General features: G+C 41.4%; 47 protein-coding genes. 35 read left to right on the top strand and 12 right to left on the bottom strand.

Translation table 11 applies throughout. The features are described 5' to 3' along the window. Positions 1–263 precede the first annotated feature (263 nt). Positions 264–1058: an inositol monophosphatase family protein gene (locus tag C200_RS07340; protein ID WP_016209411.1), complete on the bottom strand. Its 795-nt coding sequence runs from the start codon at positions 1056–1058 to the stop codon at positions 264–266. Between the two features lie 162 nt (positions 1059–1220). Between C200_RS07340 and trmJ the strand changes: the two genes are divergently transcribed. The 12 genes from trmJ (at position 1221) to der (ending at position 12333) form a co-directional block, all read left to right on the top strand. Then, on the top strand, positions 1221–2009 hold the full coding sequence (trmJ, locus tag C200_RS07335) for a tRNA (cytosine(32)/uridine(32)-2'-O)-methyltransferase TrmJ (RefSeq protein ID WP_016209421.1): 789 nt from the start codon (positions 1221–1223) through the stop codon (positions 2007–2009). Continuing rightward, positions 2006–3217, top strand: a complete 1212-nt coding sequence (locus C200_RS07330) for an aminotransferase class V-fold PLP-dependent enzyme (RefSeq protein WP_016209447.1) — start codon at positions 2006–2008, stop codon at positions 3215–3217. The genes trmJ and C200_RS07330 overlap by 4 nt, the downstream gene beginning before the upstream one ends. Further along, on the top strand, positions 3207–3566 hold the full coding sequence (locus tag C200_RS07325; RefSeq protein ID WP_032126508.1) for a hypothetical protein: 360 nt from the start codon (positions 3207–3209) through the stop codon (positions 3564–3566). Before C200_RS07330 ends, C200_RS07325 begins: the two co-directional genes overlap by 11 nt. A gap of 94 nt (positions 3567–3660) precedes the next feature. Next, complete coding sequence (gene ndk / locus C200_RS07320) at positions 3661–4089, top strand: nucleoside-diphosphate kinase (protein ID WP_016209444.1); 429 nt, start codon at positions 3661–3663, stop codon at positions 4087–4089. A 130-nt stretch (positions 4090–4219) separates the two neighbouring features. After that, the gene (rlmN, locus tag C200_RS07315) at positions 4220–5350 is read left to right on the top strand and encodes a 23S rRNA (adenine(2503)-C(2))-methyltransferase RlmN (protein ID WP_129556555.1); all 1131 of its coding nucleotides are present in this window, start codon (positions 4220–4222) and stop codon (positions 5348–5350) included. Continuing rightward, positions 5347–6075 (top strand): type IV pilus biogenesis/stability protein PilW, encoded by a 729-nt coding sequence (gene pilW, locus C200_RS07310; protein ID WP_016209436.1) that lies wholly within the window; start codon positions 5347–5349, stop codon positions 6073–6075. Before rlmN ends, pilW begins: the two co-directional genes overlap by 4 nt. 57 nt (positions 6076–6132) lie before the next feature. Beyond that, the gene (locus C200_RS07305) at positions 6133–7020 is read left to right on the top strand and encodes a helix-turn-helix domain-containing protein (protein ID WP_016209412.1); all 888 of its coding nucleotides are present in this window, start codon (positions 6133–6135) and stop codon (positions 7018–7020) included. An 84-nt stretch (positions 7021–7104) separates the two neighbouring features. After that, entirely contained in the window at positions 7105–7479 is a 375-nt protein-coding gene (locus C200_RS07300; RefSeq protein WP_016209433.1) for a rhodanese-like domain-containing protein, read from the top strand. Between the two features lie 99 nt (positions 7480–7578). Continuing rightward, a complete protein-coding gene (gene hisS / locus C200_RS07295; RefSeq protein ID WP_016209424.1) occupies positions 7579–8856 on the top strand; it encodes a histidine--tRNA ligase in 1278 nt (425 codons plus the stop codon). 14 nt (positions 8857–8870) lie between these two features. Beyond that, positions 8871–9599, top strand: coding sequence for a YfgM family protein (locus C200_RS07290; RefSeq protein WP_016209402.1), 729 nt, complete (start codon positions 8871–8873; stop codon positions 9597–9599). Between the two features lie 13 nt (positions 9600–9612). Beyond that, the gene (bamB, locus tag C200_RS07285) at positions 9613–10836 is read left to right on the top strand and encodes an outer membrane protein assembly factor BamB (protein WP_016209446.1); all 1224 of its coding nucleotides are present in this window, start codon (positions 9613–9615) and stop codon (positions 10834–10836) included. 93 nt (positions 10837–10929) lie between these two features. Beyond that, positions 10930–12333, top strand: coding sequence for a ribosome biogenesis GTPase Der (der, locus tag C200_RS07280; protein WP_016209427.1), 1404 nt, complete (start codon positions 10930–10932; stop codon positions 12331–12333). Positions 12334–12486: 153 nt separating this feature from the next. Here der and C200_RS16625 read toward each other — a convergent pair whose 3' ends face one another. Beyond that, positions 12487–12777 (bottom strand): DinB/UmuC family translesion DNA polymerase, encoded by a 291-nt coding sequence (locus C200_RS16625; RefSeq protein ID WP_328289377.1) that lies wholly within the window; start codon positions 12775–12777, stop codon positions 12487–12489. A 194-nt stretch (positions 12778–12971) separates the two neighbouring features. On the opposite strand from C200_RS16625, the gene C200_RS07275 reads away from it, so the two are divergent. The 5 genes from C200_RS07275 to C200_RS07255 all read left to right on the top strand — a co-directional run bounded on the left by C200_RS07275 (position 12972) and on the right by C200_RS07255 (position 16884). Beyond that, entirely contained in the window at positions 12972–13793 is an 822-nt protein-coding gene (locus tag C200_RS07275; protein ID WP_016209406.1) for a ParA family protein, read from the top strand. Continuing rightward, positions 13790–14683 (top strand): chemotaxis protein CheW, encoded by an 894-nt coding sequence (locus tag C200_RS07270; RefSeq protein WP_016209405.1) that lies wholly within the window; start codon positions 13790–13792, stop codon positions 14681–14683. The genes C200_RS07275 and C200_RS07270 overlap by 4 nt, the downstream gene beginning before the upstream one ends. A gap of 45 nt (positions 14684–14728) precedes the next feature. After that, positions 14729–15250, top strand: a complete 522-nt coding sequence (locus C200_RS07265) for a chemotaxis protein CheW (RefSeq protein WP_016209443.1) — start codon at positions 14729–14731, stop codon at positions 15248–15250. Positions 15251–15324: 74 nt separating this feature from the next. Beyond that, a complete protein-coding gene (locus C200_RS07260) occupies positions 15325–15810 on the top strand; it encodes a DUF2802 domain-containing protein (RefSeq protein WP_016209413.1) in 486 nt (161 codons plus the stop codon). A gap of 288 nt (positions 15811–16098) precedes the next feature. After that, complete coding sequence (locus C200_RS07255) at positions 16099–16884, top strand: DNA-binding protein (RefSeq protein WP_016209416.1); 786 nt, start codon at positions 16099–16101, stop codon at positions 16882–16884. Here the strand turns inward: C200_RS07255 and C200_RS07250 are convergent. The 3 genes from C200_RS07250 to rluC form a co-directional block, all read right to left on the bottom strand. After that, entirely contained in the window at positions 16874–17737 is an 864-nt protein-coding gene (locus tag C200_RS07250) for a chemotaxis protein CheX (RefSeq protein ID WP_016209404.1), read from the bottom strand. The two genes, C200_RS07255 and C200_RS07250, sit on opposite strands and share 11 nt — an antisense overlap. 26 nt (positions 17738–17763) lie before the next feature. Beyond that, positions 17764–18135, bottom strand: a complete 372-nt coding sequence (locus C200_RS07245; protein WP_016209435.1) for a response regulator — start codon at positions 18133–18135, stop codon at positions 17764–17766. Between the two features lie 100 nt (positions 18136–18235). Beyond that, the gene (gene rluC, locus C200_RS07240) at positions 18236–19192 is read right to left on the bottom strand and encodes a 23S rRNA pseudouridine(955/2504/2580) synthase RluC (RefSeq protein ID WP_016209445.1); all 957 of its coding nucleotides are present in this window, start codon (positions 19190–19192) and stop codon (positions 18236–18238) included. 482 nt (positions 19193–19674) lie between these two features. Between rluC and C200_RS07235 the strand changes: the two genes are divergently transcribed. The 14 genes from C200_RS07235 (at position 19675) to queE (ending at position 34650) form a co-directional block, all read left to right on the top strand. Then, positions 19675–22356 carry an Rne/Rng family ribonuclease gene (locus C200_RS07235; protein ID WP_016209429.1) on the top strand — a complete coding sequence of 894 codons (2682 nt, stop codon included), beginning with the start codon at positions 19675–19677 and terminating at the stop codon, positions 22354–22356. A gap of 80 nt (positions 22357–22436) precedes the next feature. Then, the gene (locus C200_RS07230) at positions 22437–23063 is read left to right on the top strand and encodes a phosphatase PAP2 family protein (protein WP_016209439.1); all 627 of its coding nucleotides are present in this window, start codon (positions 22437–22439) and stop codon (positions 23061–23063) included. Between the two features lie 163 nt (positions 23064–23226). After that, positions 23227–24819: a glutamate--cysteine ligase gene (gshA, locus tag C200_RS07225; protein WP_129556553.1), complete on the top strand. Its 1593-nt coding sequence runs from the start codon at positions 23227–23229 to the stop codon at positions 24817–24819. A gap of 89 nt (positions 24820–24908) precedes the next feature. Next, positions 24909–26330 carry a glutamate--tRNA ligase gene (gene gltX, locus C200_RS07220; protein ID WP_016209434.1) on the top strand — a complete coding sequence of 474 codons (1422 nt, stop codon included), beginning with the start codon at positions 24909–24911 and terminating at the stop codon, positions 26328–26330. Positions 26331–26360: 30 nt separating this feature from the next. Next, positions 26361–26882, top strand: a complete 522-nt coding sequence (gene ruvC, locus C200_RS07215; RefSeq protein WP_016209437.1) for a crossover junction endodeoxyribonuclease RuvC — start codon at positions 26361–26363, stop codon at positions 26880–26882. After that, positions 26879–27478: a Holliday junction branch migration protein RuvA gene (gene ruvA / locus C200_RS07210; protein WP_016209438.1), complete on the top strand. Its 600-nt coding sequence runs from the start codon at positions 26879–26881 to the stop codon at positions 27476–27478. Before ruvC ends, ruvA begins: the two co-directional genes overlap by 4 nt. 77 nt (positions 27479–27555) lie before the next feature. Further along, the gene (ruvB, locus tag C200_RS07205) at positions 27556–28566 is read left to right on the top strand and encodes a Holliday junction branch migration DNA helicase RuvB (protein ID WP_016209440.1); all 1011 of its coding nucleotides are present in this window, start codon (positions 27556–27558) and stop codon (positions 28564–28566) included. A gap of 112 nt (positions 28567–28678) precedes the next feature. Beyond that, the gene (gene tolQ, locus C200_RS07200) at positions 28679–29383 is read left to right on the top strand and encodes a protein TolQ (protein ID WP_016209415.1); all 705 of its coding nucleotides are present in this window, start codon (positions 28679–28681) and stop codon (positions 29381–29383) included. Positions 29384–29419: 36 nt separating this feature from the next. Further along, positions 29420–29851 (top strand): protein TolR, encoded by a 432-nt coding sequence (gene tolR, locus C200_RS07195; RefSeq protein ID WP_016209407.1) that lies wholly within the window; start codon positions 29420–29422, stop codon positions 29849–29851. A gap of 2 nt (positions 29852–29853) precedes the next feature. Continuing rightward, positions 29854–30948: a cell envelope integrity protein TolA gene (tolA, locus tag C200_RS07190; protein ID WP_016209428.1), complete on the top strand. Its 1095-nt coding sequence runs from the start codon at positions 29854–29856 to the stop codon at positions 30946–30948. Positions 30949–30998: 50 nt separating this feature from the next. After that, entirely contained in the window at positions 30999–32351 is a 1353-nt protein-coding gene (gene tolB, locus C200_RS07185; RefSeq protein ID WP_016209441.1) for a Tol-Pal system beta propeller repeat protein TolB, read from the top strand. A 35-nt stretch (positions 32352–32386) separates the two neighbouring features. Then, the gene (locus C200_RS07180; protein ID WP_016209425.1) at positions 32387–33028 is read left to right on the top strand and encodes an OmpA family protein; all 642 of its coding nucleotides are present in this window, start codon (positions 32387–32389) and stop codon (positions 33026–33028) included. A gap of 42 nt (positions 33029–33070) precedes the next feature. Then, positions 33071–34000 carry a tol-pal system protein YbgF gene (ybgF, locus tag C200_RS07175; protein WP_032126507.1) on the top strand — a complete coding sequence of 310 codons (930 nt, stop codon included), beginning with the start codon at positions 33071–33073 and terminating at the stop codon, positions 33998–34000. Positions 34001–34002: 2 nt separating this feature from the next. Continuing rightward, positions 34003–34650, top strand: a complete 648-nt coding sequence (gene queE, locus C200_RS07170; protein ID WP_016209451.1) for a 7-carboxy-7-deazaguanine synthase QueE — start codon at positions 34003–34005, stop codon at positions 34648–34650. Between the two features lie 50 nt (positions 34651–34700). On the opposite strand, the gene C200_RS07165 is transcribed toward queE, so the two are convergent. After that, positions 34701–35504: a PhoH family protein gene (locus C200_RS07165; RefSeq protein WP_032126506.1), complete on the bottom strand. Its 804-nt coding sequence runs from the start codon at positions 35502–35504 to the stop codon at positions 34701–34703. Positions 35505–35685: 181 nt separating this feature from the next. Here C200_RS07165 and C200_RS07160 point away from each other — a divergent pair, with 181 nt between their 5' ends. Next, positions 35686–35898 carry a SlyX family protein gene (locus C200_RS07160; protein ID WP_016209417.1) on the top strand — a complete coding sequence of 71 codons (213 nt, stop codon included), beginning with the start codon at positions 35686–35688 and terminating at the stop codon, positions 35896–35898. A gap of 3 nt (positions 35899–35901) precedes the next feature. On the opposite strand, the gene xseB is transcribed toward C200_RS07160, so the two are convergent. Together xseB and xseA are read right to left on the bottom strand one after the other, a co-directional pair. After that, positions 35902–36135, bottom strand: coding sequence for an exodeoxyribonuclease VII small subunit (gene xseB, locus C200_RS07155; protein WP_016209423.1), 234 nt, complete (start codon positions 36133–36135; stop codon positions 35902–35904). Between the two features lie 61 nt (positions 36136–36196). Next, a complete protein-coding gene (gene xseA / locus C200_RS07150) occupies positions 36197–37777 on the bottom strand; it encodes an exodeoxyribonuclease VII large subunit (RefSeq protein WP_016209422.1) in 1581 nt (526 codons plus the stop codon). 201 nt (positions 37778–37978) lie between these two features. On the opposite strand from xseA, the gene C200_RS07145 reads away from it, so the two are divergent. From C200_RS07145 to C200_RS07135, 3 genes are all read left to right on the top strand, one after another. Next, the gene (locus tag C200_RS07145) at positions 37979–38908 is read left to right on the top strand and encodes an ABC transporter ATP-binding protein (protein WP_016209426.1); all 930 of its coding nucleotides are present in this window, start codon (positions 37979–37981) and stop codon (positions 38906–38908) included. 1 nt (position 38909) lies between these two features. After that, positions 38910–39677 (top strand): ABC transporter permease, encoded by a 768-nt coding sequence (locus tag C200_RS07140; protein ID WP_016209420.1) that lies wholly within the window; start codon positions 38910–38912, stop codon positions 39675–39677. Between the two features lie 353 nt (positions 39678–40030). Further along, positions 40031–40798 (top strand): gamma-glutamylcyclotransferase family protein, encoded by a 768-nt coding sequence (locus C200_RS07135; protein WP_016209418.1) that lies wholly within the window; start codon positions 40031–40033, stop codon positions 40796–40798. A gap of 37 nt (positions 40799–40835) precedes the next feature. On the opposite strand, the gene C200_RS07130 is transcribed toward C200_RS07135, so the two are convergent. The 4 genes from C200_RS07130 to C200_RS07115 form a co-directional block, all read right to left on the bottom strand. Next, the gene (locus C200_RS07130) at positions 40836–41198 is read right to left on the bottom strand and encodes a hypothetical protein (protein WP_016209442.1); all 363 of its coding nucleotides are present in this window, start codon (positions 41196–41198) and stop codon (positions 40836–40838) included. A gap of 171 nt (positions 41199–41369) precedes the next feature. Beyond that, entirely contained in the window at positions 41370–43079 is a 1710-nt protein-coding gene (locus C200_RS07125) for a proline--tRNA ligase (protein WP_016209432.1), read from the bottom strand. Positions 43080–43336: 257 nt separating this feature from the next. Beyond that, positions 43337–44668, bottom strand: coding sequence for a hypothetical protein (locus C200_RS07120; RefSeq protein WP_016209448.1), 1332 nt, complete (start codon positions 44666–44668; stop codon positions 43337–43339). A 441-nt stretch (positions 44669–45109) separates the two neighbouring features. Further along, complete coding sequence (locus C200_RS07115) at positions 45110–46582, bottom strand: hypothetical protein (RefSeq protein ID WP_016209449.1); 1473 nt, start codon at positions 46580–46582, stop codon at positions 45110–45112. Positions 46583–46771: the final 189 nt, after the last annotated feature.

The raw sequence follows: 46771 nt of genomic DNA, 5'->3' as shown, positions 1-46771 counted from the left end.
CTGATAACCGTTGTTCGATATAAAAACGATCTTTTTCATTTAAGTGCCGATAAACCATCTCTACCCTCTAAGTCAAAAGGCGAACTAGAGAGTTTATCTGTATGAATATGAACTCTCTACTGAGTGTTGCACTTCAGATGACGGAGGGCGTAATTTATTTTTAGATTAAAGTAAATTTTTAGAAAATTTAACGGTGTTGATTTGTGAGGGTGAAGCTTCAGAGCTGGCTGGTAATTTAGGCGCTAAATTAAGCGCCTGATATTTTATGATTTCTTAGTGTAATGAGGGCGCAGCGTTTGTAATAAGTGCTTTAATGATTTTGGATTGCCTGCCAAAAGTTCGCCTTCACTGATATTAGACTCGCCGCCATTTAAATCACTAGCCAGGCCACCGGCTTCGCGAACCAGTAATAAGCCAGCTTCGATATCCCAGCGTTGTGCACCGAGGGTATAGCTGGCATCGAGGCGCCCTGCGGCAACGTAGGCTAGATCTAGCGCTATAGACCCTGAGCGGCGTAGTGCGACATGTTGTTCATAAAGACTATGTTGAGAGGCAAAAAAGGCTGCAGCATACTGATCCGTGGCGTGGGTGAGAGAGGTGCTGATAGTGGCACCTTCAAGCTTGTTGCGTTGACTGACACGAATGCGGTGATCATTGAGCTTTGCACCTTGACCACGTGTTGCTGAAAACAGCTCATCGCGGATGGCATCATAGATGACAGCATGCTCAGTGCGGCCACGGTATTGAATAGCAATAGAAATACAGAAATTTGGATTGCCATGGATAAAGTTGTTGGTACCATCTAAAGGGTCGATGATCCATAAATAATCAGATTCTTGTGGCGTTTGACCGCTTTCTTCGCTAAGAATAGTATGCTCTGGGTAAGCTTTTTGAATGGTTTCGATAATAGTACTTTCTGCACTTTTGTCGACATCAGATACGTAGTTGCCGATGCCTTTTTCGGCGACTTTCAAAGTGTCTAAACGGTCAATACGTTGTAGCATTAAAGCACCCGCACGGCGTGCAGCACGCGTGGCGATATTAATAATCGGTTGCATAAAAACTTACCCAGTTATGTTAAAGATCGAATTAAAAGCCAATAGTCTAACAGCTTTTCGCTAAAACCGGTATAGTATAGTCGGCCTAACAGGGTTGCAAGATAAGTTAGTATTGATTTAGAAAAATAGATTTAGAGTTAGATTTAGGTTTGGTTTGAGTTCATGAGTATTTTACCAAAGATTCGTATTGTTTTAGTTGAAACTTCTCACTCTGGTAATATTGGTGCGGTTGCCCGGGCGATGAAAAACATGGGGTTAGGTCGTTTGTATTTAGTGGCTCCGAATGACTTTCCTTCTGATCAGGCCTATGCGCTGTCTTCTCATGCAGAAGATGTTTTGGATCACGCAGTGATTAGCGCGAGTTTGGCAGAGGCGATTGCCGATTGTCAGTTGGTGTTTGGTACCAGTGCACGCGAGCGTAAAGTGCCTTGGCCTTTAGAGGCGCCGCGACAAATGGCGCAGCGCGTGATGTCAGAACATAGCCAGCATGAAATTGCGGTTGTTTTTGGTCGTGAGCGTACGGGTTTAACCAACCAGGAATTACAATGTTGTCATTATCATGTGCATATACCGACAAATGAAGAATATAGTTCATTGAATTTAGCTCAAGCGGTACAGGTGATTGCCTATGAGTTGCGCTTAGCGGCATTAGATCATAATCAGAATGTAAATAATAACGCTTTGAATAATGATAATAATATAGGGTTAAAAACTATTGAGCAGCCAGAAAAACTGCTGGCGAGCAGCGCACAAATGGAGGGTTTTTACCTGCATTTAGAGAAGTTACTGCGAAAGATTCACTTTCTTGATGAAGCACAGGAAGGCATGTTAATGCTTAAGCTGCGACGTTTGTATCAGCGTAGTCGAGTGGAAGAAGCAGAAATGCATATTTTACGTGGCATTTTATCGAAAATGGAGCGACGGCTTGATGAAAAGGGTAAAAGTAAATGATTTATCTTGATTATGCGGCAACGACACCGGTAGACCCTGAGGTTATTCAAGCGATGCAAGAATGCTTAGGATTAGAGGGTGACTTTGCTAATCCATCCTCATTGCATCGTTTAGGGTGGCTGGCGGCTGAGAAGATCAAGCATGCCCGTGGACAAATTGCCCGTTTGGTCGGTGCTGATAGTAAAGCAATTATTTTTACCTCAGGTGCTACAGAAGCGAATAATTTGGCGATTAAAGGTGTATGCGAGGCTTATCAAAAACGCGGTCGCCATATTATTACCTCGAAAGCTGAGCATAAATCTGTTTTAGATGTGTTTGCCGTATTAGAAAAGCAAGGTTTTGAGGTGACTTATTTAACACCGAATAAGCAGGGTTTAATTGATCCTGAGATTTTACAGACGGCTATGCATGAACAGACTATTCTTGTGTCATTAATGCATGTCAATAATGAGCTCGGTGTCGCTCATGACTTAGTGGCATTGGGCACCATCGTAAAAGCACACGGGGCAATCTTTCATGTTGATGCTGTGCAGGCGCTCGGAAAATTGCCGATAGACTTGGCAGAGTTGCCTGTTGATTTAATGTCATTTTCAGCTCATAAATGCTACGGTCCAAAAGGTGTGGGCACCTTATTTGTGCGTCGCCGCCCTAAAGTACGTCTGCATGCACAGCAACACGGTGGTGGTCATGAATTGGGTTTACGCTCAGGAACGCTGGCCACTCATCAGATTGTTGGTTTTGGTCGGGCCTGCGAGTTGGCAGAAGAAAAGCTGAATGAAGAGCCGCAAAGAGTAATGGCACTGCGTGACCGGTTATGGCAAGGCTTAAGCCAATATGATCAGGTGTATTGGAATGGTCAAGGTGCATTGACACAGGCTCCTGGTATACTCAGTGTAAGTTTTGCTGGCGTGGATGGCGAGTCTTTATTGGCTTGCCTGCCTGAACTGGCAGTAAGTCAAGGTTCTGCGTGTAATTCGACCACTGTTGAGATCTCTCATGTGTTAGCGGCGATCGGCATGCCGGCTGAGCGAGCTCATAGTACGCTACGCTTTTCGCTTGGGCGCTATAGTACACTTGCTGAAGTTGACCAGGTGATTGAGCAAGTGGGCCGTGCGTTAACTCATTTACGTAAACTATCGCCGACCTGGCAGGTGCAACAGGCAGGGGCTGACCCGGCTTTGTTGCCTTGGGGGCGTTATGTTGAATAAGGCCATTTTATATTATTTACAGCAAGATCAGTTTGTTGGTGAGCTTGCTGAGAGCAGTCATACTGTAAAAGTTTATTTAGGGCGGCCTGAAGCAGATTGTTTCGTGTTGAGTCTTCAACATGATAGTAATCATGTGACAGCAATACGTTTTTTGGCACAAGGGAGTCCTGTGCTGATTGCTAGCTGTGCTTATGTGAGTGAGCAATTGCATGAGGGGGCTTTGGAGTTGTTAAATACGCTAGATTCTAAGCAGCTTGTAGCATATTTTTCTCTTGATAATAAAGATATTTCTAAGGCGGTGTTGGTTGAAAATGCGTTAAAACAGCTGTATCGACAATTAGCTTTATAGAATTATCTTTATGAATACCTTCACTAATAAGGTGTTATTTGCGACAATAGCGCCGTAATATCGTTTTAATTTAAATAAAGTAAGGAGCCTAAGCATGGCAATAGAACGTACACTTTCAATCATTAAGCCTGATGCCGTTGCCAAAAATGTGATTGGTGAGATTTACGCACGTTTTGAAAAAGCAGGCTTGAAAGTGGTTGCGGTGAAGATGACGCATTTAACTGAAGAAGAAGCGGGTGAGTTTTATGCTGTTCATAAAGCGCGGCCATTTTTTGGTGCTTTGGTTGAGTTTATGACTTCAGGCCCTGTCATGGTGCAAGTGCTTGAAGGTGAAAATGCAGTTCTGGTTCATCGTGATATTATGGGCGCGACGAATCCAGCTGAGGCAGTAGCGGGCACCATTCGCGCTGATTTTGCCGAGAGTATCGATGAGAATGCGGTGCATGGTTCTGATGCAATTGAGACTGCAGCACAAGAGATTAACTTTTTCTTTGATGGAAAAGTCTGTGCGCGTACTCGATAAGTGAGTAATATAGTTTTTGAGTTTTAATAAACTCAGCCCAGAGGGATGTATAATGCTTCTGGGCTTTATTTATTTTATTTGGCCTTATTTTTCATTTGTAACGTAATAGATAGATTTTTAGAGTGAGATCATGCAAGCGACTGCTGTAACAATGCAAAAAGTGAATTTATTAAATTTAGATCGAGTTGGTCTACAACAGTTCTTTCAGAGCATCGGTGAGAAGCCATTTCGCGCTCGTCAAGTATTGCAGTGGATTCATCAGCGTGGTGTGGTTAATTTTGATGAAATGACTGATTTAAGTAAGGCCCTGCGTGGGCGTTTGCATGAGAGTGCTGAAATAGTCGCGCCTAAGGTGGTGTTTGATAAAGTCTCAGTCGATGGCACGCGTAAATGGTTAATTCAATTGCCAGAGGGTAACTGTATTGAGACTGTTTTTATTCCAGAAGGTAAGCGGGGGACCTTGTGTGTGTCGTCTCAGGTGGGCTGTGCGTTAAATTGTACGTTTTGTTCGACGGCAACTCAGGGTTTTAACCGTAATTTGAGTGTGAATGAAATTATTGGTCAGGTCTGGGTGGCCAAACATGCGTTAGAAAAAGATATTGATGTACAAAAGTCACCAGATCAGCGTGTATTAACGAATGTGGTGATGATGGGGATGGGTGAGCCCTTATTAAATTTTGATGCGGTGATGAGCGCGATGAGCTTAATGATGGATGATTATGCCTATGGTTTATCAAAACGTCGTGTCACTTTAAGTACCTCAGGAGTTGTTCCTGCGTTGTATGAAATGAAAAAGCATAGTGATGCGGCATTAGCCGTGTCTTTACATGCGCCGAATGATGAATTGCGTAATCAAATTGTACCGATTAATAAAAAATATCCTATTGCTGAGCTATTAAAGGCGTGTGAGAATTATATTCATGGACGCCCTCATGCCAAAGTGACAATAGAATATGTGATGTTACAGGAAGTTAATGATAGTTTAGAGCATGCTAAAGAGCTTGCTGAGGTGTTAAAAACACTGCCTTGTAAGATTAATTTGATTCCATTTAACCCGTTTCCAGGGACGTGTTATCAGCGCTCTAGCCGTAATCGGATTGTACGTTTTCAAAACTACCTGCTAGAAAAAGAATTTATTGTCACGGTCAGAAAAACACGTGGTGATGACATTGATGCAGCGTGTGGGCAACTGGCGGGTGATTTTACTGATAAAACACGTCGTCGTGAACGCTTACAGGTTAAACAGCAGGAGGCGGTGTGACGGCGCGCCGTTGTCTTGCTTTAATTTTTATTTTTACTAATTTATTAAGCTTAATGAGCTGCACTCAGCAGACGACGGTGTTGCATCAGTCAGAATCATTGTATGGAGTAAGCACTGTAAAGCCAGATAAATCGCAAGCAGCGCACTATAATGTGCAATTGGGACTTGCTTATTTAAAAGCAGGGGATTTTAGGCGAGCGCAGTATAAGCTGAGTAAGGCGATTAAGCTGGATCCTCATCATGCTGAAGTGCACTATGCTTTTGCGTATTATTTAGAAACTGTTGGTGAATTTGAGAAGGCGCAGCAAGAGTATTTAACTGCACTGAATATTGCGCCTGATGATCCTAAAGTATTAAATAATTATGGTGCATTTTTATGCCGACAGGGGCAGGTGGATAAGTCGTTGCGTTATTTATTGGCAGCGGCCGAGCACGTAGAGTATTTAGATCGTGCTGGCAGTTATGAAAATGCAGGTCTGTGTGCGTTAAAAATCGATGAATTAAAGTCTGCACAGCATTATTTGATGCAGGCGTTACAGTTGGCTCCGCATAATGATAGGGTGCGCTGGGCATTGATTAAAATTTCAAATCAACAAGGACAGGACCAACAGACCTTGGTATTATTAAAACGCTATTTATTAGCGCAGCCTGATGATAGCAATGCGCAACGTTTATTGCAGCAGCTGCAGGTGAAGTCTGGGTCTGATCAGCCAGATAAACGTTAATACTATATCTTTAGTTTTATTATTAAAGATGGCTAGGTCGTTCAAGGTGGTTGAATTATGTCTGATGAAGTGAAGAGAAAGACAGAGCTTAATTTAGGTGAGCTGTTACAGCGGGCTCGTTGCAATAAAAACTTAACACGTGAGCAGGCGGCACGGCAGCTTCATATCCAGCCGCAAATATTGATGTTATTTGAGCATAACGACTTTAAGCAATTTAACTTACCAGAACACTTTATTATTGAGTATCTGACGAATTATGCGAGTTTGCTTGATTTAGATGCTAAAGCAGTGGCTGCTATTTATCGTCAGGGAGGTGTTGTTGATCTAGCCGCTGCCCCTGTTGATAAAAAGCCAGTGACAGATTTAAGTGTAGGCGTTAAAAGTGCAGTTAATCATCAGCGTAATAATACTATTAATGAGAAAAGTGATGTTAAATCCCCTACGAGGACACCATCCGAGTCAGCACTTAGTATTGCCAATAAAAAAAACCTTAAGCAATCAGAACGGCCTAAGTTATCTGCACACAAAAGCCAGCATACAGAGCGTTTATTGTCACCGCATGAAAAAATATCTGCACATTGTCAAGAGCAGTCGTTTGAGGGGTTGGCTATGCAGAGTGAAGTGCGTAAAACAGATTCGGCGAGAAAAGGTCGTAGTGCATTGAGTTGGGGGATGAATCTGTTGATTTTGATTATTGTTATCACCGTGGCTTTTCTTTGGTATAAAAACCAAATTAGCCAATTAAGCCCGGCGGCGGCAGTAAGTTCGAAAAAAATTAATCAAGCGGCAAACCAATTAGCACCCTTTGCAAAGCCTAGCCTGGCTGAACAGCAAGCGGCTGAAGAAGCGCAATTAGAGCAACGTCTTCACAGTAATGAGGCCATGGCTGCACAATATAAAATATTAAAAGTGCCGCCCCAAGCTCAAGAGCAAGAGCAGTCATAATTATATTACAGCTGTATTTTTTATATTAAATTTTATTAAAAATAAATGAATAAGTAGATTAATTAATTGAGAGGAGATAGCGCGATGAAACATTCTTCTGCATTTTTAACGTTGGTTGAGCAGGCGCGTAGTTCTGTGTCTGAGATTTCTATTGAGAACGTGTGTGATTATATCAATGAGCACGTTGATTTTCAGCTGATTGATGTGCGCGAGTCAGATGAAGTGAGTGTTGGCAAAATTAAAGGGGCACGTGTATTGAGTAAAGGGATTATTGAGCGTGATATCGAAAGGCTGATTCCTGATGTGAACACCCATATTGTTTTATATTGTGGCGGTGGCTATCGCTCTGCATTGGCAGCTGAGAATTTACAACGCATGGGCTATCTGCATGTAGAGTCAATGATCGGTGGCTTTAAAGCATGGCAACAGGCGCATTATGAGACTGAATCTACAGGCTGATCGAGTTTGAGAAATTGAAGTAGTGTGAATTGATAGTATTAGGTTTTAACTTGCTTTATTTGTTATGATAGCGGGCAGTAAAAGTGTTTGAGGTGAAAAATGGCTAAAGGTATCCAGGCAATTCGTGGGATGAATGATATCCTACCGACAGAATCAGCGTATTGGCAGTGGCTAGAAGTGGCTGTGCGCGATACGGTGAATGCTTATGGGTATCAAGAGATTCGTTTCCCTATCGTTGAAAAAACTGAACTTTTTGTGCGCAGTATTGGCGAGGCGACGGATGTTGTTGAAAAAGAAATGTACATGTTTGAGGATAAAGGTGGTGAAAGTATTACCTTAAGGCCTGAGGGAACAGCCAGTTGTGTACGGGCAGCACTGCAGCATGGCCTACTGTATAATCAGCAGCAAAAACTATGGTATTTAGGACCGATGTTTCGTTATGAGCGCCCGCAAAAGGGGCGTTATCGCCAGTTTCATCAGTTTGGTGTTGAAGTGTTTGGTTATTGTCAGGCAGAACTCGATGCTGAGGTGATTTTGTTAAGTGCGCATTTATTTAAGCGTGTTGGGGTTTTTGATCAGCTGACCTTGCATATTAATTCTCTGGGTACGCCTGCAGAGCGCTTGGCTCATCGAGTGGCATTAGTGAACTATTTAAAAGAAAACCAAGCCGTTCTTGATGAAGATAGCCAGCAGCGTTTAGCGAAAAACCCATTGAGGATTTTAGATAGTAAAAATCCGCTCATGCAGGAGATGATTGCGGCAGCGCCGCGCTTATTAGATTATCTTGGTGAAGAATCTCTTGCACACTTTGAGCGCTTAAAAGAATTATTGACCGTTGCAGGGTTATCTTATCAAGTCAATCCATGTTTGGTGCGTGGTTTAGATTACTATTCACGCACTGTCTTTGAGTGGATGACCGATCATCTGGGAGCGCAAGCGACGATCTGTGCGGGTGGGCGTTATGATGGTTTGGTTGAACAGTTTGGCGGTAAAGCAACGCCTGCAGTGGGGTTTGGTTTAGGCATAGAGCGCTTGTTACTACTTATTGAGACGTTAGGGAAAAAGCCGGAAGTGTTGGCATCGCCACATATTTATTGTATTGCAACAGGGAAAAGAGAGATGGCGCAAGTGGTAATATTAGCAGAAAGGCTACGTAGCCAGTTGCCAGATTTGCGTATTTTAAGTCATGGTGATCAAGGGAGCTTGAAAAGCCAGTTTAAAAAAGCGGATAAGTCGATGGCGCAGTTAGCTTTAATTATTGGTGAAGATGAGCTAGCAAAAGAGTGTGTTACGATTAAATTTTTACGTGAGCCGCGTGAGCAAGTGTCCTGTGCACAAGGTGAGCTTATGACAACAATAGAAACGCTATTAAAATAAAAGAGGTGTAAATAGTGGATGCACAACTAGATACTCAGCAGTCTGATCGCACCCAAAAAATAACCAAGCAAATTGTTGGTGTTGTTGCTGTTATTGTGATTATTGCTTTAGCCGTTGCTGGTGGTTGGCAATATTCAGTATATCGGGAAAATAATTATAAGGCTGAGGCCTCTGCACAATATGAGCGGTTATTAAAACAGATTGCTGAGAATAAGCCGACTGAGGCTTTAGCTGCGGCGACTGCTTTGCGTGATCAGTATGCAAAAACACCTTATGCGATTTTGGCGTCGTTATTTATGTCTAAGGCCTATATAGCGCAAAAGGAACTACCAAAAGCGCAAGCGGCACTGGAGTGGGCTTTAAAAGAAAATAGAACAACGGCTCTCTCAGGGTTGATCACGATACGCTTAGCGCGTGTTTTGATTGCCCAGCAACAATACCAATCTGCTATTGATTTGTTAACACCACTATTAGCAAAAGACCAAAAAGAAGGTGAAGGTGCTAAATATTTGGCTGGTGCAAATGCTTATCAAGGAATGTATCACTATGTCCTTGCAGAGGCTTATCAAGCGACTGGCAATAGTCAACAAGCTAAAAGTGACTTTCAAAAGGCAGAAAAACTATTAGCCAATGATGCTTCAGCCTTACAATCGGTTGTCCAAATGAAAGTTAATAATTTGCCTATGCAAACTGAAATTAAGGCCGGCACTCGGATTGAGTCTGCAGCACATGCGAAAAAATAATTGGGAGATATCGGTGAAGCACTGGAAAAAAGTAGTAGTTACTGGGTTTGGATTGCTTGCTGTTGTTTTGGCAGGCTGTAGCAGCTATAAAGACAATACAATAGCGCCTGCACCGTTAAAAATATTTAAACCCAAGGTTGCGGTATTAGAACATTGGCAAGCTCAGGTGGGTGAAGGGAGTGGTACTGCCGCAAAGGCTGTTTTAAGTTTTGGTGATGAAGGTTATTGGCAATACCAGGCTGCAGAGAATTGGCACCTTAATGTCACGCAAGCAGGTCAAAGTTTATATGCTGTGGATTATAACGGTCTGGTTAAGTCTTTTAATTTAGCGGGTCAAACAAACTGGCACGTGAATTTAAAACAATTGCTTACCGCATCGCCAGTTGCAGGTCCTGAATATGTCTATGTGGTGACTGCAGAAGGGACGGTCTTTGCTTTAAATAAAAAAACCGGGCAAATTCAATGGCAAAAACCACTAGGCTCATTGGTGATTGCAGCACCTGCAGCTGCAAAAGGAGTGGTTGTTATTCATACTAAACCCGGTGCAGTGATTGCTTTACGTGCTGTGGATGGTCGCCAGTTGTGGCGTTATGACCTGCTGCTTAATCCATCGATGACGATGGAGCGTTCAAGTGTTCCTGTCATTGCCGGCCAACAAGTAGTTATTGGTAGTGATAATGGTCAAGTGGTTGCACTGGATCGTCAAACCGGAGATTTGCTCTGGCAATATCAGGTGGCTGTACCGAGTGGTGCTTCTGAAGTTGCTCAAATCGTTGATGTGGATGTGACTCCGGTTGTTAAAGACGGTACCGTTTATGTGTCTAGTGTTAAAAACCGTACTATAGCAGTGAGTTTGCAGTCGGGTAGAATGCTGTGGAAGCATAAAGTTGGCTCTTTTAGTGGCTTAGCGGTCAGTCAAAATAAAGTGATTGTAACAGCGAACAATGGGGCGCTTTGGGCCTTAGATCGTCAAACAGGTAAAGCCGTTTGGGTTGATTCTAACCTATTAGGGCGTGGGCCAACAGCACCTGCCATTGTCGGTCATTATGTTGTTGTTGGTGATTATAAGGGGTTTGTGCACTGGTTCTCACTGAAAACAGGTCAATTAGTTGGTCGAATGAGCGTGGGGGCTCGGGCAATTGTCGGTCAACCTGTTGTTGATGGAAGTATAGTGTATGTGATGGATGCTTCTGGGCGCTTAGTCGCTGTGCGAGGCTCAAAAGTTGAAGAGCTGTAGCTGTATAAGTATAGCTAGCTATAAAGTGTGTGAAATATAGAGGAGACGACTGATTCTTGTCAGTCGTTTTTGTTTTTTGGAAGAGGTTTTATTATGCTGCCTGTTGTGGCCCTTGTCGGTCGCCCAAATGTGGGGAAATCAACATTATTTAATCGTCTGACTAAAAGTCGCGATGCTTTAGTTCATGACCAGCCGGGGGTGACGCGTGATCGTCAATATGGCGAAGGTTGTTTAGGAGAAAAGCCTTTTATTGTTATCGACACTGGTGGGGTTGGTGAACATGACGGCCAGATTGATCAAAAAATGCTTGCGCAGTCTTGGCAGGCGGCACTGGAAGCGGATGTGGTCTTGCTGCTAGTTGACGGTCGTGCTGGCATGACGAGTGTTGATGAGGAGATTGCACAAAACTTGCGTGAGATTCATAAAAAAGTATATTTGGTTGTTAATAAAACTGATGGCATTGATGCGATGGCGGCCAGTGCTGAGTTTTATGCCTTAGGTTATCCTGATGTTTATACAATTGCTGCCTCTCATGGTCGTGGTGTTTTAAGTTTAATTGAATCAACATTAGAAAGTTTTGATCTTGATTTTTTTAAAGAAATAGAAGAAGAAAAAGCATTAGGGGTGAAAGTAGCATTGGTAGGCCGGCCCAATGTAGGCAAGTCGACATTGACTAATCGATTGCTAGGTGAAGAGCGTGTTGTGGCTTTTGATGAGCCGGGTACAACGCGGGATAGTATTTTTATTCCAATGCAAAAAAATGGCAAAGAGTATACACTCATTGATACTGCGGGCGTGCGGCGTCGTAAAAATGTAAAAGATGTTGTTGAAAAATTTTCAATTATTAAAACATTACAGGCCATAGAAGCCGCTCATGTGGTGGTGATGATGTTTGATGCACAAGCCGGTATTGTGGATCAGGATTTAAGCTTATTGGGGTTTGCTGTGGATGCGGGAAAGTCCATTGTTATTGCAGTTAATAAGTGGGATGGTTTAGAATCACAGGTACGAGAGTATATTAAAACTGAGCTTTCGCGTAAGCTGACTTTTACTGATTATGTGCGTATTCATTTTATTTCAGCATTACATGGGACGGCTGTGGGTGATTTATTTGCTTCTGTTGATGAGGCATATGATTCGGCAACACGGATTTTATCAGCGAATCAACTCACACAGATTTTGCAAAAATCGACCCAGATGCATGCGCCACCTTTAGTCAAAGGGCGTCGTATTAAGCTGCGTTTTGCTCATTGTGGTGGTCATAATCCACCTGTAATTGTGATTCATGGTAACCAAACCACAAGTTTGCCGGAGGCGTATCGCCGTTATTTAGTTCACCAGTTTAGAAAAGAAATTAAATTAATGGGGACTCCGATTCGTTTGGAGTTTAAAACTGGAGAAAACCCTTTTGCTGGCAAAAAAAACGAATTAACTGAACGTCAAGTTAATCGTAAGCGTCGTTATATGAAAATTGTTAAAAAGAAATATGGTAAATGATTTTTTTAAAGCTGTTATATAAGGCTGTTATATTGAGTGATTGTGTAACACTATAATGTTGTCTTAAGTCTAAGTGAGTCAAAGGATTGACACTTTTTTGGTGTTGACGAAAAAATGGCGGGAGAGCCCGCCGGTGAGTGTGCCTACAAAAATTTAATGATACTCGCTACTTTTTTCATCCATTTCTTCAGCTATGGCATCAAGAGCAAGTCCGAGTAGCCTGACCTCCGTGTAATCTTCTTGTTGCTGTTTTTTTTCAATTTGCTTTAGTAAAGTACAGCAATGGCGATAGAGTTCATCCATTGTTGGGCTATGTTGCTTCATGGTGCACCTCCTTTTGCTTAAGAACCTTGTTGCAAAATTGATGCCAATGCTGCAACGTATTGTGTATTTTTTTAATACACTTGATACTTTAATTAATGCGTTAAATTTATAAAAAAACAAACTAGATAGTAATTTTGATGCAATTTATAGGTGAGATGAAAATAGTGCTGTTCTAAATTTAGATTTAAATTTTAAGCTTAGGTTTTAGTTCTATATCTTAAGTTTTTGGCATGCAAGTTGCCTAAGACTTATTAGTATTTAGCATTTAGCTTAATGTTAGTGAGCATATTGAGCATGCACTCGATGAGGGATCTATGAAAATTTGGACGGTTGCAAATCAAAAAGGAGGGGTAGGTAAAACGACAACCGCGGTGACTTTGGGGGGTATTTTAGCTAGCCAAGGCAAACGGGTATTATTGCTGGATTTAGACCCACATGGTTCATTAACAAGTTATTTGGGATACAGTCCGGATAAAGTGGAAAAAGGCGCTTATGAGCTTTTTTTGCAGAAAGGGCGGATGTCCGCAGTGCTTGGCGATCAAATTATCAAAAGGACAAATTTTGCCGATTTATGGCTTATTCCTGCGTCGATTACCTTAGCAACGCTTGACCGTCAGTTAGGTACTCAAGAGGGAATGGGCTTATTAATAACAAAGGCCTTAAAAAAACTTCGAGTGCGTTATGATTATGTCATTATTGATTGCCCGCCTATTTTGGGCGTATTAATGGTTAATGCGTTGGCAGCGTGTGAGAAAGTGATTATTCCGGCTCAAACTGAGTTTCTTGCTCTTAAGGGATTAGAGCGCATGATTGATACATTGGCAATGGTGAAAAAAACAAAAAGCTTTAATTTTTCTACTGTTATATTACCAACAATGTTTGATCGAAGAACCTCAGCAGCCTTGGGGAGCTTAAAAATTCTTGAAGAGCAGTATAAAAAGTGGTTGTGGCGGCTTCCTGTGCCTGTTGATACAAAATTGCGTGAGGCAAGTCAACTGGGGGTTCCGATCTCTCAGCTTTATCCACAAAGTCGTGGCCTGTATGTTTACCAGCAGTTTTTAGATTATTTATTAGAGAGTGGAGCTGGATCTGAGATGGCCCAGCCTTTAATGAGTGATCCTGGAGTATTTGTATGATAGATGATGATTCTGCAGGAATTCTAGAAGAAGGCCAAGCTCTTAGTGATTATTTTGATGCATTACTGGGTGTTAACTCAGCGCAAAAAGAAGAATTGGAGCTGGAGAAGGCTAAATCTTTTGAAGTTGTGACTGATAATCAGTCTTTTGTTTTTCAGGATGATAATAAGGTTGCTGATCTTGCTGTAGTTGAGCCTGCAATTGTAATGCCTTTACCTAAGGTGCAAGAGCTTGATGCCTCGATTAAAGAAATTGACGTTGATGATGTGGTTGCCTCAACTGTTATTGAGGCTGATCTTGATGTTTTGCCTGGTACTTTATCCGAAGTTCTTGAAGAGATTGAAGTAGCGGTTATTACGACCGAAAGTGAACTTGATGCGGCTTCTATTGAGTTTGATTCAGTGGTCCCTACATGGGCAAGGCAGGAGTTTCAGTGTGTATCGTTTATGGTGCAAGGTTTGCAGTTGATTATGCCATTATCTGGTTTAAATCAGATTTATGCTCTACAAGAACATCGAGTTAAGGCTATTTTTGGTCAAGCGGATTGGTTCATTGGCATGATGAAAGTTATGGAGAAAAACATTCATGTTCTTGATGTGATGCATTGGTTGTTGCCTGAAGACGCTCAGCCTTTGGGCAGGGTAAATCAGACAGACACAGATTTGCAGCATGAGTTTGTATTAGCGCTTGAGGGAAGTTCATGGGGGGTTGTGTGTAATGGTTTGGGGTTTTCTGAGTTTTTAAAAAGTGATGATGTAAATTGGCATAATAAAGATCCTAAACGGCCATGGTTGGCGGGTGTGGTGGTTGATAAAATGTGTGGGTTAATTGATCCAGAGCAGTTAGTAAAATTTTTAAATGCCGAGTCCCGAGGTTTATCGATAAAGTAGACTACAATCTAAGGGATAGGGAGCGGTTAGAAAAGAGAGCGAGATATGAGTGATAGCGCTTCAGAAAAAGACCCATTTGATGGGGCAAAAGAAGATAAAGATCCAGTATTACAGTGGGTTACTTTTCGATTAGCGGAAGAGACTTACGGTATTAATGTAATGCAGGTTCAAGAGGTTTTGCGTTATACAGAAATTGCACCTGTACCGGGAGCACCTGGCTATGTAATTGGCATTATTAATCTACGTGGTAATGTGGTGACAGTGATTGATACACGCAAGCGTTTTGGTTTGGAGTCACAAGAAACAACGGATAACACCCGTATTGTGATTATTGAAGCAGAAAAGCAAGTGATTGGTATTCTTGTTGACAGCGTTGCTGAGGTGGTGTACCTACGTGCCTCTGAGATTGAAACAGCACCGAGTGTTGGTAATGAAGAAAGTGCAAGGTTTATTCAAGGGGTATCAAATCGCGAAGATGAATTACTGATCTTAGTGGATTTGAACAAGTTGCTAAGTGATGAAGAGTGGGAAGAGATGAATAGTGGTAGCACAGGGGCAAATGCTTAAGCTTGGTGATGTAGTACAAGCTGAGTTTGGTAGCTAATGCGAAGATGTGTCTTTATTGAGTAGTGTACGAACGAATGATGGGCTTGATGATTCAAGGAAGTTTTTTGGCTGTATTACTGCTGTTGCTGGGTGTTTTATGCTATTTATGGCGCAGTATAAAACATTATCGACAGCAGTTGTGTGAGCTACAAGGGCATTGCCATGTGTTTATGAGTAGTAGTATTGGCATAGGTCAACGTTTAGCCTTGTTGGAGCGTTACTTAGGGAGAGACTTGTATAAAGAGCTCGGTCATGATGCTTTTCCAGAAAAAGAAGAAAATTTGTATCGACAAGCAGCTAAGCTTGCGGCTCTGGGGATGGGGAAAAAAGAGCTTGCTGAAGGGTTTGACTTAACAGATACAGAGGCAGAATTACTTGAGCTTATGTCGACCCAGTCATTAAATTCACCAATGGCATCAAAAAAAATGGCACAGCCTAAAAAAACAGTTCAAAAAGCTCAATCTCAGCAGCACTTAAATCACCCTGCAATTAAGCGATATAAAAGCCATCAGCAAGATTAATTATTTTTTGGTTGATTTTATACCCTATTAATTTATATATGATTATTCATTTATTTATGCACTTGTTTCTTTTTATCTAGAACGAAGGCGAATTTGCTTTTCTTTGTGAGTTTTGCTTTGACATATGGAGCCTTCTTAGTATAATGGAACGGTATTTTTATGCGTAAGATAATGCTATTGAGAGTAGAAGCGCACGTTTCTTTATTACACTAAATTATAGATCTTTGATACGATATTTTAAAATAGTGCAATATTCTTCTTTTTTTGTTTAAGGGAGTTAGGTATTTTATGCCTCGTCCGGGTTTAACATATGATGAAATAACAGAAGCTGCTAATCGTGTTTTAGCGGCGGGTGAAAAGCCAACAATTAATCGCGTTCGTGAAGCTTTGGGGGGGCGAGGAAGTAGCACAACGATTAGTCGTTATTTGAAGGATTGGAAGCGCCAAGTGCAAGAAGCTGGAGGCGTTGTTGAGTTAGATGATAATGTGGATGTGCCTCAGATAGAAGAAGAGGCGGCAGATGCATCTAATGCACCTTTAGAAAAGTTAAAAGTAGATAGTGACATTGATGTTGAGAGTGCTGAGACGTCTGCGACTGCAGCTTCTATTGCTGTTGATGAAGAGTTGCAGCTATGTTTTGCTGATGAAGAGTATGAATTACCTGCGATTACGCATGAGCAATTTAGGTCTGTAGAGGGCGGCTCTGAGTTAGAAGTATTAAAACGGGAGCATGAGGCACTTAAAATTCAGTTTCGTCGCTTGAATTCTGCAGTAAATAAGGAGCGTATTCGACGTCAAGCTTTTGAAATGTTGGCCAGAGAAGCAAAAGAGTACGTTAATGTGATTAAAGAGCAGATAGGGCAGCGGATTTTAGATTTACGTATGGCCTCTGATCAGACGATTAATCAACTTAAGGCGCATGCACGTGAAGCAAAGCAAGAATCTGAGCGTGAACTAAAGTTTTATCGTGAGGAATTGATGCGAGTACAAAAAGAAATAGGCCGCAACTCATCGCAAAGTAAGCCTGTGATGACAAATCGAGGGCCTCGACGTCAGGTGACGACTACTTCTTAAATAAAAATTCAACCATTAGATCACCGTGTGCTGACGCAAGTTCGACGGTGACTTGATGTTTGCAATCAGGATTCTTTTCTTCTGACTTTTTGTATGCAAATGGTGGATTTGCATGCACCATACAGTCTAAAGTGCCAAGTTTGCCACAGCCATGGCCGATAATTATATTGACATACTCAGATGCAGCATCGAGACTAAGTGGAGTGATTTCGTTATGGTTATCATCCATTAGTAGTTTACCTGCGACATTGATTACCAGTGCCTCGGGCATGGTAAGCGCATAATAAAAGTTTTTCTCTCCGGTGATTTCTTGAGCAAATGTATAGTGATTTTGGTCTGTAGAAATTGCGTTAGCCTCGGTGCTCACTTCAGTGATTTTAACCATTTCGCGCGCAATGCGTAAAAACATTTTAAGAGTATGATCGAGCATGGCTTTGACGGTAATGGCTTCAGGAATGTTATCTAGGTTAGCTTTTAATAGTTCTTCATGCTCTTCTTGTGCTTTTTTGTGTGCTTGAATTTCTTTATCTAAAACGTCCTGTTGAATGTGCCCAAGGGCGAGCAAGGCTTCACCAAAAAAAATACGGCGTGCTTTTTGTGTGTTGAGGAGCTCTTGAACTTGCTCATCATTAATGAGCTTTAAATCAGTTGCAATTTCTCCAAACTTACGGTCAGAACGCTGTTGTTCTGCATTAATTGAAGCGACTTGGTTCTCTGTAAGCCAGCTTTTTTCTATGGCGACTTCACCAAGAGAAATATTATGCTTTTTCTGATATTCGACTGCATCAATGAGAGCTTCTGGTGTGATCAGCCCCCTTTCCAATAACCATTGTCCAAAGAAGTTTGCCGCCATGATATCTTCCCCTGATGCTATAACTTTTATAATTTCGTCAAAGTTCTAAGAACAACGAGGACGCTTTCTTTATCGTAAGGCTTGAGTAAATAGCCTTTCGCACCGATGGTAATTGCTTGTTCAACAGTGTCTTCTTGTCCCATGGACGTGGCCATGACAACTTGGGCATGAGGGTCAAAGTCTATGATCTTTTTCAGTGCAGACATGCCGTCTAGCTCTGGCATGACGATATCCATCAGGACAAAATTAGGTTTTAATTTTTTATATTTTTCAACACCATCATTGCCATTATGGGCGACATCGATAATGTCGAACTCCGAACCACTCAGTAGATTTTTGGCGATCCCATGAATGGTTTTTGAGTCGTCGACTGTAAGTACAGTGTACGCTTTGTCCACTTCTCTTCCCCCTGCGAGGTCTGGCGAAGTTCCAAGTTCTTATTTCATTATAGTTGAATGCTACAAAGTCGATGGGCTCTGAATTTTATTATCTTGTTATTTATGATTGTAACTGCTCTAAGTGTTTTAGGCGTTTTAGGCAGTTATTTAGTTCTTTGGGGTAAGGGGCTGTAACCATAAAGTTTTTTTGGCTGGTGGGGTGGGTGAACTGTAAAGAGATTGCATGTAAGAATAGTCTGTTAAGGTTTAACTGTTGTTTTGCCCAGTTATTTTCTTCATGTCTGGTATATTTGTCATCACCTAAAATTGCGTGGCCTTGAGATTGTGTGTGTACGCGAATTTGGTGGGTGCGGCCAGTTCTTGGACGTGCTTCGATAAGGCTGGCTTGCTTAAAGTATTCTAGGCATTTGAAATAAGTCTGAGAGGCTTTGCCTTCTTCTTGGTGGACACGGACGATGCGCTCGCCGGAGTGACGTGTATACTTTTTTAAAGGCAAAGCAATCTGTTGGCAACGTTTAGGCCAGTGTCCACTGACTAAGGCATGGTAGTGTTTTGACACTTGATTATTTTGAAATTGCTCATGTAGCGCTTTAAGGCTGCGGCGTTTTTTAGCAATTATTAGACAGCCTGAAGTTTCGCGGTCAAGACGGTGTACGAGCTCTAGAAAATGAGCGTTAGGGCGTAATTGCCTTAAGGCCTCAATAATACCATAGCTTAGACCGCTGCCACCATGAACAGGCATTTTACTTGGCTTATTAATGATTAGTAGATCATCATCCTCAAAAAGAATAGCGCTTTCTAAATGGTTAATTGAGTTTATGTTCAGTGGTCGTGTAGGCGAGCGCTCGGCGATGCGGATAGGGGGGATGCGAATGATGTCTCCTTCTTCCAAACGGTAGTGAGCTTTGATGCGTTTTTTGTTAACACGCACTTCGCCTTTTCTCAAAATACGGTAAACATGGGTTTTGGGGACGCCTTTAAGTTGAAGAAGAAGAAAGTTGTCGATACGGCGGCCGACTTGATCGGTCTCTATTTTAATAAAAACAGCGGTATTCATGCTTTTTGTGCTCAAAGTTAATCATATAATTTGCTCATAATTTATGCTAGTATACCAGCTTGGTGCTCAAGGCGTTATGTATTTGGGCCTGTTCACGGATCACTGCTTATCGTGAGCCTTAAAAGTTTTTGGGTATTTCACAATATGTGTTTAATATAGCTGAGGAATTTTTTGTTAAGCGAATACACTTCAGCAACATGGCACTTAATTAAAGTGTTTACTTTATAGATAGCACTTAAGATTGGTCGTTAGTAGTGAACAGGGTTGATGGCAAGAGATGAAGCACAAATAAGCAACGTTTATAATGTCATGCTTATTTATCTGGAGTGCGAATTAGGTAGAGTGAAGCTGCAAAGGCCCTATCAGTCTTAATTAATAATTAAGAGGAATGAACTTTGCTAGTGGCTATTTGACAGCTGATAATTGTAGATTGTAGTTCAGAGTTAAAAAAGAGTTTTATTTAGAGGATATAAAATTAGATTATGAAAAGAATGCTCATTAATGCTTCGCAGCCAGAAGAGTTGCGGGTGGCAATGGTCGATGGGCAGCATCTGTATGACTTAGATATCGAAACAGCAGGATACGAGCAAAAAAAAGCGAGCGTATACAAAGGACGAGTGACCCGTATCGAGCCAAGTCTAGAAGCTGCATTTGTAGAGTATGGTGCAGACCGCCATGGTTTTTTGCCCTTAAAAGAGATTGCTCCTGAATACTATGACGCGACAGCCAATACTGATAAGCGTGGCCGTGTTCATATTCGTGATGCAGTGCGCGAAGGCCAAGAAGTTCTTGTGCAAATTGATAAAGAAGAGCGTGGTACGAAGGGTGCGGCGTTAAGCACTTATATTACTTTGGCCGGCTGTTATTTAGTATTGATGCCAAATAATCCGCGTGCTGGTGGCATTTCACGTCGTATCGATGGCGAAGAGCGTGAGGAGCTTAAGCAGATTTTAGAACAGCTTAACTTACCAAATGATATGGGCTTAATCATTCGTACGGCAGGCATAGGCAAAAACCTTGAAGAAATTCAATGGGACTTAAGCATTTTGCAAAAGCAATGGCAGGCAATTCGCGCAGGGTTTGCACGCATTGCAGCCCCCTCGCTTATTTATCGTGAAAGCGATGTCGTTCTGCGGGCGATTCGTGATTATTTGCGTCCAGGAGTGAATGAAATTGTTGTTGATGATCGTGATGTGTACGATCGCATTGCGCACCATTTAAAGCAATTACGCCCTGATTATCTAAATTGCTTAAAGCACTATCAAGATCCAGTGCCATTATTTAGTCGATTCAATATCGAGGGCCAGATAGAAAGTGCGTTTGAGCGTGAAGTGCGTTTACCTTCGGGAGGCGCGATTGTCATTGATCATACTGAGGCGATGATCTCTATTGATATTAACTCGGCGCGAGCGACCAAAGGCGGCGATATCGAAGAGACTGCTTTTAATACCAATATTGAAGCTGCAGAGGAAGTTGCTCGCCAGTTGCGCTTGCGTGACTTAGGTGGTTTGGTCGTCATTGACTTTATTGACATGGTGCAGCCTCGTCATCAACGTGATGTAGAAAATTGCTTGCGTGATGCTTTGAAAATGGACAGAGCGCGTGTGCAGACCGGGCGTATTTCACGCTTTGGTTTATTGGAGATGTCAAGACAACGCTTGCGTCCAGCTTTAGGTGAGTCAAGTCAGCATGTTTGTCCGCGCTGTAGTGGCCATGGTTATATTCGCGGCATTGAATCGCTTGCACTTGCGGTGATGAGATTGCTTGAAGAAGAAGCGATGAAGGGTCAGCAGGGTCAAATTCAGGCGCAGTTGCCCGTGGAAGTTGCGACTTTCTTATTGAATGAAAAGCGTGGTATTTTGGCACAGATCGAAAGACGCCATCGTGTGAGCCTATTGCTAATTCCAAATATTAACTTGCAAACTCCACACTATCAGGTGATGAGTGTTTCTGATCATGCACGTGAAGATGCGGCAAGTTATAGTTTGGTGAGCCAAGTGCAATCTGTTGAGGATTTAACGAAAGCTGCGGTTAAGTACGAAGAACCTGTAGTAAAAGATTTAAGTTATGGCGCGTCACCTAAGCGTGGCCTATTAAATAAGCTGTGGCAATATCTCTCAGGAGCAAGCCATAGTCATAGTGCTCAGGCCAGTGAAGACACGGCTGCAACAGTAGAACCCATTCGGCCGGTGAAGGTGCATTCTGCATCATCATCATCTTCTTCTTCTAGTTCAGAAGGGCGAGATCGCAATAAGCGTCAAGGAAGCACCGGCGGTGGTTCGGGGCGTCGCAGTCAAGGTGGTGGACAGCTTGCTGCAGCACCGAGCAAAGGCCAAAGTGGCGGTGGTCGCCACCGTCGCAATGAAGGTGGTACAGTGGTAAAAGGCAACTTAGCTTCTTCAGGAGAGTCACATGAGCGTAGTAGTAACCGCTCAAATTCAAATAAGACGACAGATGCACGGAGAAAGTCGACAGGCGGTAAGTCATCATCAGTTTCGCAGCAGCGTAAGTCAGTAAAATCTGCTAGTGATGTGGATAAAGATGCGAGTAAAAAAGCGGTGACAACACAGCGTACTGAAGCTATGGTTGAGGTGAAAGCGGCTGTGGAGCCTGTGTCTGTAAAAGTAGCTGTAGAGCAGGTCTCATCCGTAGTATCTTCATCTGCTGAGGCGAAGGTGACGACGACGGGTGGGGCGACTACCTCTGGTCAGAAAACAGAGACAGTCGTTGTTGAGCAAGCAGCGGTGATGGAAAAAGTTGTCCGTGCTAAACGTCCTAATTTCACGACGCTGGAGTCACAGGTTGAGACGACAGTGATAAGTTCAGGTGTGATAGATCGTGCTGTGCCCTCTTCGTATCATCATGGGAATATTGTCGCACATCGCCTTGAGCCTTGGCGTTCTGCGCTGTCTGCTGCTGCATCATCAATTGCTGAGATTAAGCAAATTGAGACGATTGCTAATGATGAAAGTAGCACTGAAAGCGTGATTGTTAAGGTGGTAGAAAAGCTGCACCAGGGCCGCTCACCATTGCAATGGCATGAACGGCTCAAAGGTAGTCAAGCAGCAATCAGTCACTCTATTGAGCATATTCGCCAGGTTGAGACGAAGGTCGCTGTGGCTATAGCAGCTGCTGAAAATCAGGTAAAGACGAATATTCAATAATTATATTTGTTGTTTTTAGTAAGACGCCCTGGTTAATCAGGGCGTTATGCGTTTAGAGTGCATTATATTTAGAGGGCATTATGACCACTTTTGTTACAAAGCGCCGTGTAATTGTTTGGATTGCCTTTATAGTTATTGTTTACGGAATGAGTTATTGTTGGCTAGATTTACCCGTTGCGCTGTTTTTTGAAGCACATGGAGGGGATTTTTACGCGTTGGCAGGTTCAGTGAGTGCTGTGTTTAGCCCTGAACATTGGTTGATGCTTGCTATTGTGGCAACGCTTGTTGTGGTGGTGATGCCAAGACGCTTTCAACGTGTACGTGGCTGTGTACGTGAAATTGCATTTAGCATTGTTTTTGCCATAGTAATTGGGCTTTTATTAAAATATGGTCTGGCGCGCTATCGGCCGGTTGAGTTTTTTCAGCACCAACTGTACGGTTTTCATTTTTTTTCAATGCAGCATGATTTAAACTCTACACCTTCTGGGCACAGTTTGGCTGTATTTGCAGGACTAACGCCATTGGTTTGCCATTGGCGGTGGACAGTGATTCCTGTGTTGTTGATTGGTGTTATTGTGATGCTTAGTCGTTTGGTGCACCTGGATCACTATTTAAGTGATGTGTGGTTAGGAGCTTGGGTGGGTATTGGTTCAGCCTGTCTTATTCATCAATACTATCAGAGTAATAAAGTGAATGAGTTGAGATAATTTTCATTATTGTTTTAGCTCTATACTCTTGTTCTTCGATAAATCTTTGTTATCCTAGCTTCTTACAGAGAAGCGATTGCGCTTCATACAGTTTTTAAATAATTTTTAAAGTCTAAAGCCCGTATTGAAAGATAAAATAAAGCAAAACTGAGGAATTTTGTCAGTGTATAAAAAAATGCAGCAAGTGATCGATAAAGCTGATTTAAAGTCATTAGGGCTGATTTATCGAGGCCTTGAAAAAGAGAATATGCGTATCGATAGCCATGGCTATATTGCATTGACGGATCACCCAAGGGCGTTAGGTTCTGCTTTAACAAATCCATGGGTGACGACTGATTTTTCAGAGAGTCTAGTTGAGGTGGTCACCCCCGCTGTTGCAAGCTTAAGCCAGTTAAAGCAAGATATTTCTACAATTAGTCAATTTTGCTATGCTCGCTTAAACAAAGATGAGCTGTTTTGGCCGGCAAGTATGCCAAGTTGTCTTAATGAGAGTGATATTCGACTCGCTTATTATGGTAAAAATAACTCGGGTAAAATGAAACAGGTTTATCGCCACGGTCTTGCTGAGCGTTATGGCAAAACCATGCAAATGATTGCCGGAATCCATTATAATATCTCATTTTCTCAAGCGTTGTTTGAGTCGTTGTGGCGCTATGACGGTAAATCCTGCTCTTTGGCCGAGTATACGAATCAGCGTTATATGGGATTGGTGCGTAATTTTTTCCGTTATGGTTGGCTATTGCCTTATTTATTTGGTGCTTCGCCTATCGCCAGTGGAAGGTCAGTTAGTGAGTCTTTTGATTTTCTCCAGGCACAGGGGCAGGATTACATTGGGCCTTATGCGACGTCTTTGCGCTTAAGTCGCTTAGGTTATCAAAACAAAGGTAAGCACCTAATGCATATGTCATATAACAGTGTGGAAGAATATGCGAGCAGTATTTTGCAGGCGACGCGTACGCCTTATGCGCCTTTTTCTAAGCTGGGTATTTGTAGCAAAGATAAGGCAGGGCAGAGGCATTATACTCAGTTAAATGATGCGTTATTGCAGATCGAAAACGAGTATTACAGCCCGATGCGGCCAAAGCAACCGGCAGAGCGTTGTAAGCGTCCTGTCGCCAGCTTATTAGAAAAAGGTGTGTGCTATATTGAACTGCGTGCCTTAGATTTAAACCCGTTTGAGCCCTTGGGCTTTGAAGCGGGAGAACTTGAGTTTGTCGATTTATTTTTATTGTTTTGTTTGCTAGAAGATAGTCCTGTGCTCAGTGCAGCTGAGTTGGCTGATACAGAGCTCTGTTTGCAGCAAGTGGCGGAGTATGGTCGCAAGCCAGGTTTGATGCTGACAATTCAAGGTAGACAAGTGTCATTGCAAGATGCAGCCGAGAGGCTATTTGAAGCGTTATTGCCTTTAGCTGAATGCTTAGACGCGGAGCAGGCTCAGGCTGGGAGTTATTTAATTGCTTTAAATGCTAACTATAAAAAACTAACGGATATAAGTTTGATACCATCAGCAAAACTACTGGATGAGTTTTTAGCATCAGGAATAAATTATACTGAGTTTATGCTGAAATATGCGTGCAAGCACCAGGATTATTGGCAACAGCAAGCTATTAATCCAGTTGATTTCCAGCGCTTTGATGATCTTGCTAAGCAATCATTAGTAGAATTTGAGAACATAGAGCAGGCTGAGCAGGTACCGTTTGAGGAGTACTTAGCTAGATACTTTCAGCAAGGCGATGCAAAAAAAGTTGGGCAATAGTATGTGAGTTGTTAGAATGGGCCGCTGATGGATGAGTTTTGAGTTTAAATTAAATTAATTTGAGTAAGTTAGATTAGGTTAAATAAGATATGAGCCAGGTTCGCACGCGTTTTGCTCCAAGCCCGACAGGATATTTACATATTGGTGGTGCCCGTACTGCACTTTATTCATGGTTATATGCCAAGAAATCGGCTGGTTGTTTTGTTCTACGGATTGAAGATACTGATTTAGAGCGTTCTAGCCAAGAGTCTGTGGATGCTATTTTAGCTGGCATGCAATGGCTGGGGTTACACTGGGATGAAGGCCCGTTTTATCAGATGCAGCGTATGGAACGCTATTGTGACGTTATTCAGCAATTACTTGCTGAAGACAAGGCGTATCAGTGTTATTGCTCTAAAGAACGTTTAGAAGCACTGCGTGAAGAGCAAATGGCGAATAAGCAGAAACCACGTTACGATGGTTGCTGTCGTCATTTAGCTCAGCGAGATCATCAGCAGGCTGAAGAAAACCAACAGCCTTTTGTCATTCGCTTTAAAAACCCTGCAGAAGGGTCGGTAGTTTTTGATGATTTTGTGCGTGGGCGTATTGAAGTGAAAAATCGTGAGCTTGATGATTTAATTATTGCCCGTAGCGATGGCACACCGACGTATAATTTTACAGTGGTGGTTGATGATATGGATATGGCGATGACTCATGTCATTCGTGGTGATGATCATATTAATAATACCCCAAGACAAATCAATATTTTCCATGCGCTAGGGGCGAAGATTCCAGCGTTTGGTCATGTGCCGATGATTTTAGGTGAAGATGGTAAGCGCTTGTCTAAACGTCATGGTGCAGTGAGTGTTATGCAATATAAAGCCGATGGTTTTTTGCCTGAGGCGCTGCTTAATTACCTGGTACGTTTGGGGTGGTCACATGGTGATCAGGAAATTTTCTCTATCGATGAATTAATCCAGTTGTTTGATGCTAAAAATATTAATAAAGCCGCATCAACGTTTAATATGGATAAGTTGCTTTGGTTAAATCAGCATTATTTAAAAACCTTGCCGTTAGCGCGGATTATGGCTGATTTTAAAGAAATGGCAGCGTTTTGTAATTTAGATCTTAGTCAAGGGCCTGAACTTGAATTATTAGTTAAAGTGCAGCGTGAGCGGGTAAAAACCTTGGTTGAAATGGTCGAGAGTTCTCGCCTTTTCTATGAAAATGATATTGAACTGGATGAAAAAACCGCCAAGAAAAATTTGCGGCCGGTCGCACTCGCTGCATTAGAAAAATTAAAACATGAATTTTCGTTATGCGATTGGCATGAAGCAAGTTTACAACAGGTCATAGAAAAGACAGCGCTTGAGCTGGATTTAAAGATGGGAAAAGTGGCCTTACCCTTGCGTACAGCGATTACGGGGGGTGCTGGAACACCGGCGATTGATATTACTCTAACAATGATTGGTCGAGAGCGTGTAGTTGCACGTCTTGAGCAAGCGATTCATTATATTCAAACACGGGGCTAGAGTAATTATTACTTGTCGTGACATTAGCTTATGACTGTTATTTTAGGGATTGACCCGGGTTCGCGAGTGACTGGTTTTGGTGTCATTCGCTTTAAGCAACATCGTTGTGAATACTTGGCTAGTGGCTGTATTCGCATGGGAACAGTCAGCCTGGCTGAACGGCTGCAGACTATTTTTCAGGGAATTCAAGAAGTGATTCGGCTTTATCAGCCGACACAAGTGGGCATTGAAAAAGTGTTTGTCGGACGCAATATTGACTCAGCATTAAAGCTCGGTCATGCACGTGGTGCTGCAATTTTAGCGGTTGCCGAGTCGACTTTATCCGTATGTGAGTATTCTGCGCGTCAAGTTAAACGCAGTGTTGTAGGCTTTGGAGGCGCAGATAAAAATCAAGTGCAACAGATGGTCAGTGCCTTATTAAAATTAAGTAAGGTGCCTTCTCAAGATGCCGCGGATGCGTTAGCCATAGCGATTTGTCATGCACAAATGCAGCAGGGCCTAAGGCATATTCAAAAAGGTAATAAACTAGTAAAAGGGCGTATACGCGAATGATTGGACAGTTAACGGGAACGATTGTTGATGTTTTTTTAGATTACTTGATGATTGATGTTGGCGGTGTCGGTTATGAAGTTTTTGTTCCTGCTTCAATCCTTACGCGTTGCGGTGAAGTTGGCCAGAGAATTACCTTGTATACGCATTTAATTATTCGTGAAGATGCCCATAGTCTATATGGCTTTGAAGAGCGCTCTGCTAAGGCATTGTTTCGTGTGTTATTAAAAGCCAATGGCGTGGGGCCAAAGCTCGCCATGGTGATTTTGTCGACGATGGGCGTATCCGACTTTATTCAGGCGGTGACTTTGCAAGATGTTGCAGCATTAACCCGTTTGCCGGGCGTAGGCAAGAAAACTGCTGAACGTTTAGTGATTGAATTAAAAGATAAGCTTAGCCAGTTTGATTATCTAGATAGAGCCATTAAAATAAATAGCATCAATGAATCAAGTACAGCATTACCGGTTTTAAGTGATGCAATTAGCGCGTTGGCAGCCTTAGGTTATAAAGATCCAGAAGCAGTAAAAATGGCAACTATGGTTTATAAAGAAGGTTTAACCTGTGAGGATGTGATTCGTTTAGCGTTAAAGAGCAGTTAAGTTATGCTGGTTAGTATTATGAATCATATTAATATTGTTTCATGATGAGCGTTTAAAATAAAAAAATAAGGTGTCGTATGATTGAGCATGATCGTATTGTGACGGTGTTAGAGCATCAAGAGGATGAACCGACTGTCGACCGTGCAATGCGTCCGAAACTTCTGTGTGATTATCAAGGGCAGCCTGCGGTCTGTGAGCAGATGCAGGTGTTTATTCATGCGGCGCGCAAACGTCAAGAGGCATTGGATCATACGTTATTATTTGGTCCACCGGGGTTAGGAAAAACAACATTAGCTCACATTATAGCCAATGAGCTGGAGGTCAATATTAAGCAAACCTCAGGGCCGGTAATTGATAAAGCGGGGGATTTGGCCGCGTTATTGACGAATTTAGAAGAAAACGATGTATTATTTATTGATGAAATTCACCGTTTAAGCCCGGCGATTGAAGAAGTGTTGTACCCGGCACTGGAGGATTATCAAATTGATATTATGATTGGTGAAGGTCCTGCGGCTCGCTCTATTAAGCTTGATTTACCGCCGTTTACTTTAGTCGGGGCGACGACGCGCGCTGGCTTGTTAACGTCGCCGTTGCGAGATCGTTTTGGCATTACTCAGCGTTTAGAGTTTTATTCGGTAGAAGATTTAACACGTATTATTTTGCGCTCTGCTCGGGTGTTGGGTATTAGTTTGGACAATAGTGGGGCCTATGAAATCGCTAAACGCTCGCGTGGTACGCCACGGATCGCCAATCGATTGTTGCGCCGGGTACGTGATTTTGCTGACTTTGATGGTGTTGTGCAAATTAATGACCAGATGGCAGATAAAGCGTTGAAGATATTGGATATTGATGAACAAGGCTTAGATTTGATGGATCGTAAATTACTCAATGCTATCTTTGTTAAATTTGAAGGTGGGCCGGTGGGTGTGGATAGCTTAGCCGCAGCGATTGGTGAATCACGTGATACCATCGAAGATGTCTTAGAACCTTATTTAATCCAAATGGGCTTGATGATGCGTACACCACGCGGGAGAGTGACGACATCGCATGCTGCACATTATCTTGGCCTGGCGCCAGATATAAGTTAATCTTTGAAAAAGTGAAAGAAATTAAAAAAATAGGCAAATTAAATTTGCAGCGATAAAAATAAATTAAAGTTATATTATAACTGATTAAAACCTTTTAGTTAGGAGTGATCGGGTGGGCCAGACGAATTTTATTGAGTTATTTTTACATGCCAGTGTAATTGTGCAAGCTGTCTTAATTATTTTGCTGCTTGCATCGATTTTATCATGGACTTTTATTTTTCAACGTGCTTTTTTCTTAAGGCGTGCAACAAAGCGTTTACGAATATTTGAAAGTGAATTTTGGTCGGGTATTGATTTAGGACAGTTGTATGACCGGATGCGCACTGAGGTAGCAAGTGATGGTTTAGCCAGCATCTTTAAATCTGGCTTCCAAGAGTTTGCTAGATTGTCGCGTCAAGAGAATATTGCGGCAGATGCCATTATGGAAGGGACAAATCGCGCAATGCGCATCGCTTTATCTAAGGAAACCGATAAACTTGAAAATCATTTGCCTATTTTAGCAACGATAGGTTCGGTCAGCCCTTATATCGGTTTATTTGGTACGGTATGGGGGATTATGAGTTCATTCCAAGCACTGGGTGCTGTTGAGCAGGCGACTTTATCGATGGTCGCACCAGGGATTTCTGAAGCATTGGTTGCGACGGCAATTGGTTTATTTGCGGCCATCCCAGCTGTGATTGGTTACAATCGTTTTACTAATCGCGTGGATCGTTTACTGAGTCATTATGATAATTTTCAAGAAGAATTTGCGAGTATTTTGCATCGTGAGGCTTATGCACGAATAAAGAAAAGTGATAATGCAGCGCCAGAAGAGTAGTTTAGAGAGTTATAAAAGCAAGAGGAAGGGCCGTGTATGGCTAGGCAGCGTCGCCGTTTGATGGCAGATATTAATGTTGTTCCCTATATCGATGTTAGTTTGGTGTTATTAATTGTTTTTATGATCGCAGCGCCGATGCTTTCTCAAGGGGTGAAAGTGGATTTGCCAAAAGCCACGGCAAATAAGATTCCACCGTCAAAGTTTAAGCCGATTGTTATCAGTGTTGACCAAAAGGGTGATTATTATATGAATATGACACCGGATAATAAGCAGGTTTTATCTGCTGAGCAGTTGGCTGTGTGGATTAAAGCATCGCTTGCGCGGACAAAGTCGACGACAGTCTATGTACGTGCAGATCAGGGTGTTGATTATGGTAAGGTAGTGCAGGCGATGGTGGTTGCACAACGTGCAGGTGCGGGCAGCATCGGTTTGATGACAGATAACGCGCCTCAACAGAAGAGAGCCTAATTATGGCACAAAGGGATGGTTATAACCTATCTTTTTTAAAGTCATTGTGTATTCATGCGGTGGTTTTGGCGGGTTTTGCGGTGGCGATACAGGCACCTGAAACAATCACTCACTTTGCTGGCACTGAAGCGACAGTCGTAAAGGCTGCAATGATCAGCCCAAACGCTGTGGATCAAGCGATTTTAGCTATGAATCAGGCGCATGATGAGAAGATTTCAAAAACAAAGCAAGAAAAAGCACAGCTTGATCAGCAATTATTACAGACACGGCAAGAACGTAAGAAAACTGAGCAAATGCTTTTGCAATTAAAAAAACAAAATGCCTTGGCTACAGAACAGCGTGAGCAGGTATTAAAAGAAGTTGCAGCGGCTAAAGCTGAGCAAGATCAGGCTGAAAAAAAATTAGCTAAGGCAAAAGCGGCAGAGAAGCAAGCGGCATTGCAAGCAGCAAAAAATAAAGCGACTTTAGCAAAGCAAATTAATGCGTTAAAGCGAGAAAAGCTTAAAGCTGAAAAGGCGTTGGCTGAAAAAAAAAAGCGTGAATTAGCAAAAAAGCACCAAGCTGAGCAAGTGCGTCAGCAAGCGTTAGAAAAAAAACGTCAGCAAGAGCAATTACATCAACGGCAAGCTTTGGAGAAAAAGCAACGTGAAGCCGCGGCAAAGGTAAAGCGAGAAGCTGAAGTTGCAGCAGAGAAGCAGCGTCAACAAGCATTGGCGCGTTTGCGAGCGAATGCTCAATCGAACATTGCAAATCAATTAGCAGAAAATGCCAGAGTCGCTGCAGCGCGGACGGCGCGACAGCAATATGTACAGTCTGAGTTTGAAAAATATTCGGGCCTCATTGTGACTGAGATTAGTCGTCATTGGAATCAAGCCAATATTGATCCGAGTTTAAATGCTTTAATTCAGGTGAATGTGGATGTAACGGGTGATATTCTGTCGGTAAAAATTGTTAAATCAAGTGGTAATGCCCTTTTTGATCGTCAGGCAAAACTTGCGGTATTAAGCGCTGGGCGTTTGCCGATGCCGACGGATAAAGAAGTTGCTCAGCGTTTTTTAAGTTTTCAATTTCACTTTACTCCTAGAGGGGTGAGTTAGGTTCTAAATTTTAGTGTTGTTATTTTTGCTTTACGTTGTTGGAGGGAAGAGTGGTTAGACGATCTATACAGTGGTTTATTTCACGATTATGGCTGGTTTTATTGAGTTTGTTTTTATTTGCTCCAGCCTATGCCACATTAACTTTAAAAGTCACTCAAGGGGTTGATCGGCCTATTCCAGTTGCTGTTGCTGATTTTTCTAACTCAGATAATAGTCACTTAAATATTCAAGGTTTGTCAGAAGGGGTGGCGGGCCTAATTCGGCAGAACCTACAAACCAGTGGGTTATTTTCGGTATTAGAGCGTACGAAGATGCCGAGTTTTTATGTGAACCCAGCTGAGGTGAATATTTCTACATGGAAAAAAACAGGGGCGGAATCATTATTAGTCGGTCAAGTGCAATTGACTGAAGCAGGACGCTATAATATATCTTTTCGTTTGTTAAGTGTATTTGGGCAATTGACGAGTCGGCAGATTATCGGTGAGCGTTATAAAAATATTCGCCCGGGCCAAATGCGTATGCTGGCAAATCATATCAGTGACTTGATTTATCACGCCCTGACAGGGAAGCAAGGTGTATTTGCAACACGTATTGCTTATGTACAGCTCGATCGTGAGCGCACTGCTTATCAATTATTGGTTGCTGATGCAGATGGTTACAATCCTCGCACGTTATTAAAACAGTCACAGCCGATTATGGCACCGACATGGTCACCGAACGGCCAGTATTTAGCCTACGTGTCGTTTGAAGATAAAACTATGTCAATTTGGATCTCTGATTTGGTTAGTGGTAAGCGCCGTAAAATTTCGAGTGTAGATGGGATTAATAGCGCACCAGCCTGGTCTCCAGATGGCTCGCGTCTCGCTTTAGCCTTAAGTAAAGCCGGGAGTGCTGAGACGAATATTTATGTGATTAATTTAAACACGGGGAAAAGAAAGCAGATTACCCGTGGTTATGCGATTAATACCTCTCCGGCATGGTCACCTGATGCGAAGAGTCTAATTTTTACTTCTAATCGTGGAGGGAGTCCGCAGATTTATCAATATGATTTTTCAACACGACAGATTGTGCGTTTGACTTATCAAGGGAGTTATAATGCGGATGCAAGGTTCTTGCCCAATGGTCAAGGCGTTGTAATGATGCATCAAGTGATTGCAGATGGACAGACGCGGTTTAATATTGCGCATTTAAATTTAGCGACGGGTGAGTTTCGTGTTTTAACTCATGGCTATAATGATGAATCACCGACGGTTGCACCGAATGGACAAATGATTTTATATACTAAGGATCGTGGAGGGAATACAATGCTTGCTGAGGTGTCGTTGGATGGTCGAGTGCATTTGAATTTGCCATCAGGTAATGGCTATGTACGTGCTCCAGCCTGGGGACCTTTCTCATCATAGTGGTGAATATAATAACCAAACTTAGGGGGATTAAAATGACGATCAAATTCAGCCCATTTAAAACATTGAACCTGCTTACTGTGAGTGCATCAATTGGACTACTTGCCGGTTGTGCTTCGACAGCGGATCAATATGGGGGTAATGAACAGGGTCCTGGACCCTATGGCGATGGTAGTGCTTATCATCACCAGGCTGCCGGCTCTGATGTAAAATCGCAGGGTTTAGGGCAGTACGATGATCAGTTTAATGGTGAAAGCTGGGGGCAGCAAGACGGTGCAGCTGCGCAGGGTGGAATGGCGTCGGGGCCAAATGCGGCGGTGGCCAAACGTGTGGTTTACTTTGGTTTTGATCAGTACTCGGTTGGTAAAACAGATCAAGATATTGTTCAGAGTAATGTTAATTACCTCTTGAAACATCCCAAGCAGAAGGTATTATTAGAGGGTTATACTGATCCACGAGGCAGTAGCCAATATAACTTAAACTTGGGGCAAAAGCGTGCAAACTCGTTAAAAGATGCGTTGCTAAGCGCAGGTGTTGGGCCTCAACAAGTGAGTACATTAAGTTATGGCAAAGAGTGCTTGGCCGTGCCGGGTGGAACAGCAGAAGCGGATTACCAGAAAGATCGTCGTGTTATCTTTAATTACAACATGAACTCAAAGGGTTGTAACCAAGGTTAAGGCTAAAGTTAAAGTTAAATTGTGTTGTTTGTAGGAGTAAATATGAGCTTGAGGCTTGTTTTAAGTGTGTATGGTGGTTTGTTAATAATAAGCTCATCTTTTGCTGCCGCCCCTGTGGAAAATGTAATTGCAGGGGTGACGCCTGTTACCAGTCAAGAGTATTCCTACTCCTCTGGGGCGTCTCAAGCGTCAATGCAGACTGGAGCTGATGTTCCACCATCTCAATCTAATAATGATATACATATTAGCACTAAGCAGGAGTTAGTACCTGCGTTAACGGTTGAGCAACAATTAACCAAGATTAATAATCAAATGAGTTTGCTATTACCCGTGCGTAGTCAATTGCAGTATTTACAGCAGCGTGTGGATCGTTTGCAAGGAGAGCTGGATGAGAAAAATTATAAAATCAGTGAACTAAAGAAAGAGCTGCAAGCGATGTTCAATAATATGGACAGCCGTATGTTGGTTTTAGAAGGCAGTGCAGTCAAGCCTCAGTCTCAAGAAGCGTCTTCTGCCATGGCACATGGGCAGACGGTATCAGCAGCTGAAATAGATGGTCACCATGGTCAAAATCAAGGTGCGGCTGCTATTAATGCGAAGGAGCGTTATGCTTATCAGGCGGCCTATCAGCTGTTGAGTGAGCGTAAATATTCAGATGCAGTTGAAGCATTTGAGCGTTTTTTAAAACTGTATCCTAAGGGGCCTTATACAGTAAGTGCATATTTTTGGCTGGGTGAAATTTATATTATTGAAGGCATGCCAGATAAAGCGATGGTGGCGCTGCGTAAAATTATCAAATCTTATCCTCACTCGGATAAAGCACCGAGTGCAGCTTATCACCTGGGAACAATTTATGTTGCTAATGGTGATGCCGAACATGCTAAGGAAATGTTTATGAAGGTAGTTAAAGAGTTTCCTGATACGAAGTCAGCGCGTTTAGCCAAAGAACAGTTAAAACAATTAAGTAGTTAAACATGAATAAAGATTCTTTACGTATTAATGAGTTATTTTATTCATTGCAAGGGGAAACACGCACTGTTGGCTTGCCGACGGTGTTTATTCGTTTAACCGGTTGCCCATTGCGTTGTACCTACTGTGACTCTGCTTATGCTTTTACTGGGGGTGAGCGCTTATCGTTAGATCAAATTATCATTCAGGTCCAAGCGTATCAGGTGCGTCATGTGACTGTTTCGGGTGGGGAGCCACTGGCCCAGCCGAATGTATTTGAGTTGATGCGCAGGTTGTGTGATTTAGGCTATGAGATTTCTGTAGAGACCAGTGGTGCTTTGCCTATTGAAGAGATTGATGTGCGTGTTATGAAAGTCGTTGATATTAAAACACCCGGTTCAGGTGAGCATCAGCGTAATCGTTATGAAAATTTTGATTATATAACGCGACATGATCAGATTAAATTTGTGATCTGTGATCGTCAAGATTATGATTGGGCGGTGGCTTGTGTTAATCAGTATGATCTAACCTCGTTGTGTGAGGTGTTGTTTTCGCCTTCTTATGAGCAGCTTAAAGGCGCTGAGTTGGCTGATTGGATATTAACTGATCAGCTTGATGTGCGTTTTCAATTGCAGTTGCATAAGATTCTTTGGGGTGATGTACCAGGAAAGTGAGAGCTTGATTTGCTCTCACGACCCTGATAACAAAGGTTAAACTTTCAAGTTTAAGTTGTTGGCGTAAACGGATAATGAATGAGATTATCTTCTTTCGCGGTTTTTTTCGGTGGTGGTGTTTGTCCTTTGTAGGCACCACTTTTGGCGTACAGATAGTCTTTAACAATGTAACTTCTAACGATATCTTCAATAGTAAACTCAATGATTTGGCTACGTTGCATCTGGTTGATGATATGAATAAAGTCACAAAAGCCAGAGCTGTCTGAGTGTCGGTAGCGCAAATCATCTTGCTCAGTATCACCACAGAAGATAATGCGACTATGATTACCAACACGGGTCATAATCATATCCAGCTCTTCTAAGCCCATGTTCTGGCATTCATCGACAATGAGTAAGGTATCATGGTAGTTTGTCCCACGCTGAAACGATGTTGAGTAAAACTCAAGCAAGCCGTATTTGCTATAGGTAGACCATGGGTTTTTCATATCCAGTAGCTCGTTAACCGCATCAATAAAGACCTGTTTATAAGGTGCTTCTTTATCTTCGAGGTCCCCTTTGAGATAGCCTTGCTCGCGTGCTGGTACGGTGGAGCGGAAAAAGGCAATGCGTGAGTAAGGGCTGTCATATTCAAGCAAGGCTTTAAGTGCAAGATAAGTTGCTAAATATGTTTTCCCGGTTCCGGCAGAGCCGTGAGCAATCATGACTTCATTGCCACTATTCCAGGCTTTGAATAATGATTCTTGCGAGTGAGTTAAGGCTTTAATCTGCTTAAGATAGTGAGGTGAACGAAGATTCGGCTTTGAGTTTAGTGCACAGATTTCATCGTCGAGTTGACGATTTTTCCGTTTCGCCATTGCAATCCCCTATGCTATTTCTCGATAATAGCTGCTAGATGTCTGATAGTCGTAACTGTCGATAATGAAAACCTCCTTTAAATTTAACCTTACTCTAAAAATATATTATGATGAGCACAAAATCCAATCAAGAATTTACTGGATAAGTTTAAAATCGTCAGAACAACAGAGAGTGCTGTAAATGAGTTTAGATGAGCGTTTAGTTGAGTTAGAAACGAAATTTGTTTTTCAAGAAGATATGATAAACCAATTAAATCAGGTGATTATTCAACAGCAGGCGCAGCTAGAGCAACTAACACAGGCTCTAATGCAGCTAAAAACTAAGTTGGCAGCGCAGGATGTAGACCATGCTAGCATGATTGACCCTGCATACGAGCGCCCACCGCATTATTAATGTTTATAAATCACTTTTATTGTTATCATTGTCTTCTTGAAAAATATCTTGATACTTTTCAAGCTCGTTACGCACAGCTTCTAAGCGCTGCTTGCAGGTTTGATAGGCCTGTGAGGCGCGTTTAATCATTGGGATTAACTCGTCAATATCAGGCTCTGTTTGTGTGCGTAAGTGTTCGGCGACCTCTTTTAAGACCATGTAGTTATCTTGGAACTTTTTGCTGTTGGTTTTGCTCATGGTGACTTACTCCTGGCTTTGATTACTTTTAAATTACTTTAAAACGGATGATGATTTCGGTTTAGGTTTCAGGTTTTACATGTGATGGCTGTGTCTGCTGCACGCTCAGTGTGCCATCTTGGAAGTGGATATTTAACTGGGTTTGATTTTCTGCTTGTGACATATTGGTAATATATTGATCAGCGCTGGTGATATAGCTAAAGCCTCGTTGCAAGGTTTTTTCTGGCCCTAAGCCTAAAATAAATTGAATCAGCGATTTTGATAGGCTCTCAGTTTGGCTGATAGACTCTTGGCCGCGATGAATGATGAACTGATAGCGTTGGTTAAGCTGAGCTTGATACTGTGTTAGAGTATAGCGGCTGTTATACACCTGCTGTTGGTAATGGTTGATTGAATAGTGGTATTGGTCAATGACTTGCTTACTATGGTAGTGAACATTTGCTTGGTACTCTTGTAGCTGATAAGCCTGTATCTGTATAGCCTTTAGTGAGTATTGCCACAGTTGATTGCTTAGATTATGTATATTGTTGTAGGTGTATTGATAATACTGTTGGGTAATATGATGAATATCTTGCGCATGTTGGTAAGCATTTAAGGCGTTATGGACAATGGTTTGCAAAATATAGTGAGAGACTTTAGAGGGTGTGTCAAAGCTGCGTTGGGCGATTTCATCTAAGATCGTATGATCGCGTTCATGACCAATGCCGATAAAAATAGGAAGTTGACTATGACAAAGACTGCGAGCGAGTGCTATATCATTAAAGTCAGCTAAGTCGGTTTTTGCGCCACCGCCGCGAATAATAATAATGGCATCATACTGCTCAGAATGTTGGTTAATTTTATTTAATTGCTCACAAATACTCGAGCCAGTCTGTTGGCCTTGCATGGTGGCGTAAAAGTAATCAAACTGACAGAGCCCCGTTTGAGAGAGGCGATCGGCCTCTTGACGAAAATCACCTAAACCTGCTGCTGTTGGTGAGGAAATCACAGCAAGGTGAGTAAACTCTGTCGGAGCAGTTAAAGTATGATTACTATCAAATATTCCCTCATCTTGTAAGGTTAGGCGAATCTCATGCAATTTTGCTTCAAGCGCACCGAGGGTGAAGTTTGGATCAATTGCATGAATATTTAAGCTAAAACCATAGCGAGGATGAAAATGTGCAGAAACTTGCACAAGTAGCTTCATATCAGCGCTTGGGGATGCACCGGTGGCTTGAATAAAAGGCGTTAATACTTGCTGGACTTGATTGGACCATAAGGTTGCAGTTGATTTTGCAATCACCTGGTATTGCTCATTTTGTTCGATAAACTCAGCATAAATATGGCCATTGGGATTTTGGCGCCATTCACTCACTTCGCAGATGACCCATTCGGGACGATCAAAGTGCTGTTCTATGGCTTGTTCAATGGCTCTTAAGTAATGGTTAAGATGCATATGCTCATGTTGAATATGATTTTGGTTCTGATTTTGTGTTTGTTTGTTTGTTGAGTCGGCTTTTAGCCAGCGCTTAAAAGGCGCTGTATCAATGTGAGGTAGAATATACCAAGCACGCGCCTTTGGATCCCAACGAGCACCTAAGTGTTTTGCTTCGTCCTTCTTGGTAAAGGGAACATTTAAATAAATGCGCTGCATATCAATCATTGATTGGCCTGTTTGCTTAATTTAGTTTGGGAGTATTATTTTTACAGGCTTTATTGTAAAGAGGTCGTGCAAGAATGCCAATATTAAATCACTTACTTTTGCTGTTGGCTTTATTTTTAGCTTTAAGTTTGAGTTGTTGCTGTATACTTTCTAATTTCTAAGTTTATTATGGAATGAATATAGAATAAACAAGGGAAAACTATGCAAGATCATGCATTATCTGTCAGTGGGCTAACGAAAACCTATCCGGGTGGTTTTCAAGCATTACAAGGGGTTGATTTTCATGTGCGTGCAGGTGAGTTCTGCGCGTTGTTAGGACCAAATGGTGCGGGAAAATCAACAACGATCAATATTATTACGACGTTACTACCAGCGAGTGCTGGTCAGGTTAAAATTTTTGGCCATGATATTCGCGCTCAGGCAAGTGAGGCCAAACGCTTAGTTGGTTTGGTGCCGCAAGAATTCAATTTTAATATGTTTGAAAAAATAATTGATATTTTGCTTGTGCAGGCCGCCTATTATGGAATAAAGCGCAGCCAAGCAAAAAAAAATGCAGAGATGTATTTGAAAAAGTTAGGGCTTTGGCAAAAGCGTCACCAACGTGCACGGACATTATCTGGAGGCATGAAACGGCGTTTAATGATTGTACGTGCACTCATTCATCACCCTAAATTACTTATTTTAGATGAGCCAACGGCGGGTGTAGATATTGAACTTAGACGATCAATGTGGCAATTTCTAAAGGACATTAATGAAAAAGAAAAAATTACGATTATACTGACAACGCATTACCTTGAAGAAGTAGAAAAATTATGCAAGCAAATTATTATTATTAATCAAGGTAAAATTATTAGAAATACCGACAAAAAAAACCTTTTACAAAGTTTAGACGTTGAGTATTTTATTGTGGTTTTATCTAAACCTTTAAATGTCGCACCAGAATTACAAGGGTATATTACCGATGTAGATCATGATGGCAATTTAGAAATCGGTGTAAAGGTTGGCCAAAACTTAAATCGTGCCTTTGAGCAACTCTCTGATTTAGGTGTTGAGGTGATGAGCCTTAGCAATAAACACAATCGGTTAGAAGAGTTATTTTTGCAATATACAGCAACAGCGGAGGAGGAATAATATGGGATTGCAGTGGATTGCATTAAAAGGCTTGGTTTATCGCGAGCTTGAACGTTGCTTTAGAATTTGGCCGCAGACCTTGCTACCACCGATCATTAATATGGCGCTTTACTTTATAATTTTTGGCACTATTTTGGGCGATAAAATTGGTCAAGTGCAAGGCTATAGTTATATACAATATATTATTCCAGGGCTTGTGATGATGTCGATGTTGTTAAATTCTTATAATAATGTTGTATCGTCTTTATTTAGTGCGCGCTTTCAGGGCTTTATTGAAGAAATGTTGGTGTCACCGATGAAGCCCAGCATAATGTTATTAGGTTATCTGATCGGAGGAATTGCGCGAGGGACTGTTGTTGGTTTTTTAGTGCTTATTGTTGCATTATTTTTTACGTCGATCAAAGTTCATCATATTGGTTTAACTGTATTGGTGGCTATATTGGCAACGACGTTATTTGCAACAGCAGGCTTTATTAATGCGGTATTTGCACGTAAATTCGATGATGTGACGATTATTCCAACTTTTGTTATTATGCCTTTAACTTATCTTGGTGGGGTTTTTTACTCTATTTCTCATTTGCCTGAATCATTGCGTTGGCTGTGTTATATGGATCCAATTTATTACGTGGTGAATGTCTTTCGCTATGCAATTTTAGATGTGCATGAGGTAAATTTCTGGTTGAATATGTCTATACTCAGCTTATTTTCAATTTTATTTATAATTATTTCATATTATTTATTAATCAAAGGTAGAGTGCATGCATTGTGATTTTAATAGTATTTCCAGCAGTTTTACTGCTAAGGCTTGCCAGCATAAAATAGATCAGGTATAGTGAAATTAGTTTGATATTTTACCATATATTTATACGAGAGGAGAGAGAAATGCTGATAAAAAACAGTTGTTTTGCTAACTCTTCTTGTGTTTGCTTTTTTGATTCCTGTTGTTGCTAATCTTAAATTTAATTTTTAAAGTTTTATTTATTATTTAATCTAGAGATTAGCTATGTATTTAAAATATTTTATTTACTCTACAGCCTGTTATTAGAAACTAATTTAATTGGTTTGCTAATAATAAGGTTAAATTGCCTATTATTGTTATGGGTGGCTGTGGAGTACAGTATAATGATTACAAAAAAAAATAACTTTTCTTATGTTTTTTCTTATCTGTGGTCTATGTTTTATGGGGTTTATCCTTGTATTGCCTATGTTTTTTCTAAGCGTGTTTTTTTTCAAGGAGCTAACAATAAAGGAGATGAATTTGCATCGACATCTAGATCTAGCTTCACTAGAAAGTACTTTATTTATGGTAGCCTGATGGCGAATGAAAAAATAATTAAACAAGGATATTCTGCGTATATTAATGATTATAAAATCGCTTTTTTATTAAAAGGCCCTTCACGTCTAGAGCCATCATTTGCGGTATTGCACCGTGAGCCTGGTGAGCAGGCGTGGGGGGTGATGGTGGAGTTAACGGATGATGAGTGGCATCATATTGCTCGGCATGAGGTGATGTATCAGCTAATAACTGCATCGATTACAACTGCTATGGACCATCAGCAGCACTTGGTGAGTGTATTAATGGCAAAAGAGGGTGTGTCATCGAGTGAAGCGATATTACCAAGTGCGCGTTATGCGAAGTTATTACGTGTTGGTGCCGAGCGCTTTGCCTTGCCGGTCGAGGTGCAGCGTTATTATAAAAAATGTGAAACTAAAGCGTCTTCTTTATCTTTATTATTTTATTGGCTGATGCCGATGGTAAAACGTTTGACGCCATTTTTAGGCTTTAATCGGGCATGGTGGGTGGCGAGTATGAGTGTTGCAGTACTTGCCTTGGCTTCAAGCTGGCTGATGATGTTTTATACATTGCAAGTTCTTGGGGTTGGGAAATAACCGGTGTTTATTTCCCTTAACTTTTTACTGCGTGTTACTATTTTTTAGTCTCAGCTGGCTTATTATTTTGATTAGACTCAGTCACCTTATGATAAGGACAATTAAAGTTAAATAACGTTTCGCTTTCTTTGGTTTTTGTTGTAGCTAATATCATCGATTCACTTAAGTATTTTGCTGAGGTGGCTGATAATTGCGAGAGTAGTGTACTACCTGAGTTAAAAAAATCGTTGCTATCTTTTTGTTGATGGGCCTGTTTGCAAAATTCACCATAACAGTGTGTCAGTGCATTATAGTAGGCCAGGTTGTATTTTGACTGTTGTAGCGCATATTCTGCACTTAAGGTTGATAACTCGCTGAGGTGTTGCGTGGTGGCTTTTATTAAGTGATCAAATGAATTCATAGCTATGCTCCAATGTATTTTTATAGACTTAATATTAATACATAATATTGCCATGCACAATAATTAATTAAACTAGATATTTATTAAGTGATTAATAATAGAAAATAGTAGCTGGTTAAGCAGTGCAGCGAGTTTTATTGAGCTTTGCTGCACTGTTTTTTTATTTAGACTTTAGTTTAGTTTGTCTTGAATAAAGGGCATAGCCTGGTCGAGCTGAATCTCTTCACTGTTGCCGGTTGCGCGTGATTTATATTCAATTTGGTTATTTTTAAGGCCACGATCACCGATAACAAGGCGATGAGGAATGCCAGTTAAGTCAGCATCGGCAAATAAAACACCAGGGCGCTCTTTGCGATCATCCAGAATGACCTCGATGCCTTGTTCTTGCATAGTTTGATATAAAGCATCTGCTGCGTCTTTTACCTCGGCAGACTTATTATAGTTAACTCCGATAATAATGACTTGAAAAGGCGCCATGGCTTCGGGCCAAATAATGCCTTGTTCATCGTGGTTTTGCTCAATTGCTGCTGCGACAATTCGTGAAACGCCGATGCCATAGCAACCCATTTCCAGTACTTTTTGTTTGCCGTTTTCATCAAGAACAGTCGCTTGCATGGCTTGAGAATAACTATTGCCAAGCTGAAAGATGTGACCAACCTCGATGCCACGTGCCATTTGTAAGGTGCCTTGACCATCTGGACTTGCATCACCGACCATTACGGTACGTAGATCAGCAATAGTGTGGTATTTTGCATCACGTTGCCAGTTAACACCTTGGTAATGCTTGCCGTTTTGATTAGCACCACAAATAAAATCAGCCAGTTGTGCAGCATCGGCATCAACAATCACAGGAACGTTGCTATTGACTGGGCCAATAAAACCCACTTCAGCACCCATTGCGCTGATTACTTGTTGTTCTGTTGCCAGCGTTAATGGGCTGGCAACCTCGGGTAGGTGTTCGGCTTTAATTTCATTGAGTTCATGATCCCCACGAATGACTAAGGCAATGAATGTGTTTTCTTCACTACCTTGAACAAGTAAGGTTTTTACTGTTTGAGCGGGCTTACACTCGAGCAACTCGCAGACTTCTTTAATAGAGCGTTGCGTAGGCGTGTCAATTAAGATGAGCTCTGTACCGGCGTGTGGACGTTCTGTAGTTGGAGCGAGGGCAACGGCTTTTTCGACATTGGCAGCATAATCGCTTTGGTCGCTATAAGCAATTAAATCTTCTCCAGCATCGGCCAACACATGAAACTCATGCGAGGCAGAGCCACCAATTGAGCCATTATCTGCGATCACTGCACGGTACTTTAGGCCGAGTTGAGTAAAAATATTGCTATAGGCTGTATACATGCTTTGATAAGTTGCTTCTAGGCTTTGATGGTCGAGGTGAAAGGAGTAGGCATCTTTCATTATAAATTCACGTGAGCGCATGATGCCAAAGCGTGGACGAATCTCATCGCGAAATTTGGTCTGTATTTGATAAAGGGTCAGCGGCAGTTCTTTATAGCTAGACAATTCTCGACGTATTAAATCAGTAATGACTTCTTCATGGGTTGGGCCAAAGCAAAAATCACGTTCATGGCGATCTTTCATACGGAGTAATTCAGCGCCATACTTTTCCCAGCGACCAGACTCTTGCCAAAGCTCAGCAGGTTGTGAACAGGTCATTAGCATTTCAATGGCACCGGCTTTGTTCATTTCCTCACGAACTATGTGCTCAACTTTACGCAATACACGTAGCCCAAGCGGCATCCAGGTGTATAGGCCAGAGGCAAGACGACGGATTAAACCGGCACGAAGCATCAGTTGGTGGCTGATCAGTTCGGCTTCAGCAGGTGTTTCTTTTAAGGTGGTAATTAAATACTGACTGGCTTTCATTTTTTATCACTAAATTTGCATATAAACGTTAAGGCATGTTAAACCAATTCAGTGTGAATTGATAGCGTAGGGCTGACAGGAGGGGGTGAGTTTTAAGTGGATTGGTTTTACAAGGACGAGGTATGAGTGAACTTAAATAAAAGAGGTGTTGTGAGCGTTTTAAGCTGATTGATGAAGGAGATTAAAAGATTATAAAGCTATTTTAGGCTGACACTTAGATATAAGTCGAATACTAAGGTAAGTGCCAGCTTTCCGTTTTATTTGGTTAAGTTAAGGTAGGGGTTTAACATAGTGTGCTTTATTGCCTCACGTTCACTTTCGTTTGCTTCAAGGAAAAGGGTTGGCGAAGCGGCTTGGGGAAATATTCCAGATTGGTAGACGAAGCTAAATCGTGAGTTTTGCTGGGAGCTTGAGGGGCGAGCACAGCGACCATAGCCTTGCATCCAATGTTGCATTTCAGCTTGGATACTATCTAGATTTTTCTTTTCGCCAGCCATTAGTTTGCATATAAACTGCTGTGTTTGGCCAATGCCGTGGCTATGTTGAATTTTGCTCCAGGTAGAGCGCTCGGTATTGAGATAATCATAAGCGGCTGTGAGTGCTTTTTGTAGTGGTTCGTTGCCTTTAACTTCCTCCCAATGCTCAGCTAAGCTAATGTTTGCGCCATCAAGTGCGAGTACTGCTTTTTGGAGGTGGGTGCTATCTTTAACCTGGTTCCAGCACTCAGTTAAATTGATGTTTGAATTATAAAGAAGGAGGAATATTTTTTGGTGATTAGCAGAGCTTTCAAATTGATCCCAGTTTTCAGCTAAACTAATTGTTGGGTGGCATAAGTTGGAAGTAGCTAAAATTACTTGAGAGAGGGAATCTTTTTTTAAGGATTTAATACATTTTTCTTCTGCTTTTTTTAATGTTTTTTCTAAAGTGTCCAGATCTATTTTATCTGCTTCACCTACTTCACCTACTTCAGTTAGTTGGTGTTTAATAAAGTTGCTTATCGCTTTTGTTTCATACTGGTCGATGGCAGACTGCTTATTTTCAGGTTGATTGTTAGGTAGTGACTTTAGTTGAGCCATGTTAGCTCTAAATTGCCTAACCTTTGCTGCAATTTGTTTTTCTTTTGATAAATCACACTCTGGCTTTAGCTGCATTTCTTTTTTAAATAAAGCCTCTACTGCTTTGCTGGCTTCTCCTTCCCTGCTTTCAACGTAATCAATAAACCACCCTGCGTATAACTTCCTCATTTCATCATTTTCGTTTAAATTCTGCAGGAATTTTTTTTCAGCATAAAGAGGTGAGTCGGGTCCTGTACCAGGGTCTTTCAAAAGTAGGGAGAGTGTATAATTCCATCGTGTTGTATGTAGTTTATAGAGCTGTAATCGTTGCTCGCGCGTTAATGCTTGATATTCTTCACGAGTGAATGAAGTTCTTTTGTCCCATTTATCAAGATAACTCCCTTGCTTCTTAATAAAATCAAGGTTGAGTGCTTTACCTGACTCTTTGTGGCTGAAATAACCTTGGGTGGTTTCGGCATATAATGATTTTGTTGTATCTAGAGGGGCATTTATTCCTGGGTATATAAATTTCATAAGATTATATTCCTATGTTTTTAGTGGGTGGTAAATGCAGTGTTTTCTCTGAGGTTAATGACTAATCGTTGATGTTTTATATTTTTAATAAATATTTTTTTAAAGTGGCGCTAGATTAAGTGACTTTTCTTTATATGTTTTAGTGAATTGTTAACTTTAATTTATATTAAAAATATTTTTTTTCAATTATAAATAAAGTTAAAATTTTATATTTTTCTATTTAGTATAAAAATTGATTATTTTAACTTTAAATAAAATTATTTAAATTTTTATAGTTTTCATGGTAAAGCTGTTAGTTTTTTATTAATAGTTAAAGGGGAAATAATAGTGTTTGAGTGATTAATCTATATATTTTGTGGTGTTTTTATAAATATATTAAACAGTTCCTTTATCTTTATTAAAAGAACTGCTTTTTTAGAACGTTAAACTTAACTTTATTACTTAATTATATTGCAGGGGGTTGGAATTATCAGCTTCTTGACTTTGACTCTGCTGCCTTTGGAATAAAGTGCTTGAGTTGCTGTCCATCTCATCCTCACCCTCATTTGATTTCGAGTCTGAATCTGAATCCTCTGAATCTGAACCTTCAACGGCGGCTCGTCTTGCTGTAATAGCTGGAAACGCTGCATTGATAGCCCTTACTTCTGTCTTGGGCTTTACTGCTTCTGTGACTTTTTCTTCAGTTTTTTCTTCAGATTTGGCTTCCACTTTCGCTTCGACTTCCGTCTCTGCTTTTGCTTCAGGTTCTACTACTGCTACAGGGTTTTGAGTTTCTTGAGCTATATCAGAACTCATTGAGGGAGGTGGCGGTGGGAGTTCGATGTTATCAAAGTTAGTTAAAAGCATTTGCTCTTCATCAGACAGTGGAGGCGGCGGTGGAGGAAGAAAGTCGCTGTTGTTGTCTGATAAAGGTTGTTGCAGGCCAGGGCTGCTGGGAGGAGGTGGAGGCAAGTCTTCGGTGTTATCATCAGCAAGTTCCATTGCATTAGCTAAAGCAGCAGCTTCACGTCTTGCTTTTGCATCTGCTTTAAGTTCAGCAGGAGGCGGAGGAGGAGCTGACTTAGTAGGGGTGTCTAAACCTTTATTATCAGTATCTGCAGAGGGTTCTGAAGCATGCCAAGTTACTGTTTTAGCTGGAGTCTGAGTGAATTTAGTTGTTAAGACTGTATATTGTGTAAAGTGAAAGTCCAGTGTTTTGAGCAACCCCCCAACGGTCGTTGTCTGCTGACGTCCATTCTTTGCTTCAGACCCGGAGTAGTCTTTGATTGCCTCCTTTAAACTTTTTGGGAATTTTAAATCTGACTCTGAATTTACAGGCCCTATATAACTTTCACCTAACTGTTCTAAGTTCTGTTTAAGTTCTTTTAACAATACTATGCTATCTGTTCTTCCTTTAGTATTAATAGTAAACCATGAATCTTTAATTTTTTTTTCTAATTCACTAATGGCTTGTTCTATTTCTTTAGTTAATGTTAAAGAAAAAGAAAATCCACCTGTTTTTACATCTAAATCTGCTTTTTCGATGACCCCATTAGCATTAACGCCAGTAGCTAAGGAATATAATAAAGGCTGTTTTTCTGGGATAGGGAACTGTGCTTCAATCTCTGCTTGTTGGCAGAGAATTTGTAGCTCTGCTAAATCTTCTTTTGATTGTTTACCTGTTAAATGAAATGTTATTTCATTTCCAAGAGCCTCTTTTAGTTCTTGCAGCCAGCTGAGGCAGGAATTTTCTGATTGAAGTGTTGCTTTTGCGCAGAATAGACCTGACCCGAGCTCTGAAAGGCCAATAATAGCTATATTCTTACCTAAATTACCTCCGCCATAGGTACTACCTGCAAGTAGAATGGTCTCTTGACCTTTAGCAACGATAGACCCTTCGCCTTCTTTAATAACTTTAATCATCGTGTTAGGCACAATTTTCTCCTAAAATAATATAAATATTAATTTTTATTTTAAATATAGATTTATAAATTTTTTTAATTTTTATAGGTTGAAATTAGAAAAATATATTTTATCTACCCTCATATTTTAAATTTATAAGTACGGCAATCCGCCCTCCGTCATCTGAAGTGCAACACTACTCTATACTAAGCCGCCATCAAA

The organism is Piscirickettsia salmonis LF-89 = ATCC VR-1361 (genome assembly GCF_000297215.2).
GTDB classification, from domain to species: domain Bacteria; phylum Pseudomonadota; class Gammaproteobacteria; order Piscirickettsiales; family Piscirickettsiaceae; genus Piscirickettsia; species Piscirickettsia salmonis.
Note: the sequence above shows the minus strand (reverse complement) of the source record. Positions and strands in the feature narration are given on the sequence as shown.

Excerpts from the sequence above, each read along its gene's own strand:
- queE (WP_016209451.1), top strand. The coding sequence starts at position 34,003 with ATGAATAAAGATTCTTTACGTATTAATGAGTTATTTTATTCATTGCAA.
- tolR (WP_016209407.1), top strand. The coding sequence starts at position 29,420 with ATGGCTAGGCAGCGTCGCCGTTTGATGGCAGATATTAATGTTGTTCCC.
- C200_RS07255 (WP_016209416.1), top strand. The coding sequence starts at position 16,099 with ATGCCTCGTCCGGGTTTAACATATGATGAAATAACAGAAGCTGCTAAT.
- C200_RS07130 (WP_016209442.1), bottom strand. The coding sequence starts at position 41,198 with ATGAATTCATTTGATCACTTAATAAAAGCCACCACGCAACACCTCAGC.
- der (WP_016209427.1), top strand. The coding sequence starts at position 10,930 with ATGCTGCCTGTTGTGGCCCTTGTCGGTCGCCCAAATGTGGGGAAATCA.
- C200_RS07265 (WP_016209443.1), top strand. The coding sequence starts at position 14,729 with ATGAGTGATAGCGCTTCAGAAAAAGACCCATTTGATGGGGCAAAAGAA.
- C200_RS07260 (WP_016209413.1), top strand. The coding sequence starts at position 15,325 with ATGATGGGCTTGATGATTCAAGGAAGTTTTTTGGCTGTATTACTGCTG.
- xseB (WP_016209423.1), bottom strand. The coding sequence starts at position 36,135 with ATGAGCAAAACCAACAGCAAAAAGTTCCAAGATAACTACATGGTCTTA.
- C200_RS07180 (WP_016209425.1), top strand. The coding sequence starts at position 32,387 with ATGACGATCAAATTCAGCCCATTTAAAACATTGAACCTGCTTACTGTG.
- C200_RS07140 (WP_016209420.1), top strand. The coding sequence starts at position 38,910 with ATGGGATTGCAGTGGATTGCATTAAAAGGCTTGGTTTATCGCGAGCTT.
- C200_RS07300 (WP_016209433.1), top strand. The coding sequence starts at position 7,105 with ATGAAACATTCTTCTGCATTTTTAACGTTGGTTGAGCAGGCGCGTAGT.
- ruvC (WP_016209437.1), top strand. The coding sequence starts at position 26,361 with ATGACTGTTATTTTAGGGATTGACCCGGGTTCGCGAGTGACTGGTTTT.
- C200_RS07135 (WP_016209418.1), top strand. The coding sequence starts at position 40,031 with ATGATTACAAAAAAAAATAACTTTTCTTATGTTTTTTCTTATCTGTGG.
- tolA (WP_016209428.1), top strand. The coding sequence starts at position 29,854 with ATGGCACAAAGGGATGGTTATAACCTATCTTTTTTAAAGTCATTGTGT.
- ruvA (WP_016209438.1), top strand. The coding sequence starts at position 26,879 with ATGATTGGACAGTTAACGGGAACGATTGTTGATGTTTTTTTAGATTAC.
- C200_RS07340 (WP_016209411.1), bottom strand. The coding sequence starts at position 1,058 with ATGCAACCGATTATTAATATCGCCACGCGTGCTGCACGCCGTGCGGGT.
- C200_RS07330 (WP_016209447.1), top strand. The coding sequence starts at position 2,006 with ATGATTTATCTTGATTATGCGGCAACGACACCGGTAGACCCTGAGGTT.
- C200_RS07125 (WP_016209432.1), bottom strand. The coding sequence starts at position 43,079 with ATGAAAGCCAGTCAGTATTTAATTACCACCTTAAAAGAAACACCTGCT.
- C200_RS07145 (WP_016209426.1), top strand. The coding sequence starts at position 37,979 with ATGCAAGATCATGCATTATCTGTCAGTGGGCTAACGAAAACCTATCCG.
- C200_RS07270 (WP_016209405.1), top strand. The coding sequence starts at position 13,790 with ATGATAGATGATGATTCTGCAGGAATTCTAGAAGAAGGCCAAGCTCTT.
- C200_RS07120 (WP_016209448.1), bottom strand. The coding sequence starts at position 44,668 with ATGAAATTTATATACCCAGGAATAAATGCCCCTCTAGATACAACAAAA.
- C200_RS07305 (WP_016209412.1), top strand. The coding sequence starts at position 6,133 with ATGTCTGATGAAGTGAAGAGAAAGACAGAGCTTAATTTAGGTGAGCTG.
- C200_RS07275 (WP_016209406.1), top strand. The coding sequence starts at position 12,972 with ATGAAAATTTGGACGGTTGCAAATCAAAAAGGAGGGGTAGGTAAAACG.
- ndk (WP_016209444.1), top strand. The coding sequence starts at position 3,661 with ATGGCAATAGAACGTACACTTTCAATCATTAAGCCTGATGCCGTTGCC.
- C200_RS07325 (WP_032126508.1), top strand. The coding sequence starts at position 3,207 with ATGTTGAATAAGGCCATTTTATATTATTTACAGCAAGATCAGTTTGTT.
- C200_RS07230 (WP_016209439.1), top strand. The coding sequence starts at position 22,437 with ATGACCACTTTTGTTACAAAGCGCCGTGTAATTGTTTGGATTGCCTTT.
- rluC (WP_016209445.1), bottom strand. The coding sequence starts at position 19,192 with ATGAATACCGCTGTTTTTATTAAAATAGAGACCGATCAAGTCGGCCGC.
- gltX (WP_016209434.1), top strand. The coding sequence starts at position 24,909 with ATGAGCCAGGTTCGCACGCGTTTTGCTCCAAGCCCGACAGGATATTTA.
- xseA (WP_016209422.1), bottom strand. The coding sequence starts at position 37,777 with ATGATTGATATGCAGCGCATTTATTTAAATGTTCCCTTTACCAAGAAG.
- ruvB (WP_016209440.1), top strand. The coding sequence starts at position 27,556 with ATGATTGAGCATGATCGTATTGTGACGGTGTTAGAGCATCAAGAGGAT.
- rlmN (WP_129556555.1), top strand. The coding sequence starts at position 4,220 with ATGCAAGCGACTGCTGTAACAATGCAAAAAGTGAATTTATTAAATTTA.
- C200_RS07250 (WP_016209404.1), bottom strand. The coding sequence starts at position 17,737 with ATGGCGGCAAACTTCTTTGGACAATGGTTATTGGAAAGGGGGCTGATC.
- C200_RS07235 (WP_016209429.1), top strand. The coding sequence starts at position 19,675 with ATGAAAAGAATGCTCATTAATGCTTCGCAGCCAGAAGAGTTGCGGGTG.
- hisS (WP_016209424.1), top strand. The coding sequence starts at position 7,579 with ATGGCTAAAGGTATCCAGGCAATTCGTGGGATGAATGATATCCTACCG.
- ybgF (WP_032126507.1), top strand. The coding sequence starts at position 33,071 with ATGAGCTTGAGGCTTGTTTTAAGTGTGTATGGTGGTTTGTTAATAATA.
- C200_RS07165 (WP_032126506.1), bottom strand. The coding sequence starts at position 35,504 with ATGGCGAAACGGAAAAATCGTCAACTCGACGATGAAATCTGTGCACTA.
- C200_RS07160 (WP_016209417.1), top strand. The coding sequence starts at position 35,686 with ATGAGTTTAGATGAGCGTTTAGTTGAGTTAGAAACGAAATTTGTTTTT.
- trmJ (WP_016209421.1), top strand. The coding sequence starts at position 1,221 with ATGAGTATTTTACCAAAGATTCGTATTGTTTTAGTTGAAACTTCTCAC.